This is a genomic window from Aestuariibaculum sp. M13 (assembly GCF_024723255.1).
Taxonomy (GTDB): domain Bacteria; phylum Bacteroidota; class Bacteroidia; order Flavobacteriales; family Flavobacteriaceae; genus Aestuariibaculum; species Aestuariibaculum lutulentum.
This window is the reverse complement of the sequence record NZ_JANIAC010000003.1, coordinates 230,687-288,357: the sequence shown is the minus strand read 5'-3', so window position 1 is coordinate 288,357 and position 57,671 is coordinate 230,687. Positions and strand designations below refer to the sequence as shown.

The window sequence follows — 57,671 nt, the reverse complement described above, 5'->3', positions numbered from 1 at the left end:
CATGACGGGAACTATGAATTTAGCCGATTGGGATGCCCTTGGAGCCCTTGAAAGTTTAAATAAAGTATGTTTCGACTTACATACCGGACCAGATGGTGTAAGCAAGACATGGGAAGACGTTGCCATTGTTGTCAGCACTTATTTACGTAAGAATTAACTTCGTTACTGAAAATATATTTATACAAAAGCTACTTATTTAAGTAGCTTTTTCTTTTTAATTCCTTATTTTTCGGAAACTTAATCTACCAAATGGAATTAGAGACCCTAATTGAAAACTTCAAACAGAAGGACGAAAAAGCTTTTGAAACCCTATACCACATGTATAGCGAGAGCATGCAAGGCGTCATCTACAATATTGTTCGTGATAAAGATATAGCCGAAGAAGTTATGCAGGACGTATTTATTAAAGCCTGGCATAATGCAAGCAGTTATTCTTCCGAAAAAGGCCGATTTTTTACCTGGATTTTAAATATTGCCAGAAATGCAGCCATCGATAAAACACGATCTAAAGCTTTTAAAAAAACAAAGCAAAACCTTGATGCCGATTTTTTCGTAGATATTCTAGAAAGCAGCGATAGTTTAGACAATTCTACAGACGCTATTGGAATTAAAAAGTTCGTAAAAAAGTTGAAAGAAAAATGTAAAGCGGTTATAGAACTTCTCTATTTTAAAGGTTATACACAAATTGAAGCTTCAGAAGCTCTCGACATGCCCGTGGGCACTATTAAGACCAGAAATCGCAACTGTATTAAAGAATTAAGAAACATGGTATTAGAATAATATGGATATACAAGCTTACATAGAATCTGGAATTTTAGAGCTATATGTAGCAGGTGCCCTTTCTGAAACACAAAATAAGGAAGTCTACAACCTCATGCTGCAATATCCTGAAATATTACAAGAAGTATTAGACATTGAAGCAGCCGTAATTAAACTTACAGCATCAGTTTCTCCAGTAAAAATTAATGATAACATTTTAAAGGCTATAAAAGCCCATTTAGGATTAAACGGAACAGATAGCAAAGTGGTATCATTACCAAGATACAACTGGATAACCTATACCGGTTGGGCAGCTTCAGTTATTTTAGCGATTGGTTTATTCTGGACGGTAACACAAAACAACCAATTAAAATCCGATATTCAATTAAGCAAAACACAGCAGGAATTATTAGAAACAAAAATAGCCAATGCCAACAACAGTTTGGAAGAAGCCAATACTTTAATTTCTGTATTACGCGATAATAATATTACGAAGATACCATTAGCCGGTCAGGGAAATTTTACCAGCACCTATGCTAATGTGTATTGGGATAAGACTAACGAGCGTATTTATTTAGATGCGCAAGGATTACCTGAACCTCCTGAAGGAAAAGTGTATCAGGTTTGGTCTTTAACTTTAAGTCCCCTTACGCCTACCAGCTTAGGCACTATAGACGATTTTATAACAGACGACAATAAAATATTTGAAATTGAAAACGCCAATGCAAGTGAGGCCTTTGGTATTACTTTAGAGCCAGCAGGCGGAAGTGAAACACCTACTATGGAATTCCTTTATACGCTTGGTGTAGTTAATGCGAGTTAATTAAAAAACCAATAATTAAATTCTTAAAAAATATCCTCTAACGCTTTTAGGGGATTTTTTTTTATTAATACCCCGATTAAAAGCTTTAAAAATTGACCTTTTAGTTGGTTGCGATACAAAATCTGATGATCCTGTTATAGCCGACGAATCATTACTTCTTGGAACATGGAAACATACCCAATCTTACATTAGTTCAGGTGGTCCTCAATATTGGGTAGATCAGGAAAACGGAAAAGTTTTTGAGTTTTTTGAAAACGGTATATTTTCTTCAGATATGTTTGCTGAATGTTCGATTGGGGATTTTTCTATAGAAGAGCATCAATTACTATTAAAATATAACTGCCCGGACTTTACTAGCGAAACCGAAAATGATGATGGCTTTATTACCTACATCTTAGAATTCTATTCAAATTATTTTATCCTTATTCCAACCAGCGGACCAGTTTGTATAGAAGGTTGTAGCTTTAAATATGAAAAGCAAAACTAAATCCATGCTTTTTAAACCTAAATAAAACTCGTATTCCTTTAACTCTTACTTTCAATTATTTTACTTTTGCTCTAAGTAAAAGATTATAAAAACACGAGGTGTGTGATTAGTTACACATCAATAAATAAAGAAAATGAGTATGAAAAATTCTAATTTTTCAAGACAAGAAGAAAATAATAATGTGTGGTTAACCAAGCAAGACAGCAGCAATTTTAATATAACAGATTATGGAGTAACACCAACTGTCTTTAACACCGAAGCTGAGGTTGGTCAGGCCATGTTAAATGAATTATACAAAACAGCTGAAGCTAAAGAAGGTGATATTAACATCGCGTTACTTGGTGGTCGAGGCGCACAACAATTACATCGTTTACTTGGAGAATTAGCAAAATCTGGCGAGCAAGATGCTTTATTAGCACGATTGAATGTATTCACTCAGGATGCTTTAGCGCCTATGTGTATGGCTAATGGTTTTAGTTTTGTTCGCGATTTTGAACGCATTTTAGGTGATGCTTTTTTTAAAAAAATTAAAAGCTTTACACCTACGCAAACCGATACTCCTGATTTAGAATATGCCCTTATAGAGTATCTTACAAAACTTGAAAATTTAGGAGGGCTGGATATCTTTTTTATAGGTCATGGTCCTGAAGAAAATAAGGCGTCTCATCTGGCTTATATTAAACCATTTTCGGGAGCACAATACCACCATGTAGCAGGAATTATACCTATTTCAAATAGCATTTTAGAGCATCATATCAGTAAGTTTAAAGCAGGTGGAAGTGTTGTAAGTGAACATGATGAACAGGAATGTCGTTCTGCCGAATACATTCTTACCTTAGGTCCTGCTGCGATTTTACAAGCTAAAAAGGTGGTACAGTCTGTTGTTGATGCCGACTCTGCCCCTGCTAAAATTAAGACTTATGCCAATGTTCTAAATACAAAAATAAGTTCAAACCCTTTAGAAGCTAAGGAGCAATTAAACGCAAACCCAGGCTTATGGATTAGGCTACACCCAAATGCAAAATCGTTTGTATTATCTAATTTAGGTGTTTAAAAGTCAAAACGAGAATTATATATAAATTTTTAAGCCTGTTTCTTGATTGAAGCAGGCTTTTTTATTTCAAAACAATTATATTCACACTCTAAAATTTTGTGTTCGAACACAAAACCAATATTAAAGTATAATGAAAGTACGTTTAGAAAAAGAGTTTTTAATCTTAATTATCTTATCAATATTCTGTTTCACCCCTTATGCTTCTGCTCAAGAAAACCGCCCTAACATTATTGTGTTTTTAGTAGACGATATGGGATTAATGGATACCTCTGTTCCATTTTTAGTAGACGCAAATGGTCAACCTAAAAAATATCCGCTAAACGATTACTATATTACACCCAATATGGAAAAGTTAGCAAGGCAGGGCGTTTGCTTTACTAATTTCTATGCACATTCTGTGTGTTCACCTACCAGAGCTTCTATTCTTACGGGGCAAAACTCTGCTCGCCACGGCACAACAAACTGGATTCATTTAGAACATAATAACAAGAATAAATATGGACCATCTGATTGGAACTGGGAAGGCTTAAATAAATCTTCTATTACCTTACCTCGTTTATTACAATCGGCTGGATATAAAACCATTCATGTCGGTAAAGCCCATTTCGGTCCTATTGGATACGAAGGAGAGAATCCTCTTAATTTAGGCTTCGATGTTAATGTAGGTGGCTCTGGAGCCGGACATCCCGGAAGTTATTATGGACGTGATGGTTATGGTAAACTAAACGGACAAATTTCTCGTGCCGTTCCCGGATTAGATGAATACTGGAAAGACGATATTTTTTTAACAGAAGCCCTTACCAGAGAGGCAAATAAAAAAATTACAGATGCTAAAAATGAAGGCAAACCCTTCTTTTTATATATGTCACACTATGCGGTTCATCAACCATTTCAATCAGACCCTAGATTTGCCGAACATTATAAAAACTTTGGTAAAGATGAAAAAGCTCAGGCTTATGCCACTTTAATTGAAGGTATGGATAAATCCCTTGGAGATATTGTTAAACATGTTAAAGACTTAGGACTGGGAGAAAACACACTTATTCTATTTTTAGGAGACAACGGCTCGGATGCTCCTCTTCCCATAACTAATGACTATAGCAGTTCTGAACCTTTACGAGGAAAAAAAGCCATGCACTGGGAAGGTGGCATGCGGGTACCATTTATTGCTTCATGGGTAACTCCAGATAATCAAATTAAACTTCAAAAGAAATTAAAAATTTCTGAGAATCAAACCGAGAATCAAATGGGAACTATTTTAGACCTGTTCCCTACCATTTGTAATTTAGCAGATGTAAATATTCCCGAATCATATATTTTAGATGGTTTCAATTTACAAAAGCAACTTAAAGGTAAAACCAATAAAAAACGAGACAATAGTTTCCTTAACCATTTTCCTCATGATCATCGCACACCATATTTTACAAGTTTGGTGAATGATAACTGGAAAGTTGTTTACCATTTTCAAATCGAAGGTTCGCCAAAATATGAGTTGTATAATTTAAGTAACGATCCGTTTGAAGCAACCAATTTAGCCGATTCTAATCCACAACAGTTAAAAGTTATGATGACGCTTTTACAGGAGGATATGGACAACAAACATGCCTTATACCCTGAAAAAGACGGACAAATCTTAAAAATAATTCAACCTTAACAAAAAATCAATCTTTATAAAAAAAGCCTTGAAACCTTATAAGTTTTGAGGCTTTTTTATGCTTAAAACGAAAAAACATTGAAAATATCTTTTCTCTATTTTATATTAATCGTAATATTGCAATAAAACAATAAATATGGGATTAGCTAAAACTGAAATATTTACCGATTCACAAAATGAAATTGCTCTGTTCGCCAAAGCTTTCGGGCATCCGGCTCGTGTAGCTATTCTGCAACATTTATTTAAAATCAACGCTTGCGTATGTGGCGATTTGGTAGACGAAATTGGTTTAGCGCAACCCACAATTTCACAACATTTAAAAGAATTAAAACATTTAGGATTAATTAAAGGTTCGGTTGAAGGTACCAGCGTATGCTATTGCATCAATCCAGAAGTATGGACTAAAATGAAAGTTGTAATGACCGAGTTTTTAGATCAGGATTTACCAAAAACATCCTGTTGTTAACCCTAAAACACAAAATTAAAATCATTGTATTATGAAACTATCTGAAGTTAAATCAGCCTTACAAAATTTGGAAACCATCGCGTTTCAATTACCAAACGGAGATTTAGTACCATCTCATTTTCATGTCACCGAAATAGGTAGAATAAATAAAACCTTTATCGACTGTGGCGGTACAGTTAGACACGAAAATATCGTGAATTTTCAACTATGGAATGCCAACGATTACGACCACCGTTTACATCCTGAAAAACTATTACACATCATTGAACTTTCAGAAAACACCTTACATATTGAAGATTCTGAAATTGAAGTAGAATATCAAGGTGATACCATTGGTAAGTTCGGATTGGATTTTGACGGTACTACTTTCTTATTAACCAATAAACAAACTGATTGTTTAGCGAAAGATAAATGTGGAGTTCCTGCTGAAAAACCAAAAGTAAAATTATCAGACTTACAACCGGTAAACACTTGTGTTCCTGGAAGCGGTTGTTGCTAATTTATAAGTATAAAATACCTTTTTTTAAAACATGGCATTATACAAAAACATTGAACAAACATTACTAAACTTGCCGACCGATAATGTAAGTGATGAACGTAAAACAACATTACAACCGTTAATAGACTTTATCCAAAAGAAAGTTAATGCACAAAAAGAAGTACGTTTAAATTTTATTTGTACACACAACTCCAGACGCAGTCATTTATCCCAGGTTTGGGCACAAACAATCGCTCATCATTTTAATATAAAACAAGTATTCTGTTATTCAGGAGGTACTGAAGCTACTGCTCTATTCCCAATGGCTGCAGAAACATTGAAAAACACAGGATTTGATATTCATACCATCGCCGAAGGCAACAACCCTATTTATAGTATTAAATATGCTGAAGATGAACATCCGGTTATTGGCTTTTCAAAAACTTACGATGATGTATTTAATCCGCAATCTGAATTTGCTGCGATTATGACCTGCTCTTCTGCCGATAAAGGTTGTCCGATAATTTTAGGAGCAGAAAAGCGTTTCCCGATTACTTTTGAAGACCCAAAAGCGTTCGATAACACACCGCTACAAGCTGAGAAATACAACGAGCGTAGCCTTCAAATAGCTACCGAATTATTCTATGTGTTTTCACAAATTAAAGCGTAATTATGGCTACAAAAAAATTAAGTTTTTTAGATAGAAACCTAACCTTATGGATTTTTGTTGCCATGGCACTAGGTGTTGGTTTAGGATATTTTTTTCCTAAGTTTCCAGATATTATCAACGCTATGAGTAGCGGTACTACCAATATCCCTATTGCCATCGGACTTATTTTAATGATGTATCCACCACTGGCTAAAGTAAATTACAGCTTATTACCTGCGGTGTTTAAAAACACAAAAATTCTTTCGGTATCGCTAATTCTAAACTGGGTTATTGGTCCGGTTTTAATGTTCATTCTAGCCATTACATTTTTAAGAGACTATCCGGAGTATATGGTCGGTTTAATCTTAATAGGTCTGGCACGATGTATTGCTATGGTTTTAGTTTGGAACGATTTAGCCGAAGGTAGTAGCGAATACGGCGCCGGTTTAGTAGCTCTTAACAGTATTTTTCAAGTGTTTGCCTATAGTTTTTATGCCTGGATATTTATTACAATCTTGCCTCCTTACTTTGGTTTCGAAGGTGCTATTGTTGATATTTCTATAGGAACCATAGCTGAAAGTGTTGCGATTTACTTAGGTATTCCGTTTGCAATGGGTATTTTAAGCCGACAAATTTTAGTTCGGTTAAAAGGTGAAGAATGGTACACAAAAACATTCATTCCAACAATTTCTCCACTAACTTTAATCGCATTGCTATTTACTATTATCGTAATGTTCTCATTAAAAGGCGAACTTATTGTTGAAATCCCAATGGATGTTTTAATTATTGCTGTTCCATTATTGATATACTTTGCTTTAATGTTTATTATTGGCTTTTTCTTTACCAAAGCCATGGGTGGTACTTACGACAAAACAGCTTCGGTAGCCTTTACTGCTGCTGGAAACAATTTTGAATTAGCCATTGCTGTTGCTATTGCCGTTTTCGGATTAAATTCCGGACAGGCTTTTGCTGGTGTTATAGGACCCTTAGTAGAAGTTCCAGCATTAATTCTATTGGTAAGTGTATCGTTCTGGTTACGTAAAAAATACTTTTTAAAAGCTACAAATTAGCATGTATATAAAATAAAAGCGGCTCAACCACGAGCCGCTTTCCCTAACAAAAAACCCAAAAAACCAAATAGGACAACCAATCCTACCGGTCCCTTGAAAATCAATTTTCCTTTTTCATCTGTTAGTATTTATTATTTTTATAATAGTCAGATGTAATTTGCCAATAATCATCTAGGTTGATTTAAAAGATTTATCATGGCACATTTCATAATTATTAACTCTTTGTTCCTTTTGTTAGCTGCTATTAATCAACTCACGAAGGATTCTCTTTTCTGTATACCATCACTCTCTTCTTTCAGTTGTATTTGTTAGTAAGACACCCTTACTTTATTTTACCCTACCCTAGGTTTTAAAATTTATAAGAAATTGTTCCTTTTATAAAAAATGGCGTTCCTGGCGTAAAGTGAATTTCTTCAACAGGAGCTGTCTCATTGAACAATCTCGATTCGGTAGCAAACTGTGTTTCATTCCACTCGGTATCGAATAGGTTTTCTACAATCACTCCTACAGTTACTTTATTAAACGTATAATTCGCGTTAAAATCGGTTACAAAATAACCTTTGGCTACAATACTGTTATCTTCATTCGCTGGTCTGTCATCAACATATCTGTAACGTAAACCTCCTGAAAAACCATCTAAATTATCTACTGCCAATCCGCCGGCCAATGTAAAATCCGGTGCTAAAGGAATATAGTTTTCTCCTTCAGGATCTTCAGTACTTCTGGCATGTGTTACAGTAGCATCAGAATCAAAATACAACCAATCTGTTAACTGGTAACGCAATCCTAAATCGACACCATAACGCTCCGTTTTTCCACTTGACTCTACAATTCCAGCATCGCCTACATAAACAAACTCTTGTTCTAAGAACAAATACCACAATGCCGAATTAACAATTAACTTTGGAAACGGTTTCCAAACACTTCCCAAATCTGCACCATAAGAGCGTGGTAAAATATCTTTCCCCATCTGACTTACCACTACTCGCGTGTCGTTGGAGTGAAATCCTAACCCCGATTTTAAATACACTTGTAAATTGGTTAAAGCATCGTAGTAGAAATTTAGTTTAGGACTTACGATGGTTTTCGCTTCAGCCTGTGTGCTGTAAGTGTTCAATAGCTTATCGTTATACATAAACTTAAAATAATCCAATCGCAAAGCCGGGGCTATTTTGAGCTTTCCTAAATCGAACTGAGCATTAGTGAACGCATTCATATTCGTTTGATTTAAATCCCCCAATTGTTTTTGTTCTAAGATTGTTTTTCTATTTAGCGTATGCGACAATTCTATATCGTTAATAATGTCGTGACGCAAACTGGCTCCCGAAGTCAATGTTAATCCGACATCGCCTAAAAGTAATTCCTGATTTAAGGCTGTGTTGAAACCAAAAATATGACGTTCTTCCTGCTGTTTAATTTGGTCGCCATTTACCGGATCCTCTAAAAAGAAGGTAAAATTGGAATACAATTCAAATCCGTAATGCGAGTAAAAGGCATTACTTTTCAACATGGAATGGTCGGACACGTGCTTATTAAATTCTACATTAAAATTGGTGCGTTCGGTCGTTCCGCCTTCTGTATCATCAATGGCTCCGAATCGAGTAATACTTCCATCATCAACAGCACGTTGCGGAATTTGTCCTGAAGCATCCCAACGGCTTATAAAATGCGATAAAGTCACCGACACCTTATCATTATTTGGTGAATAGCTGGTAAATTTCCCAAACAGATTTAATCTGTTAAAGTTTTGTGGTGATTCATAAGGCCCATCGGTAGCAATATATTCGGTAGCGATATAGGCATTTTTATCGGTATCATGTTCTAATAAATTAAACATTCCAAGTGTTCGTAGGGTATTAAAATCACCAACCGTTAAGCCTATTGAACTTTCTTTTAAGTAATCTCTGGTTGAAAAATCAACGTAGCCTGCAGTTGCAAAATCACCGCGATTGGCATAGTATGATCCTTTACCAAAGTCTATTTTATTTACCGTTTCCGGAATAATAAAATGCAAATCACTATACCCCTGACCGTGAGCGTGGGATACCATATTTACCGGCATTCCATCAACTGACAGTGAGATATCGGTACCATGATCGATATCGAAACCACGTAAAAAGATTTGTTCTGCTTTTCCTCCACCGGCATGTTGACCAATAATTAAACCCGGTACTTTTCTAAGAATTTCTTGAGATGAGTTTACCGGATTTGTTTTTAAATCTAATCGGGAAATGGTACTTACCGGATTAACAGTTTCGTTGATGACTAACTCACTTAATTGAAATGATTTCTCTTCTAAAATAATGGTCTGTTTCGAGTTAAAACTTGAGTCACTAACTACAACATACCTGTTTTTATATCCTAACAACCCTATCTTCAAAGAATCTCCATTGGAACAATTATCGATAACAAATACACCATTTTCGGAAGAGTGCGCGTGACTTTTAGAATTTAAATTGTAAACATAAGCCGCCTCTAATGGTTGTTTAACACTGTTTGCCACAACACCTTTTATTTGTTGTGAAAAACTGAATTTTGCACACATTATGGCTGAAAATAGCGTCATAAGTTTTAATACGTTCATGGTTGATTTTGGGTTAAATATTTCTGACATCTTTTTCGGTTAATGGACCTAATTCAAAAATACTTTCCAGCAAATCCTTTTTCAAAATTTTTGCCTCTTTTAACTTATTATTAGCTTTATAAACTTCTGCAAGATGTAATAAGGTCTGTGGCTCGTAGGTTTGGTTTGCGACATGCTCCCTCATAATTTTTAATGCCTTTCTTTTAAACCCTTGTTTAAAATAAGTCCAGGCTAATAAACCGTAGGATTGTGGTGTTGGTCTATTATTCACTTCGGTTTCTGCCAGTACTAGAGCTTCATTTAATTTTTCGAAGGTTTCTGTGTAAACCATAACATTGTAAGTGTTGTACATATCACCATATAACGAATTGTTCACAGCTAGTTTGTAAGACTCTAATTCTTTTTGATATAAATCTAAATCTCCTTTAAACTTGGCTATTTCTGCTTTTAACAAGTAATAATCAGGGGCATGATAGGTTTGCGAAACCGTATTTAAAATACGGAGGGCTTCGTCTGGATTTTTTTCATGAGAGTACACAATCCAGGCAATACCGCGTTTCGCATACGCATCATCCGGACTCAATTCCAAGGCTTTTAAAAAGTGATTATACGAAGCTTGAATATTTCCGCTGTGACCATAAAAATCAGCTAGATTGGTATAAATCCACTGTTTGGAACTTGCTATATTCGATTGTTCTGCTTTCACCTTAGCCTGTTCCAGGTATTTAATGGCCGCATTCAAATCACCACGATGATCAGACCACTTGGCCACTCGAATTAAATAATCGAAATCGGCATCATTGCTAAATTTGTCTAGGTAACTTTTTGCTTGTTTATAGTTACCTAATTCTAAATGCACATCGAACAGCATTTTTTGAGTTCCTTCCAAATTATCACCATTCTTTTCGGCTTTTGAAAGTAACACCAAAGCTTCCTTAAATTTATGTTGTGAAATGTAGTTTGCTGCAAGTCCTCTTAAATATGAAGAATTTGAATAGTTTGTTTTCTTATTTAGATTTTGGTAGACATTCTGGGATTCATGAAGATATTCAATTTCTCCGGTTATACTAAATAACTTATTATAGGCTGAAGCTATTTTTGATAAATACGGAAATTGATTCGGGGTTTGGGTAAATTTCTCCTGCCAAAAGGTTAAATCTTCTAAAACCTGTTCCTTTACTGTGGCATTCGTAGTTTCCAGGTAAACATTATACTCTTTGGTATCTGTTACTTTTTTTGAAGAGATAGTACAGCTTGACAGTAATGCAAGCATACAAAAGATGGTTAGATATTGGTATTTCATGGTCTTTGTTTTTTAGGTTTAACATTTGTTAGAGAAACCCAGAAACAAAGAGCAAACTCTTTGCTTCTGAATTAAGTTTAAGCTTCTACCATGGTGAAGCCAGATAAGGAAATGAGGCTAAAAAAGGTTTATCGTTAGCATCGACATTATCGTCTGATAGTCCTGGATTTTCAGAAAAGTCTTCTCCTCCAAAAATTAACAAGAGTTCTACCGTAATCACATCGTCGGCTAAATTTCTTCCGGTTAACACATTAGTGCCATCGTAAAATGTTGTAGTTCCGTCTAAAGAAACATTTAAAACATCGGTTGCCAATACTCCTGTAAAGGTTGCCGCATCTAAACCTAGGGCATTGGTATCTTCTGCATTTGCAAAAGCAGGACTTAAGCCTTCTAAATTAGCCTGAAACATACTTTGGAACGAGGCATTTTGCATCGATGGTATGGTAACATTAAACATATCTTTACTTGATGGAGACACGAATACGGTATTTACCGCTGGTCTTCCCATTTGGTCTTCCTGCATGTAGGTTCCTGCTAAATTTGGAAGTCCGTTTTCATTTTTCATATCGTCGTCATCACTACAGTTAAATGCTACAAATGGCATCACTAAAAGTGCTAGGATTAATTTTATATTTTTCATAATGGTCTGTATTTCGTTTTTTAAGTCTTTTTATTGCTTTCTTTTTGATTCTACCCATGTATTAATGGTTCCGCTACCCCCTATGGTTGATTTTGGTACTTCAACCACAACCGACATCACATTAGTTCCTGCAAACGTATCAGATGCCATACCATCAGGTAAAAAAGCACCTTCTTCCATACCATCGCCATCATCATCACCTGGAGTTACAATTTGTACATAACGTGCAAAATCCATAAAAAACGGATCGTCTCTTGGCCCGGCGAACACTTTAACCCCGTTTTTCATTCCCATCATGGCTTCAGATCCATAAGGTGTAATATTGGTTACAGCAGCGTTATAAACATCGTTTGTTCCCACCATACTGTTCAACCCTGTTTGACTTGGCATTTTTGGTCCGATTACATACATTTTACCATCCTTAGGAATGGCTTGAATTACATAATCTTCGACATAATCATTATCGTAATCGATATTAAACTCAATCATGACACTTTCATCAAAACTCGCCGAAGCGGTATTAGCAGGACTCAATAAGCCCTGAACATTAGCCACAAATACCAGATTATTGGTATCTTCACCTTGAAAGGCATAAAAATCGGTAATGTCGCTAGAGCCACCCTGCACGGCTGGTGCATCAATATGGTCTGCAGCAACTACGAAGTAACCAGCAACCGCTACTACTCCAATTCCAAAAACTGTTTTTAACTTTTTCATACGTTTATTAATTAGTTATTTACTCGGTTTCAAGCATACCTACGCAAAAAAGAAAAACTCGGTTTTGTTAAAATTTTGTTAAAGGAAATAATTACGAAATGTTCTGTGAAAACATTACATTTACAACAACAAAATCGCATGCTATGAATCCATCTGCAAATGGTTGGATAAAAAAATTACTAAAGGAAGCTAAGACTAACCACCGGTTTCTTGACTTAGACGACGAAGGCTTTTATCAGGCGCTAAGATCTTGTGGCTTTATTTATGGCAGTAACCTAGATGTGGTTTTAAACATCTTCGCAAAAGAAGATTTAATCGAGGAAGAACTTTGTAAAATCAATCTGTGTTTAGCATTACTTCAAACGTATAACCATTCGAAAACCGACATTCCTTTTGTTGATAGTGTTATCGATTTTTATACAGAAATAAGCGAAAAGAAAGCCTCTTTTTTTGGTGAGTTACTAGGCGGTAAAAAATCGAATGAACAGCTTGAAAAGTTAATACACAAGCGTATTCAGATAGATGCAAACATAATTACCAAAAACTTTAATTACTTCATAATTAATGCGCTTTTATATATTGATGTGTTGGCGTATGATAATTATTTAAGAAAAAAGCATATTTCTAAAACTTATATTAAAAACATAGAAGCTTCTATTGAATGCGTTTCTTTAGATGTATTAAATGCGAAAGAAGACAAAAACCAATACGATGAAAGTTTAATACGACTCATTGAATCGTCTCTGCGTTTTCAGGACCACACACATATAACTTATGAAGACGCCATCTCAAATATTAAAACACCTTTAGAAAAGCAATATATTTTAGACCTGGCCTGTATGGCCGCCTGGACCGATAAAACGATTGATAGTACTGAAAAACGTTTTTTAATTCAATTAGGTCAGGATTTTAATATTGACACCCAACTGATAAAACAATCGTTGGAAACAGTTAACAGTTTTTATACCACAAACAAAGAGAATATTGCCGTTTTAGGTTCTAAAAATATTGTTCAGAGTTTTTACAATAACTCGAGCAAAATGGTGAAAAAATTAATTATCCGAAACAGCAAACGTTTATATAAAGAGTTAAAGGACAGTAAAGAACTTATGGTACTTTTAACACAATCGACCGTAAGAGACTTAACAGCTGAAGAACAAAAGAAAGTTCAGGACCAATTACTAGATATTTTTAAATCCATACCAAGTCTGGCTATTTTTTTACTTCCGGGTGGTGCTATTTTATTGCCTTTAGTAGTAAAATTTATACCTAAACTCCTGCCTTCTGCTTTTGATGAAAATCGCATTGATGAAGATTAATTTTATTTTGTCAATAATTTCTTCTATCTTAAAGAATTCTAATTATATTTTTATATTACAATGAAGAGTTTATTTTTGATAGTAATTTATATTTCTTGTTCAATTACCTTTGGTCAAAACCAAAATTTTAGAGAATATTCAGAAGATTCAAAAATATCTGTTTTTTACGACTTTCAAAATAAAGAAACAAGACCAGTTGCAATTTATGTTAATGATAAATTTGTTGGAGAAGTACTAACCATGAATTTTGTTCCTACAAAGCAAATTGAATCGATACATGTCGAAAAAGAGAACTATACTATCAATGGCATTGAGTATTATGGTAAAATTTATATAAAGACGAAAGCGGGTTATAAACCTAAATTTATTTTGTTAAAAGACCTAAAAGCAAAGTATTTAAAATTAGATTCTAAACCTGTTATTTATCAAATTGATGAAGACATAGTTAATGTAAATGACGAAAAATTTATAGTGAATGAAAAATTCATATTGAAAATTCACGTTCAAAAAATATTCACTAAAAAATACTCAGAAATTAATTTAGTTAAAATAATTACTAAAACCCCCGAAAACATTAAAAAAGCAAATGAAATTAAAATTAGAGGGAATGAGATTTAACCTCTTTACTCCAACCACTCTTTAAAATCCTTAACACGTTCGCGCGCCACAATAACTTCATCGTCAGCATAACTATTCAGCTTAATTTGTAACCTGGAATTTGTGTAGCTAATCATATCTTTTATCGCATTAATATTGACGAAAAATTTACGATTTACTCTAAAAAACAGTTGTGGTTCCAGCTCACTTTCTAAACTTTCTAAAGTAATGTCAAGCAAATAATTTCTGCCATCTTTGGTATGAATGTAAGACCCTTTATTTTCACTGTAAAAACATTCAATATCATCTACAGCAATTAACTTTAAATGCTGCCCTACTTTTACTGAAAATCGTTTTTTATATTCCCGATCTATCGGATTAACCAATAGCTTTTTAATATCGTTAAAATCTAAAGATACCGACTGCTTTTGTGGTAAACGTTCCTTGTATTTTTCAACGGCAGCCTGTAAATCATCTTCATCAATAGGTTTTAACAAATAATCGATGCTGTTTAGTTTAAAGGCTTGTAGCGCATATTCGTCGTAAGCTGTGGTGAAGATAACCGCACTTTTAATTGGAATCGTTTCAAAAATTTCGAACGATAAACCATCACTCAGTTGAATATCTAAAAATATTAAATCGGGATGTGTATTGGCTTCAAACCAACTTAACGATTCTTCAACAGAATGCAACATGGTTTCCACTTCAATATTCAACTTTTCAAGCATACGCTTTAATCGGCGTGCTGATGGTTTTTCGTCCTCTATAATAATTACGTGCATAGATATGTTTATTTAACAGGCTTTTATTTTAACTATTCCCAGCGATTAATTCTATCTTTTTCGAGGAACTCTTTTATTTTACGTTCTTCCCAGTTTTTCTTAAAAATAATTTCCCCTCTAAATACGTGCCTGCCATGAATGCTAATAAAAACTGTCCAGGCTACCAAAACGATGATATCAAACCAAAAGAAAAAATCTTTATACGGTCCATGCATGATATATAAATTATATACCAATAGCGCTACTAAAATAAAATATCCGACTAAATGAATATAAAATACTTTTAGGTTGTAAACCTTTTTTTCGGCTTTCAAAAAGGCTTCTTGGTTTCTGTTATCTGCACTCATAGCTTTTCAAATTTATGATGACTTTGTTCCTTTTCCATAAACTCCTGGATCTTGCGTTCTTCCCATTTTTTTCCAAAAATAAAATCCGGCCCATAAACACTTAAAAAATGAAATGCTAAACCAATACCCCAAAATAAGGCTGTAGCAAAAGTGCCAAAACTAAACAACTCTCCTCCATTAGAGACGATAACGATAATGATGAATATATTCACAATAATGTAACTAGCCAGGTGCCAGTAAAACCCTAATATTTTTTTTACTTTCTGTTTTGCACGTAAATAAGCTTCTTCTCTATAGAAACGTTCTTTTGAAGTTTCGTTATCGTATGATTCTAGTTCGTAATTTTTCATGATTTTTAATTTTATTATTTCCAGCGCTTGTTTTCTTCCTCGCGCATAAACTCCTCTATCTTTCGCTCTTCCCAATTTCGTCCCAAAAACTGATTGGAAACAAAAACTCTAAACGCCTGAATTGTTAAACCTAAGCCCCAACCAAACATGGGGAACCAAAACCATTGGAAATCCCATGACGTTTTATAGTTTACAAAGATTAAAAAGGGAATAACTAAGCAATAAGATACCAGACTATAATAAAAGCCTTTAAGTTCGTCTACATGATTTCGTGCTCTTACATAAGCATCATCGATGGATTGGTTTGATTGTGTTCTCATAACTGAAATTTGTTTTGTAAGCATTGGTATTGCAACGGCAAAACGGTTTGCTTCCTGATTGATGTTTACTTTTCTTGTGGTTAACAACTTATAACGCTGCAAAATGTTATTGAGTCCTACTCCACTACTTTTTTTAACTATTTGTTTGGGTTGTAAATTATTTTCGACCACCAAATTATTACCGTCTTCATAAATTTTAATATGTAAAGGCTTGGCTGGTGTTACCATATTGTGCTTTACTGCATTTTCCAGTAATAATTGTAATGATAATGGCACGACTTTACTTTCCGGGTTGCTTGCCTGCTCTGGAATTGTAAAAACAATACTGTCTTCGAATCGCATTTTTAAAAGCGACATATAGGTCTTTGCGAAATTAAGTTCTTCATCAACCGAAACCAGTTCTTTATTTTTCTGTTCCAGAACATAGCGATATACCTTCGATAAAGCTGCTGTAAATTTCTGGGCATTCTCGGGGTTTTCATCAATTAAACTGGTAAGTACATTTAAACTGTTGAATAAAAAATGTGGATCTAACTGATTTTTTAAAGCATCGAATTTCGCACTCGCCGTACCTGCAATAACCTTTTGCTCTTTAATTCTGTTTTGCTGATAGCGGTTGTAGAAATATATAAGATGAAAGATGACAACAATGATTAAGGTAATTATTAACCCAAAACCATAATACTGAATTCTCTCGTGGTCTAAAAATTCTTTGAATGAATTACCATTGTATAACACCGATGTTCCGGCACGCAATAAAAACAAACCTGACAGCGTAACTACCACAGAGCCCAAAATTCCTAAAACAATACGTTTAATAGATTCGGTAGATTTCCACTTTAAAGTCTCCAGATACCCAAAGAATAACAAATTAGAATATCCTAAAACAAATGAGTATAACTGATAAAAAGCAAAGTTTACTAACGCTACTTTTATACTACCAAACTGCAATCCGTTTTCAAGTAAATTACCTACTAAAAAAACGGCACACCCGATAAAAAACGTAATGATTAAATTTTTAAATCCTTTTGCCATGTTCTTTGTTATACTTTGTTTTTATTAATCCTTAAATTTACTAAAAGCAGTAAAAACTAACAGATTATAATTACAAGACAAAAGTGCCAACTTACTTTGGCTTTCCGAAAAGAGTCTTACCGAACTGTCATTTTTAATATCTGAAGTGTAATCATTCGGTTTTAAATCAAAAAAAAAGTCAATGAATACTGATGCTGCAATATTCATTGACTTTCTTAATTACCACTAAAATTAGCGGTAATCGTACTACATTACCTAATCGTTATTGTGTAGCACTGTATTTAAATACAATTGGCACGGCATAGTTTACTTTTACAGGTCTGCCACGTTGAGTACCTGGTTTCATTTTAGGTAATAGGCTTACTATTCGTTCGGCTTCTTTTTCTAAAATTTTATCTGGTCCTCTTGAACGTATTCCTGTTATATATCCTTTTTGATCTATGATAAAGACTACAGTAACACGACCTCCAATAGCCAAATCAAGTGCTGCTTCAGGGTAATGGAAATTATTTTTAACGTGCTCCAGCATTTTATCATTAAAACACTTAACGGTAGCAGCTTTAGATTTGCCTTCACAACCTGGAAATACAGGAACATTCTCAATAACTGAAAATGGCACCTCTACATCTTCGGCAACTTCAGCAACCTGTACATCAGAAACGCCTAAATCTGTATCGCCATACTCAACAATAGCATCTGTTTGAGTCACTTCGGTACTTTCAAAAATAGTTTCTTCTATAATTTCTTCGTCCTCAACTATTTCAACACTCTCAGTTACAATAGCTGGTGGCGGTGGCGGTGGCGGTAATGTTTGTGTATATTGCACAATAGGAATTTCTTCCTCGGTTTGAGCCTGCATATTAACATATCCTATATCTACATCTTCTGTTTCAAAGGTTTTATATTCTAAGGCTTGCCAAGACAAAAATAGCATGATATTAAGCCCGATAGCAAAATATAAACCGCTATTTCTGCCAATTTCTACATCGGGATTTTTTTTAGGTAACATAGTTGTTTATTTATAGTAGTAAAATTAGTCTATATGCCCGATTCCTACTATGACATTTATCATATGCCACCTATAAAATTTACTACATAAAAAGTAGACTTTATCCTTCTACACGTTGTCTTCTAAGGAGTATTTTAGCATAATCACGACTCTCTTTGTCACCGTAATCGCGGTAAGCTCGTTGTGCCCATTGTAAAGCCAAATCTGTATCACCTAAAACCTCATAAGAAACGGCAATATTATGAGCTGCTCGCCCAGCCGATTTGCTTCTTGGATTTTCATCAACAATACGTTTCCAGGCAGCTATCGCATCATTCCATTTAGCGACTTCGGCAGAGCGCCATCCGGCTCCAAACAAATCCTTATCGCGACCTTTTCCTTTTTTATACATATCGCGTTTTACACGATAGTAGCTTGGTAAAAACCGGTTGATATAATCAAATCCCGCAGCATAGGCAGTTTCCCCTAAAGCATTTATTGGCGCCACACCATTTACTAAATCAAAATTCATATAATGTGTTTGCTGAAACTGATCGATAATCGTTTTGGTATACGGATCGTACAATCGCCAGTAACTTCGAACATTTACACGAGCACCGGTTGGAATTCTGGCACTTGGTTTTCCTGTGGTAATTACAGCATTAACCTGATCGACCATCGCAGAACGTATTAAATCTGAATTAGAATCGAAGTTTTCCAAAACCAGTAACACATCGGCATTCGATTTTTCGCATATTTCAGACACCTTATCCCAAGGCAATAATTCGGGTGTTAATCTTGTTCCTGTTCCGTACAAACGTAAAGTATCCGGCATGATAATCTGGATATGGCTTTTATTCTGTATACCATCATAAACACCTTTCATGGCTTCATCTGAAGCTATTCGGTCTGAGCCCATAACTTCTCCGGTAGTAATGGCCTCCATGGTTTCAGCATTTTTATCTTCATCTTTGGTTAACGACCGATTCACCAAAACCACATTGGATACATTGTCTGGAAGTATAACTAACGGTTCCTGTGGATAATTTAAATTTACATAGCCCGAAGTTCCGCAAGACGTTAAGCTAAGAGCCATTATTCCTGATAATAAAAAGTAGATGTTTTTCATGTCTTTCGGGTTTAAGTTTTTCAGGTTAAAACAAGAAATATGCCATTTCTGTTTTAAAGCTCTGTTTTACCGGATGCTATATTACTAATATTTTTGATTTTATACCCCTATTATCATTCCTAACCATATTATCAAAAATATTATTTTTATAAAGTTGTAACGTTTTAAAACTTTAAGCTACTTACAATATAACTAAACCACTAATTTGAAAAAAGAACTAGAACATAGTTTTGTTGAATTGCTAGAAAAGCATCAGAATATTGTGCATAAGGTATGCCGGTTGTACACTAATAATTACGATGCTCATAACGATTTATTTCAGGAAATAACCATACAACTCTGGAAAGCCTACCCTAAGTTTAGAGGTGATGCAAAATTCAGTACCTGGATGTATCGTGTAAGTCTGAACACAGCCATTACATTATACCGAAAATCGAAGCGCAGCATCAACACACAAGACTTTGAAGGCGTTGAGTTTAAAATAAAATCTGAAGCTTATGATGATACCGAAGAAGAACAATTAAAAATTCTATACAAAGCCATACATCAACTTAATGATATAGAAAAAGCCCTGATATTTCTGTATTTAGAAGATAAAGACTATCGAGAAATAAGTGAAACTTTAGGAATTAGCGAGGTGAATGCACGAGTGAAAATGAACCGAATTAAAACCAAACTAAAAACCATATTAAATCCGTAAGCTATGGATGAATTAGATTTACTAAAAAAAGACTGGAACAAACCGTCCGACCACAATAAACTATCTGCAAAAGATATCTACCCAATGCTGCTTAAAAAATCGTCTTCCATCGTTAAGACCTTATTTTATATTAGCATTGCCGAGCTGGCCTTTTGGATTATAATAAACTTCATCCCCTATTTTGCTTCAGATGGCTATAAAGCCAAACTCGATTCAATTTACACTAACGAATATGTCTTTGGTGCCATTACCACCATTAGTTATGGCATTATTTTCCTATTCATTTATCTGCTCTATAAAGCCTACAAAGCTATTTCGGTGACCGATAGTGTTAAAAACCTAATGAAAAGCATAATTAAGACTCGTAAAATTATCAAATACTACGTGATTTATAATTTGGTTGTTGCCGGAGTTTCGTTACTAATTGGCTTTTATTATGCCTTTACCCACGATCCGGAACTTATAGACAAGTTTGCAGATTTAACCACCAAGCAAGTAGTTTTTATCTCTATGCTTGTAGTCGTTTTTACAGTGGTATTTGTACTTATTTTATGGCTATTTTATCGCCTTATCTACGGTTTACTACTTAAGCGTTTAAACAGTAATTATCAGGAATTAAAGAAACTGGAAGTTTAATCTTTCAGGCGTTACCCTTCGCTAAACTCAGGGTAGTGCTTTACGCGCTACACGGTAGCATGCTTCAAATACTTTCGTATTCACGATTTCCTTTTTATAACAATAAGAGTTTATGAGTAATCCCTAATGTGAATAGTGAAGTTATAAAATAGAACAGGTCAAAGAAGTGTCTAGAAATATAACCTGTCTAAACCTAAAATTCTTCTAACAGGTCAATAGGCATAACCTCACCAACCTGCATATTACTTAGGTGTAAGTGTCCCACACGCACACGTACTAGTCGAAGTGTTGGAAAACCAACTGCCGAAGTCATTTTTCGAACCTGCCTAAACTTACCTTCGTTAAGGGTTACAGAAATCCAAGTGGTTGGTCCGTGACGGTCATCACGTATTTTTTTAGATCGCGTTGGTAAATCAGGTTCCGTTTCCAGTTTAAAAACTTTACAGGGTTTGGTTTGGTATTTTTTACCGTTAAAACCTATTTCTACACCTGAAGCCATCTGTTCAATAGCGTCATGGGTTATAGCTCCGTTTACCAAAGCGTAGTATTCTTTATCAACTTTTTTACTATTTACAAAATCACTGGTTTTACCATCTGTAGTTAAAAGCAGTAAGCCTTCCGATTTTTCATCCAAACGACCAATAGACATAATACCTTCTGGAAAGTCATGTAAGCTTCCTAAAAAGTTTTTCTTTTGTTGTTTACTATCGTTACTGTAAAACTGACTTAAATAGCCATAGGGTTTGTAAATGATAAAGTGCTTGTGCTCCATTCTAAACACTTTCTGTTAAAATACGGTATACTAACTCTTTTGTTGGTGTTTGTCCGTTAATTTTCGCTTTTACATCTTCAAAAGTCACAACAAAGGTACACCCAGACTTGTAATCACTGCAACCGTAAGCCGATTTCCCCTTTATAATGGTACCCTGATGACATTTAGGACATTGTAATTCATCAGCATTTGAGTCATTTGGCGCAGCAACTCTAGCTTCACTTGTTTTGGCTTTTCCTTTTTTAGTTTCTAACTTTAATTTAAAATCATCATCTAAACGCACCAGGCCTTCTACCGTTCCTGCATCGGTTTTAAAACCTTTCAAATTTACCGTCGATCCTTTTTGAAGTAATCTTACAAATTGTTTTTCAGAGATTTTCTTTCCGCTAAACTCAAAAGGCATCACAAAATGACATCCCGATTTATAAGCGCTACAGCCATAAGCTGTTTTCCCTTTTATTATCTTACCTTCTTTACATTTCGGGCATGTTTCAGCTAAAATACCAGCCTGTTTTTTCTGCTCGGCTTTAACTTCGCGTTTCTTCACGGTTACGGCATGCGAAATGTTAGCACGAGTTGCTTCACTGCGCACCTCGTAAACCAAAGCATCTACCATGCGCTTCATATTTTTTATAAACGCTGCGGCACTGTATTCGCCTTTTTCAATATCTTTTAATTGCTTTTCCCAGCTACCGGTTAATTCCGCCGATTTTAATAAATCATTCTGAATCGTATCTATCAACTGAATTCCTGTAACGGTTGGCAATACCTGCTTTTTATTACGCTTAATGTATTTACGCTTAAATAAAGTCTCTATTATATTCGCCCGCGTTGAGGGACGACCAATACCATTTTCTTTCATTAGCTCACGTAAATCCTCATCATCAACCTGTTTTCCTGCAGTTTCCATAGCACGTAATAACGACGCCTCTGTGAATTGATTTGGCGGTTTGGTTTCCTTCTCTAAAAACGAAGGTTCATGCGGGCCTTTTTCACCTTTTTCAAAGCTTGGCAAAATACCGCTTTCCTTTTCTTTTTTATCCGGACTTTCAAAAACCACACGCCAGCCTTTCTTTAATATTTCTTTTCCTGTGGTTTTAAATGATACTTTATCGGCTTCTCCAATAACTGATGTATTCGCCACCAGACAGTCATCATAAAATACGGCGATAAAACGTTTTACAATAATATCGTAAACCTGCTTTTGATTGTATGGTAATTGCGACTGCATACCGGTGGGAATAATAGCATGGTGATCGGTAACTTTTTTGTCATTGAATACCTTGCTCGATTTTCTAATCTTCTTACCCAAAAGTGGTTGGGTTAAAGCGGCATATTCGGTTAGATTTCTAAGAATACCTTCTACTTTCGGATACACATCATTTGGTAAAAACGTCGTATCTACCCTTGGGTAAGTCACCACTTTTTGCTCATATAAACTCTGAACAATCTTCAAGGTATCTTCAGCTGAAAAACCAAATTTATTATTACAATACACCTGTAAGCCTGTTAAATCGAACAGTTTGGGTGCATATTCCTTTCCATCCTTCTTTTCAATGGAAACAATCTCGAAGTCACTTTCTTTAACGCGATTGGCTAAAACCTCCCCGTCTTCCTTCTTTAAAAACCGCCCTTCCTCACAACTAAACAAAGTATCGCGATACATGGTTTGTAATTCCCAATACGGCTGTGGCTTAAAGTTTTCAATTTCCTTGAAACGATTCACAACCATCGCCAAAGTTGGCGTTTGTACGCGCCCGATAGACAAAACCTGTTTGTATCCACCATGTTTTAAAGTGTATAAACGCGTGGCGTTCATACCCAATAACCAGTCACCTATCGCTCTGGAAAAACCGGCGTAATATAAATTATCATACTTTTCAGATGGCTTCAAGTTTTCAAAACCTTCTTTAATGGCTTCGGTGGTTAACGAAGAAATCCAAAGACGTTTCACTTCACCTTTGTAATTCGCTTCATTCATTACCCAACGCTGAATAAGCTCTCCTTCCTGCCCGGCATCCCCACAGTTTATAACCACATCGGCTTTTTCAAACAGACTCTTAACAATTTTAAATTGCTTTTGAATTCCTGAATTGGATACTACCTTCGTTTCAAACTTTTCAGGCAGCATAGGCAGATTATTCAAATCCCAGCTTTTCCAGTACGGTTTATAATCGTTAGGTTCCTTTAAAGTACACAAATGCCCGAAGGTATACGTTACTGCATAGCCATTCCCTTCGAAATACCCATCACGTTTGGTATTCGCTCCTAAAACAGTAGCAATTTCTCGTGCCACACTCGGTTTCTCGGCTATACAGACTTTCATTCGATTACACTAAATAAGAGCCCGCAAAATAGCAATTTTGAAGTAGTTTTTACAGAAGACTTATCAGGAGTTATTAACGAAATTAATCTCCAACCGCCTGCATAAAATCAGGGAAACCACTTGGCGTCCATTTTACTACTCTTGCTCTGGTTGCTCGATTCGGGTCTGAAAGCTCATGCCCTTTAATCTCCTTATAATCACGGGCATGGTAAATCATAATCAACTCTTTACCGTCTTCTGAAGTGGTGAATGAATTATGCCCTGGTCCGTAGCGTTTTACATCTTCGTTGGTATAAAATACGGGGCCAGGTGATTTATTCCAGTTTTTAAAATCTAAAAGATCCTTATCTTCATCAATCCACATTAAACCGACACAGTAGTTATGATTGGTAGCACTTGCCGAATAGGTTACAAAAATTCTACCACCGTGTTTTATTACCGCAGGTCCTTCGTTTACATTGTATTTCATACGTTCCCAGCTAAATTCTGGTTCGGTAATTACTACTTCAGGTCCCACCAATGTGGTTGGATTTTTCATTTCAGACAAGACCAATCCTGTTCCATGAGCTCCACCACGTACATTTTGCGCCCAAATCATATAACGTTTACCATTGTGTTCAAATGTTGTGGCATCTAAAGAAAAGGATTCTTGTTTGGCTTTCACCTTACCCTCTTCTTTCCATGTGCCTTTCATTGGATCTTCTGAAGTGTTAGATAAAGCCCACATTCTGATATTCCAGATATTTTCGGCTTCGCCAGCTGCAAAATAAATATACCAGACACCATCAATTTTGTGTAACTCCGGTGCCCAGATATGATGCCCCATCACACCAGTTTTATGCTTGGTCCACACCACTTTTTCTTCAGCTTCCTTTAAGCCGTTAATAGTGTTAGCTTTTCTAATAACAATTTTATCATATTCGGGAACGGTAGCAATTAAATAATAAATGCCGTCATCGGTTTTAAACACCCAGGGATCGGCACGTTCTTCTGCTATTGGGTTATTAAATTGTTCGTTCTGCGCAAAAGACTGCAAGGGCATAATAACAAAACATGCCAGAAAAAGTAGTGGTGATAAGAATTTCATATGTAGTTTAGTTTTAATAAAATATAATAAGTGACTAATTTACACTTTTTATTAAAACTTCCTAATTCCGTTTTAAAAAGTATAGGTTTTGGCCGGACTAAAATTATTATCAAAAAGTATTTCTGCATGACCACTAGCGGCATCGTAAGGCGCTTTTGCAACCATCGATGGATTGGACGGATAGGTTCCGTTTGTATATATCAGCTCCTTTAATTCTCCTTGAGACCTGGTTAAAATAATTTTCCAACCATTTTTCATAGTCTGCTCTACCCACAGTGGTGTACTGGTTACGGTAAACTTAGTGATTGGTTTTAGTTCAGGACTTAATAGTAGCAGGGTACATCCCCCTGTTCCACAAAAATAAGACGTCATAAAATTTACAAAGACCTCATTGTTTCCATCATCATTTAAATCGATTTGATAAAGCTGAAACTTGCGTTGTGATTCATCAATAATATTCAGATCACCTTCAGATAAATACTGAGTTGTTATAAAATCCTTTATTTGTTCCGCGAGCGTATCATTTACACTTTGTGGAGTAAAGATTTCTTTGGGCTCTTCATTTTTAACCTCAACCTGTTCAACTTGCTCTACTATAGGTTCAGTAACTTGATTCTCTATCTTCTTTTTACAGGTATACAAGACACTAACAACGACAAACAATAAAAGTACATTTTTCATGAATTATTAATTTTAGAAACCTATCCTAAATTTAATCAAATTCTTAAAAAAACGAATATGAAGAAACTATTTACTGGTATCGATAGCCAATACCATATCTTTACTTTTAACTTTTTTAGACATGAAAAAGAACAGATTACCAATCAAACTACAAGTAAACATGGCTACACCAATTGGTACTAAATCTTTAGAATGAAATAACGCAATTAAGGTTCCAGAAACAAAACCTAATAGGAATCTGAAAATCCCTAAAGTTGCATTTGCAGAACCGCTTACTTCAGGATTACTATTCAAAATTAAGGCTGTTCCGTTACCAAAAACCAATCCCAAACTACCTACATAAAACACAATCAATACAAACACACTCCAAAACGACACACTTTCAAACTGCACCGATAAAAATAATAAGAATCCTGCCAATAGCTGCATATACAAACCTATTCGCAACAAACGCTTTGGTTTGTAGAATTTAAGAAGGTATGTATTCAATAAAGATAATAAGATATTTAACAAGATAGTAGCTCCAAAAATTAACGGGAAATGTGCCTGATTAACCTCAAAATATTCTAAGTAGATAAACGACGAACTCGTAATAAAAATATACAGTCCGGACACCGGAAAACTTATTGCCATAAGCATAATCACCGATTTTCTATCGGACAGAAATACTTTGTACTTCTCTAATAATTGTCTGGTATTAAAATTTTTGGTAATTAGCTTTTCATCTCTGGATTCTGGAATAAGCATGTAAAATAATGTAAACAGAATCACCGCCCAGATACACAAAAAGAAAAAGACCCCTTGCCATCCGTTATAATGAATGATTGCGGAACCAAACACTGGAGCAAACAAAGGTGCCAGCATCATAATCATGGTTGTGATCGTAATCAGTTTAGCTACTTTTTCACCATGATACCAATCACGAATAAACAAATTCGCTGTAACTGTTGCAAAACCACCGCCAAAAGCCTGAAGGATTCGCAGAGCCAATACACCTTCTATTGCAGAACAGAATGGTATAGCCAATGCCGAAAGTCCGTAAAGTGTAATTCCTGTTAAAGCTATTGGTTTTCTACCAAAGGCATCAGAAAGCGGACCCCCAAAAAAGTTTCCAATGGCAAACCCGAGAAAATATAAGGTAATAGTTAATTCTACCACATTAATATCCACCCCAAAAAACGTTGCCATTAGCGGCATGGCCGATAAATATGAATCTATTGCAAATGGCGACAATGCTATCAATGCCGCCAAAAACAATATGATAATTTTGCTATTACCCTTATTAACTCTAAACTTTTTCATATGCAATTTTCTCCCTTCGGAAGGTGCAAAGATAACTCGGCTTAAAAGTTTAACAGCAATTCAAAATAAGGTGAAAATGATATTTTTTAAGGTAGTTTTCTAAAAACCGAAGGTGTTACTCCTTCATTATTTTTAAAGAATTTAATAAAGTTGGTCGCTTCTTCAAACCCCATAATCATTGATATCTCTTCAATAGATTTTGTGGTTTGTACCAGTAAAGATTTGGCACGAAGCATCTGATAATTGGTTAAAATCTGTTTCGCTGAAAGTCCATTGGCGCGCTTGGTACATTCCGACAAATAAATAGGTGTAATATTCAACTGGCTGGCGTATTCGGCAATCGTTTTATACTTAACGGTTTCTTCAAGCACCAGTTCTTCAAAGGCATTGGTAAGCTCTTCGTAACGCTTCAATTTTACATTACCAGATTCTCCTTTTAAAATTCTCTTAATGTAATTCAACAAAATATTTAAGTACGATTGAATGATTTCAATACATTGTGGTTCGTTATTCTCAAACTCGCGATGCATGACTTCCAATAACTGCTTGATATATTGCTTTTCTTCTTTACTAATTTTAAACGACGGTTTGGTATTTAGTTTAAAAAACGGAAACTCATGCTGGATATCGTATTGGTGACGTTTGGGCGTAAAAAACTTGGCTTTGAAAAACACAATGATACCTACCGGTTTTTCCTTTCGAATTACCGAAAGCGATTGCATAGGCGACGTGAACATAATAGAGTCACTTAAGTCTTTCATCTTGGTATGCCCTACCTGGACTTCATTCTTATTCTCCTCGTAAAATGTAATCTCGAAAAACCTCTTGTAATGCGGAAAAGTCTCTACTGTTCGTGCATAATCTAAATCGTCAAACTTTAGAATAAAGAAATCTGGTGACACGCTTTTTTTGGTCACATGGAGTTCGGTAAGTAGATCGTCTATAGTATCGAATACCTTCATAGAGAGTTATTCTATTTTTATTTGATACGCCTCCAAGAGTCCAGAAACGCCTTCCAAAGCAAATTTAGCGCCTTTCATTTTATTATGCTCAGGATGAATTCGATAATTTATTGATGTTCTAAAATCGGTATGTTCTAAAACCGTATTCTGAAATGTCGCCTCTTTAAAATCGCAGCCTTCCAGATTTAAACCGCTTAAATCGGCTTCCGTGAAATCGACATGTATACACTTACTGTTAACAATGCTGCTGGTTTTTAGTCCGACCTGATAAAAGGAAGAATGATCAAGCACGCAGTCATCAATTTTAATCTCCAGAGCAAAGGTGTTACAATACTCGAAATGTAACCCCAGCATTTTACAGCGTTTAAACTCCACATCCTGAAAACTGGTATGCGTAATATTAGCAGAACTCAAATTACAGTCAATAAACTCGCATTCCATGAATTTAATTTCAGATAGAAAGCTTTCAGAAAAATTACAATTAATAAATCTACAGTAATCGTAATCACCTTTTGGCAATCGGTTTACTGTAAAGTCTTGTTTTTCGAAAACTTCGTCTTCTGTGATGTGCATTGATTAACTTTATAATTATATTGTTGACCAGTCATGGTATATAGAGATGCTGAAATAAATTCAGCATGACAGGTATTATATTTTCGAAGATAAAAAAGAAATATAATAAATGACTACTATTACTTTAAATAGATACTGAAACAAGTTCAGTATGATAACCTACTCCTAACCCTTCTCAATAACACTCAACGCCAAACGAATTTTAAAGTAATCCATCTGCTCGTTAAAGTAATCGAAATACGGTTTTAAAGCATCAGGTGCGTCCAGCTCTTTATAGGCTTTTTTTACCGCAGCCACTTCGTTTTTTGTTACAAAATCGTAGATATTTATGGCTTTACCATCTTTATATAACTTAGCTATATGTGAGTAAATAGTTGGTGATTTCAGCTTTCGTTTTATAGATATTTCTTCAATAGACAAACCTTGCTTATACATCTCGTAAGTAACCAAATGTGTATCGTTCTTTTTAGGTTTCTTAGGTTTTGTGCCCATAAAATCGAGAATCTCGGCAATAAACTCATCACCATAAACTTCGAGCTTACGCTGCCCGACCCCGCTAATGCGTAAAAAGTCATCTTCACTCATAGGGCGTTCGCGTTCAATTTCTTTAAGTGTGGCATCACTAAACACCAGGTACGCGGGAATATCTTCCTCTAAAGCAATCTTATAACGTAACTGACGTAAACGCTCAAATAATCCAGTACCTTTTGGTTTCGATACTTTACGCTCACGTTCCGCTGGCTTTTGTTTCACCTCAGCAACCTCTGTTGGTTTGGTTAACGATACCTTTAAACCTTCGAACAGCACCTTTTTTGAAAATTCGGTAAGATGTAAGGCGTTATTCTTATGAAAAGCGATTTCGCAAAACCCCTGATTAATCAACTGAATAATATAATGCTGCCAGTCTTTCCAGGCTATATCTTTACCAATACCAAAAGTTTTTAACTGGGTGTAACCTTTCTCCATCACCGCTGCATTATGCGACCCACGCAACACATCAATCACCATACCAATAGCTTCGGTTTCCTTTAAGCGATAGATGGCCGACAATACCTTTTGCGCTATAATCGTTCCATCAAAAAACTGTGGCGGGTTTTTACAGACATCGCAGTTCCCGCAATTCTCAGCCAATAATTCTCCAAAGTAACTCAACAGTATTTTTCTTCGGCAGGTAGTGGCTTCAGAGAACTGTTTCATACGTTCTATTTTAGCAACCTGAACATCTTCATTAGACGTACCCGAAGCAAAATTTCTTAACTGAATCACATCGGCATAACTGTGAAATAACACCGCATGCGATTTTAAGCCGTCACGTCCCGCACGACCAATTTCTTGATAATAGCCCTCTATATTTTTAGGCATGTTATAATGCACTACCCAACGCACGTTCGATTTATCAATCCCCATCCCAAAGGCAACCGTAGCACATACAATGGGAGTTCTATCGAAAATAAAATCTTCCTGAACCTTATTACGCTGATCGAAATTCAATCCGGCATGATAAGCCTTGGCTTTAATCCCGTTATTAGATAATTTCTCTGCGAGTTGCTCGGTAGCTTTTCGGCTTAAACAATATATAATTCCCGATTGGTCTGGTCGTTTTCTAATAAACTTTACAATTTGCGACACGCGATTATCGGCGGCACGCACCTCCAGTGAAATGTTTTTTCTATCGAACGACGAAATAAACTGCTGGGCATGCTCAATCTGCAACTGCTTTAAAATATCATCGCGCGTGGCTTTATCGGCCGTAGCCGTTAAAGCAATAAACGGTGTATTGGGTAAGCTGGCTTTTAAAAAGCCTAACTGCTGGTAACTGGGACGAAAATCATGACCCCACGATGAGATACAATGCGCCTCATCAATAGCCACACAACTAATGTATGTTTCCTTTAAAATATTCTGTAAACCCGGTAAACTTTCAGGTGCTACATACAATAATTTTAACTGCTTTGCGACCACCTGTTCAATAATGGCTTCCTGCTCTTCGGCACTCTGGCTACTGTTAAAAAACGACGCCTTGATTCCATTGGCATTTAATCCGTCCACCTGATCTTTCATTAAGGCAATTAAAGGCGAAATAACCAGAGTAACTCCAGGAAATGACAAAGCAGGCAGCTGGAAACATATCGATTTTCCACCACCGGTAGGCATTATTACCAAACAATCCTGCTTGTTTAGTAAAGTTTCAACAATGTCTTTTTGCTGCGCACGGAAACTATCGTAACCAAAATAATGCTTCAGGTTCGATAATACCAGATTTTGAATATTTGTAATTTGCATGTAGCTGTGTCGTGAAAAGACCAGAGAGAATGGCTTAGTCTACCACTCTCTAAGTTTATTCAATTCCTCCTGTGCCTCTAATTCTTTTTGAGGAATCACTTTTAAAAACGATGGATGTTGCTCGATAGCAAATTCTATTTTTTTTACGATATCTTCGGTTGTTTCGTTATCGTAATCAATCTCTAACGGGGCTTTAATCTCCATACTTTGAAGAATGTTTTTCTTCTTGATGCGTAAGCCTTTTTTATCGAACGAACGACGGAACCCATCAATTACGATAGGCACCACCACTGGTTTGTAGCGTTTTATAATATGAGCCGTTCCTTTACGAATCGGTTTAAACGGTGTGGTTGTACCCTGCGGAAAGGTAATTACCCAACCATCGTCCAGCGCTTTCCCTATATTCGAGATATCGCTCATTTTTACCTGACGGTTTACATCTTTACCTTCAGCTCGCCAGGTACGCTCGATACTAATCGACCCCACATACGCTAATATTTTTGGGAGTAAGCCGGCTTTCATGGTTTCTTTGGCTGCTACGTAATAGATATTCAGTTTAGGATGCCACAAATAGCCTACATTTTTTATGGAATCGACACGACCGCTTAAACTTGCGTTAAACACGTGAAACATGGCTACCACATCGGCAAAATACGTCTGATGATTCGAAATGAACAGCACGTTTTTATCCGGAAGATTTTTGATAATTTCAGAACCTTCAATTTGTAGTTCGTTAAATCCGCGAAAGCGCTGATGCGTCATGGCGCCCAACACGCGAATTAACCACTTCTTTACAATAAGTATATGTCCAAACGGATTTCTTTTAAACAACCCCATAAAATCGTGCCTCAAATAAATTTAGTTAGCAGCTACAAAAGTAATAAATCTATTAGACTACTATGGCCGTTTTTAATAAGTCTTTTATTTCACTGAGCATCATGGCGGTAGCTCCCCACACCACATAATCGTTCAATTTAAAGGCAGGAACCTCAACTTCAGGACTATAAGACGTTTGCAGGGTTTTGGCAATCACGTTCGCATCGTCTAAAAAATCGCTTAAAGCCACTTCAATAAGTGCTTCAACTTCTTCATCCTGCTTTATAAACTGAGGGGTTTCATGACATACCCCTATAAACGGAAACACATAAAAATTACTTGGCGGAATATACACCTCGGTTAACTGGCGTAATACTTTAATATTTTGCTCCGGTACCCCTACCTCTTCAAACGTTTCACGTACAGCAGCGGCTTCAATAGAGGCATCGTCGTCTTCCAGCTTACCTCCGGGAAAGCCCACCTGTGCCGAATGTACGCCTTTATAAGTCTTCCGTAAGATTAAAATAATATTGGTAATATGTGATCTATCAGGATAAAACAAAGCCATAACGCCTGCCTGCCGTGCCTGTTTTATGGCTTCACGTTGCATACGTAATTCTTCCCGACGAAACGTGGGTACCATTTTAAACTGTGCAGATTCGGCTGGTAGTGGTATATTTTTTATTTTTGAAGCAACTTTTAAAAATTCATCAAAATTCATACACTATGCGCTTTATCTTGTTTTTATGTTTTTCCTGTTTATTTCTGAATTGTGAAGATAAACAATCTAAACAAAAAAATAAGACCCAAGAGCAGAAGACTGAAACCGCAGCCGACAAACCGAAACTGGTAGAACCTAAAAAACGTACCTACCCAAAACTTACGGATAAGAACGCCATGGAGTTCTTTTTAAAGTACGGCGAAGAGAACAAGGAAAATAAAGTGCGTATTACTACCGACTTTGGTGATATCGAGATTTTATTGTTTGAAGAAACCAAATACCACCGTGCTAATTTTATCTTTTTAACAAAACAGAAGTATTTTAACGGCACCCAGTTTTACCGTGTGATTAATAACTTTATGGTTCAGGCGGGCAGTAGTGACGATATTGAAGTGGGTAGAAAACGTGCCAATATTGGACGTTATTTATTACCTGCCGATACCAAACGTGGTTTTAAACACGATCGCGGGGTGATTTCTATGCCAAGTAGTGAAATTGACAACCCACATAAGCTGGCATCGCCTTTCGAGTTTTTTATTGTGCAGCAACATGGTGGCTCCCACTTTTTAGATGGTGATTTCTCCATTTTTGGTCGCGTTACCAAAGGTATGGAGGTGATTGATAAAATTGCTGCCGTTGAAACCGATGATGCCGACTGGCCTTTAAAGAATATTTACATCCGTAATGTTGATATTATAGAGTAAGGTTTGATGATCAGTGACTGGTGACCGATGATGGGTGACGAATGCAGGAAGTGTTAACTGTCATACTGAACTCATTTCAGCATCTCTACGACATCACATTCAGACCCTGAAATCGAAGATTCAGCGTAACTAAACCAGTTGTTTTTTTTCCTTCAAAATGAACTTATTAAACCTCTTATTACCCTTACTTTTTTACATCGCCGAAAAAAGTAACAAAAAACGCAATATTACAAATACTGTCATGCTGAATTCGTTTCAGCATCTCTACTACATCTTGCTTAGCCCCTGAAATCGAAGATTCAGCATAGCTAAACCAGTTGTTTGTTTTCCTTCAAAATGAACTTATTAAACCTCTTATTTCCCTTACTTTTTTACATCGCCGAAAAAAGTAACAAAAAACGCTAGACTTCTGATTCATTTCTTGAATATCTGATTTTAAGGCTTTGCATGCGCATGGCAAACGCTACGCTAGGCCATGCTCCTCTGCCCCTGCCGCACCTTAAAACTGATATTACTACAAAATAAATCATAGGTCGAAACATAAAAAAACAACTTCTTAATTCTGATTTTAAACCAAAAATAAGAACAACAAATATTGTTAGAAACTCATCTCCAACGTAAGCATAACAAGGCAAAGCTCCGAGATTCAGGAACGCAGTGACGCGGAGTTTGCATTGCGGTTTTCGGTATGCCGAAAAATGCCTATCGTTGGAGGGTCTTTTTCTTTGGTTCGTTTCTTTTGGACAAGCAAAAGAAATGAACAAAATAATTCGAAAAATAAAACCATTTGAGACAATTTGGGACTGAAGCCAAAAAAACAGGGGTTTTGTTGCAGTTTTGTTCGAGGATTGTTCAGCTCTCGTTCGGGGTTATGTTTTTTAAATACACCTTTAGCTGAACAAGGGTGCTACTAAAGTGGTTTTAAACGAGAATAATGGTAAGATGTAGAGTTGTTTAAAACTACAAATAAATTCATTTTTAGTTCGTAGGAATAGCATGTATATTTATCAAAATAAATATAGCAAAGGTAAACGATATTGTGCTTATCAATGCGTTGTATGTAAACTTTAAAAATGGAATTAAAAGATATAATATTACTTTCACTTGGACTTGCAGGCTGGGTTTGGGGAATAATTCAGTTCATCCTTAAAAGGAAATATCAAAAAAGTGATATAGCCGTTGAAAAAAGATTTGAAGTTTATTCAAACTTCATGAATCAAATAGATGAAATGAGTGCTGAAATAAGAACAAATCCAAATATGATTTATGGTATTAGAAATGAATTAATGAGTGAACTATTGACAGGTGATGAGATAAAAATAAACAATGCCTTAATAAAGTTTAATTCAGAACTCATTGAAATGACAAAAATATCACTGAAACCCATGATGATCATTAATCAGGAACTGAATAAACTAAAACTTGTCGCTAGTAAAAAATTATTGCCAAAAATAAATGAGTACAAACAATTGGTAACAGATTTTTCTAATGAATATCAACTTATATTAAATAAAATTTCAAATTCTAATGACATTAAAAAAACTGCCGAAGAATTAAAAACAATTGGTAAGACTGAAAGAGATGCAAGGATGAGTGAGTTATGGACTGAAATCGAAAGTATGATGCGAGAAGAAATCGACTATTATAAAAAATAAGTCAACACAAAACCGTATTAATATCAATCCCTATAAATATTAGGCAAAGCAATTTTAAAACGCACCGCGAGTAATCGCGTCGCAATAATAATGGCACCAGAAGCTAAAAACACAATATTGTGGTCTAAGGGTAAAGCCCCTAAAGCAAAATACATAACCCCACCCAGAATACAACAGGTAGCATATATGGTTTCACGCCTAAACACCACGGGGATTTCATTACACAAAATATCACGAATAACCCCACCAAAACAGGCCGTCATGGTTCCTAAGGCTATACAAAGTATGGGATGCAGCTGTAATTCTACGCCTTTTTCTAAACCAATAAGGGTGTACAAACCGATACCAATGGCATCGAACAGCAATAACGAGGTACGTAAATAATTCAGTTTACTGCGAAACCCAATAGCAAAAATGGTCGAGACAATAATAACATAGGTATAGGTCAGGTCATTCATCCAGCCTACAGGTGTATGCCCAATGAGTAAATCGCGTAGGGTACCACCACCTACCGCCGTTACAAAGGCAATAATAAAAATACCAAACACATCCATACGCTTATCGAACGCCACTAAGGCTCCCGAAATAGCAAAGGCAATGGTTCCTAAAATGTCAATTATATACAGCATTACATGTTCTGGGTATAAAAGTTATAATCTTTTAAAATCACATCAATAAACTCCATATCGGTTTTTTGCTTCACGTCTTTAATGCCTACCACCTCAATCAGTTTTTTACGCAGACGAATCAAGGTCTGATAATCGCGTGCCGCTTTGGCCTGTGTAAAGGTTTCTTTAATAATGCGGGCATCGTTATCGCTTAGTTTAATCACGTTCGGATAGGTTGGCACATAATCGTCCTTCAGCTCTTCCAGAATGGTGTGATTAATGTTTATGTTTTCCTTTAAGCTAATCACTGCCGTTCCTGCCGCCATATCGCCCAGTCGCTGCGACTTTTTATTGAGAATCATCACAAAAAAACCAAGTCCGAAAATAAAGACATCGACAATTCTAAAAAACCAGCGCACCACATAATCGGACAACGAGGCCTGATAGCCATCAATCTTCACCACCTTAATCTTCAAGGCTTTCTTTCCAAGGGTATGCCCCTGTAACGTGGACTCTAAAGCCAAGGTATAAAACATCACCGGAAAACTTAACACGGTATTAATAGCTATTTGCGACCATTGATCCATAGCATCGAACACCCCAAACGCCTCACTTAAAATAAGCAGATACCCAATTTTAATGGCCCAGTCAATAGCATACGCCAGTACACGCTCTCCGGCTCCGGCGGCATTGAAATTTATTTTCACATTTTGGGTCGTGTTAATTTGTAACTCTGACATTTTATATTTTAATTTATCTCCTATATGAGAGAAGTTTCATTCATCAAGCAAAATAAAGAAAAATGGTTAGCTTTCGAAAAAGCCATCTTTAATAATGACTTTAAAGATGCAGACGAACTGGCTTCTCAATACATTCATGTAATTAACGATCTGGCTTACGCACAAACCTATTACCCCAAAAGTAAGGTAATTGTTTATTTAAACCAGCTGGCCGCCAAAGCTTTTCAGAAAATTTATAAAACCAAACGCGAAGACAGCAATCGTCTGGTAAGTTTCTGGAAAACCGAAGTCCCTTTAATCTGCTACCAGTACCGCAAGTTTATTTATGTGTCGTTCATCATCTTTTTTGCTTTTACCTTTATTGGAGCCATATCGGCGGCTAACGATGGTGAATTTGTACGTTCCATTCTGGGCGACGATTACGTTAATATGTCTATTGAAAATATTGAAGCCGGCGACCCAGTAGCTGTGTATAAAAGCGGCAGTAACTGGGGGAGTTTTATTGGTATTACCATAAACAACCTTAAGGTGGGGATTATCTCGTTTATTCTTGGGGTGTTTGGTGGTATTGGTACCATATACATCCTGTTTAAAAACTGCATCATGCTGGGCTCGTTTCAGTATTTCTTTTACGAAAAAGACGTATTTTGGGAGAGTGTGCGCGGTATCTGGATACACGGCGCTATGGAAATTTTCGCCATTGTTATTGAAGCTGCCGCCGGACTGATTCTTGGGGCGAGTATTCTGTTCCCCAATACCTACAGCCGCATGACCTCGTTTAAACAAGGTGCTAAAACCGGGGTAAAGATCCTCATCAGTACCTTTCCGTTTACCTTTTCGGCAGGCTTTCTGGAAGGCTTTATTACCCGATACAGTAACATCATGCCGCATTGGCTATCGGTAGGGATCATCCTTACCACTTTAAGTATCATAACCTACTATTACCTGATATATCCGTTTAAAATTCAGAAACAAATTACCCAAAGCCCCATATTGCACCGCCCTTGACCTTAAAACAATTACATATCTACCTCCTGCTTATTTTGATGCTTTTCAGCCATCAAACGGCTAAAAGTTTACCCCTGCAGGAGCCGCAACAGGAACGTCAGTTTGATGAGAACTTCAAAGATCGTTACGACAGTGACACCTTTAACTATGAAGGTATTGATATGGTAGGCCACACACCAGAAGGTTCAGGCGAATATGTGGATTATAAAGAGCAAAAGGTTAAGGTTAAAGAACAGAATAACGACAATTACCTGAATATGAATTTAGGGCCGCTGCGCTTTATATTCTACATCGCGATTGCTTTGGCCGTCATTGGTTTGGTTTACGTATTATTTAAGGAAGGTGGCAATGGCTGGTTTCAGTCGAAACAAAACCGAAACATTGCACATCATCAGGAGATTACCTCTGAAAACATTGAGCATACCGATATCAGTCTATTGATTAAACAGGCGGAAGACCTTGGCGACTACCGACTGGCTATTCGCTATTTCTACTTGCTGGTATTGAAAAATCTGAGCTTAAAAAACCATATTAAGTTTGAAGACGACAAGACTAATAGCGAGTACCTTAATGAAATGAGCAACACCCCTTTCAGCGACAACTTTGCCTATACCTCCTATTTGTACAACTACATCTGGTACGGTAAATTTCCGGTAAACGAAGCCCAGTACAACAAAGCCAAAGGCAATTTTACAACCCTGTTAAACCTGGTGAAATAATGAAGAAAGTCTTACCATTTATCCTCATTATTGTCGTCCTGATCATCACTGCATCGGTTATGCTTTCGGTACGTACTACCAAAATGGTAGACTGGGAAGAATCGTTTAACGAAAAAAGCAACAAACCCTACGGAGTAAGTATTCTGTATAAGGAATTACCGAACCTGTTTAAAGATAAAAAGATTAGAACGGTGTACCATCAGCCGGCGAGTTACCTGAGTGTAAATAGCGAAGACGGTAACGGCAAACATATTGCCAGGGGGACGTTTATGATTATTGGAAATTCTGATTATTTACTAGACGATTCCATTAATGAACTGATGCGCTTTGTGAGTGAAGGAAACACCCTGTTTATTTCCGATTATGTGTATCCGCAAAAAATACACGACACCCTGCAAATCAGCATCGATTATATTGCCAACGAAAAAGACAGTATCTCGTATTTATCTTTTGAAAACAGAACCTTAAAGTCGACAAAGATTGACAGAAATGTGGGCGACAACTATTTCTCCCGTTTCGATTCAATAAACTACAACATATTAGGCTATTCAAAAATTGACTATAAACACGTGAATTTTATTGAAGTGCCTTTTGGAAATGGTTCTGTATTGCTTCATACCGAACCAAAGATTTTCACTAATTACAACCTGTTAAAAGAAGACCGTTACCAGTATGTTGAGGGAGTCCTCTCCTATTTTCCCGATACCGATATTTACTTCGACTCGTACACCAAGATTCAAAAAAACTATTACGGTGAAGTGGAGCAAAAATCTAACCTCAGCTGGTTTTTAGAGCAAACCTCCTTCCGCTGGGCATGGTATACCACTCTTATTTTTACCCTGCTATTCATGATTTTTAATGCCAAACGACGCCAACGCGTAATTAAAATCATCAAACCTTTACAAAATACAAAAGTGGCCTTTGTGAAAACGGTTTCTAATTTATATTTTGAAACACAAGATCACAAAAACCTGATTGACAAAAAAATAACGTACTTTTTAGAAAAAGTAAGAAGCGATTATAATATCAATACCGATACTCTTGATGATGAATTCGTTGCAAGGTTAGCATCGAAATCAGGCAAGAAAAAAGAAGATATTAAAGCACTGATTAAATACATTAATTGGCTTAGAACAAAAAACGAGTTTTTTGAAGAAAACCTAATCAAGTTAAACAGGCATATCGAAGCCTTTTACAACTACTAATTATGGAAGAAAACATGCAACCCCAAGACCACAGCGCCTTTTTACCAAAACAAGACGCAGGCACACAAATAGGAACTACCGATAATACAGAGACTAACGGCTTAGAGTTTCAAAACCGTTTAGACCTGTCGGAATTACAAAACAGTGTGCAAAACATTAAAGCCGAAGTAGGTAAAGTGATTGTTGGTCAAAAAGATATGGTCGATATGCTGATTGCTTCACTATTAGCCAAAGGACACGCCTTAATTGAAGGTGTTCCGGGAGTTGCCAAAACAGTAACGGCAAAACTTTTAGCCAAATCATTAAGTGTTGGGTTTAGTCGTATACAGTTCACCCCCGATTTAATGCCAAGTGATATTTTAGGAACCTCGGTATTTAACTTAAAGGTGTCGGAATTTGAGTTTAAGAAAGGCCCTATTTTCTCGAACATGATTTTAATTGACGAGATTAACCGCGCGCCTGCCAAAACACAGGCGGCCCTGTTTGAGGTGATGGAGGAACAACAAATTACCATTGACGGTAATAAATATAGTCTTAATGGGCCGTTTATAGTCTTAGCAACACAAAACCCTGTTGAACAGGAAGGCACCTACCGATTACCGGAAGCACAGTTAGACCGCTTTCTGTTTAAAATAGATGTCGATTACCCGAATCTGGAAGAAGAAATTGAAATTCTGGTACGTGAACACGACTTAAAAGAAAAAGAAAAAACGGCAACCATCACATCATTTTTAACCGCCGAACAAATAGTAAAATATCAGACTTTGGTGAGTCAGGTTCTTGTAGAGCAACATTTATTAAAATACATCGCTGAACTGATTGTGGCTACGCGTAACAATCCGTTTTTATATCTGGGTGCTTCACCAAGGGCTTCTATAGCCATACTAAAAGCTAGTAAAGCCTTTGCAGCCATGTCTGGTCGCGATTTTGTAACACCAGAAGACATTAAGCGCGCATCGGTACCTGTATTACATCATCGTGTTATTGTAACGCCGGAGCGCGAAATGGAAGGAGTTACCAGCAAGCAAATTATCAAACAAATTATTGAAACGGTAGAAATACCAAGGTAAATATATAAATCCAGTGCACATTGAAATTCTTTAAACCCTTTTACATACAACCTCGTTTTTTCTATGCCGGCATTGGCATTGTCGTGTTATTTGGTTTAAGTTATTTCCTTCCGGTATTATTCAATATAGCACAGTTATCTATTTTAGTTCTGGTCCTGTTATTTGTGATTGATTTCCTGACGATTTTCATCGGAAAGCATAAAATTGAAGCCGAGCGTATCCTTCCTGATAAGTTTTCCAACGGTGATAATAACACCGTCAATCTTCAGATTAAAAATAATTACCCAATTTCAATTCATCTGGAAATTATTGATGAAATTCCGGAGCAGTTTCAAAAGCGCGATTTTAAAATTAAGCATCGTGTAGCACCGAGGCGCTCAAAAAATATCAGCTACAAGTTACGCCCTACCGAACGTGGTGAATATCATTTTGGGAGTTTAAATATTTATGCGACTTCGGTTCTAAACCTGGTTGCCAAGCGCTTCACCTTTAGTAGTGATGCTATGGTGCCCACCTACCCGAGTTTCAAACAACTTAAAAAGTTTGAGTTATTAAACATCAACAAAAACTCTCTGGAATATGGCTTGAAGAAAGTCCGACGCCTGGGGCATACTATGGAATTTGAACAGATTAAAGATTATGTAATGGGTGATGACCTGCGTACTATTAACTGGAAAGCCACTGCCAAGCGTAACCAGCTTATGGTTAACCAGTTTCAGGATGAGAAATCGCAACCCGTATATTCTATTATTGATAAAGGGCGTATTATGAAAATGCCTTTTAATGGATTAAGTCTGTTAGATTACGCCATCAATTCCAGTCTGGTCATTAGTAATGTGGTGTTGAAAAAACACGATAAAGCCGGTATGCTATCGTTCTCTAAGCGCATAGAAAATGTAGTAGTGGCCGAACGTCGCAGTTCGCAGATGCAACTAATTCTGGAAGCCCTATACAACGTCAACACCGATTTCTTTGAAAGCGATTTCAGTAGATTGTATGCCAATATAAAACGTCATATTACCAACCGTAGTTTATTGTTAATGTACACCAACTTTGAAACTATGGATGGCTTAAACCGACAATTACCTTACCTTAAGGCCATTGCTAAAAGTCATGTATTAGTGGTTATTTTCTTTAAGAACACCGAATTGGATACCCTAATAAAAAACAAAGCCGAAACCGTACAGCAAGTTTACGATAAAGTGATTGCCGAAAAGTTTGATTTTGAAAAACGTCTGATTGTAAACGAACTAAAAAAATACGGCATCTATTCCATCCTTACTACACCTGAGAATTTAACCATTGATACCATTAATAAATATCTGGAAATAAAATCGAGAGGCTTATTGTAGCACGCTGTTTTCACAGTTCATCCGGTTAAATCTACAACTGAGTCACTTTTTTTATAATTACTCCCGTTCATTATAGACTTTTGAAACATAAACCAATACAAAAGTCATTATGCAAACTATTTCAACACTTATTTTATTAGCGCTTTTTACCACATTAAATTATGGTCAGGAAAAGGAATTAGGACACGATATTACCGTAACCATTGATAATATAACCTCTAACGACGGGCATGTTTTATTAGGATTACATACCAAAGATACTTTTATGAAAGGCAAAGGTATTCAAACTCTGAAAAGCAAAATAGAAGATGGCAAAGTAAAAGTAACCTTTAAAAATGTTACTCCTGGCGATTATGCGATTATGGCTTTACACGATAAAAACGATAATGAGCGTATGGATTTTGATTCCAATGGCATGCCTCAGGAACCTTACGGCATGTCTAATAACCCGATGAGTTTTGGTCCGCCACAGTTTCACTTAGCACAGTTTAAAGTAGCGAATGAAAATTTAAATCAAAGTATTCGATTTTAATAATTAAGACGCTATTAAAAAAACAAAAGCCCTCAGTAACTGAGGGCTTTTACAATATAATCAATCTAAAATCGGAAGATTTAGCTTAACCAAGCTTTCATCATCCAAACTGTTTTTTCCTGCTCAGTAATGAAATCACTCATCATCGAGTTTGTACCTTCATCATTAGCTTCACCAGCTTTATCTAAAATATCACGCTCAATTTTTAATAACTCTGTTAACGAATCTACAATTAAGGTTACCGCCTTTTCATCCTGAGATATGTTTTTACCTACCGGTACTTGTGCATGAGCTGCATAATCTTCAAAAGTGTGGAACGGGGTTTCTCCTAAAGTTAAAATACGCTCGGCTATCTCATCAACCTTTGCATTCGCATCGGTATATAACTCTTCAAACTTCACATGTAAATCGAAAAAACGCTTCCCTTTAATGTTCCAGTGTATTCCTCTAAGGTTCTGATAATAAATTTGAAAGTTAGCTAAAAGGTGATTTAAATCGTTTGCTAATTCTTTTGCTTTTACGGTATCTAAACCAATACTATTTAATGTCATTATATAAATGTTTTAATTATTTGTCGTTTGTATTTACTACAAATTTACTCTATAAAAGCCGAACAAACAATAAGTTTTATTGATAGTTTTTATATCTTTATAGCCTAAATTGATACCTAATGACAATAACACAATTATACTATGTTTTGGCCGTTGCCGAAAACCAAAACTTCACCAAAGCAGCCGAAAAATGCTTTGTTACCCAACCTACTTTAAGTATGCAAATTCAAAAACTGGAGGACGAATTATCAATCCAGATTTTTGACCGAAGTAAAAAGCCAATTGAGCTAACCGATGTGGGTAAAAAAATTGTAACTCAGGCGCGAAATATTGTTAACGAGTCTTACAGAATACAGGATATTGTCGACCAGCAAAAAGGATTTATAGGAGGTGAATTTAAATTAGGAATCATTCCAACGGTGATGCCTACCCTGCTACCTATGTTCTTAAAGAATTTCATAAAAAGACACCCGAAAGTAAAACTAATAATTGAGGAGTTAACAACAGACGAAATAATAGCACGTATTAAAGACGGACATTTAGATGCTGCCATTGCGGCTACGCCATTGGAAGATGATGCTATTAAGGAACGTGTGTTATATTTTGAACCCTTTGTATCTTACATACCTAAAAACCACAAACTACACACCAATAAAAAAATTGATATCGCAGAATTAGATGTTAGTGACATGCTGTTACTAGAAGACGGACATTGCTTTAGAGAAGGTGTATTAAACTTATGCAAAGCATTTAAAACCCAGCAGGATGAGCAATTTCAGTTAGAAAGTGGTAGTATAGAAACCTTAATAAAACTATCTGATGAAGGTTTAGGCATGACCCTTCTTCCTTATTTACATACCTTAGACATTAACGATAAGGAAAAGGAGAATTTACACTTTTTTAAAGAGCCTTCACCTGCACGTGAGGTAAGTTTAATTTATCATAAAAGTGAGCTGAAAATGCAGATAATAGAGGCCTTACAAGATGTTATTCTTGGTGTAGTTCGTGGTGCTATTGCCTTTCAGGACGTACAAATTATAAGTCCGTTAGCATCCAGTAAAAAATAAAAAAAGAGGCGACCAATTACGGTCGCCTTTTCTTTATGGTTTTAAGTATACCAGACACTGATTCAATTCCGGGTTTTGCTGTATTAAAGACTGAATGAAAATCTTGAGCTCTTCCAACTCGTAAGGTAGTAATCGCTCAACCGCCTTTTGTACTTCTTTGCAAAACAAGTTAGCATCAAAACTAACTTTATTAAGTATAGTTTTAGTATACTCTAGCATTGCTCTTGCCATGATTTATTAGGGATTTTAAGTTTATTCTTTTAAAGTAGATGTTCTTAATAGGCATTATTTTAATCGTTATTTAAAACACTTAAAAATAATAAAAAAATAAACATAGCGGTCGATAAAGTGTAAAATTTAACGGTTTATTAGTTTATTAACAATTAAGAAAACCAAAAACCCACAGTACATAAGGTTTTACAAACTTTATTGTTAATATTTTATTTTATTAAAAAAAATATTAGATTTACACTATAATTCTCTCAATCTCTCAAAATTTATGAAAACAACAATTGCTATTATCAAAAACATCGATACATAAGAAAGACTTTTTGTAATTAAAAATACAAATGATGTGACCGCCATTAAAATAAGCGTGTCTAAACGTGCGTAGTATTGACATTACTATGTATGCATAATAATTGCTATTTAATTAACAAAAAACTAAATCCTCTCTCAAATCTATGGATGTTTTTAAACTATTCACGCTCGTCGGCGTTATGACATTTTTTCATTTAACATATGCGCAAACAGGACCTGGTGGTGTTGGCTCTTCAGATGGGACTTCAAACTTAATTATGTGGTATCGCCCAGATAGCGGCATCTCTACTAGCGGGAACTTAATTGACAACTGGACTAATGCTGCAGGCTTAAGTGATTTTGATTTAAACGAAACGGATACCCAAAGACCAACCTTACTTTCAGAAAGTCTTAATGGTTTTAACGAAATTTATTTTAACGGAAGTAACAGATTGCGAACTGACTTAACGCTTAGCAGTTCAAATTTCATATCAAATCAAGCCTCGACTTTTGTAGTAGCTAAAGCAGATAATACAACACAACAATCCGCTGTTTACACTACAGATCCTCTTGAAAACAGCACGAGATTTTCGGCACATATTCCCTGGAACGGATCTGTATACTACGATATCGGGACCTGTTGTACATCTGATGCCCGAATTGAGGTTAGTGGTCTTTCAGGACTTACCAATTATTCAATTTGGTCGTACGATGCCCATCCTTCATCTGGCAAGCAGCTTTATAGAAACGAAACCTTGATTGGTGACGAAAAAAATAGTTCAACCTATACCTCCTACCCTACCCAACGTTTTAATTTAGGAGGTAATACTACAGGTACTAATGGGTTTTCAGGTAATATGGCTGAAATAATCATTTTTAAAGAGAAAATTAATGAAACACAGCGTATCATTATAGACAACTATTTAGCAGCGAAATATAACTTGACTTTAGACAATTACGATCTTTATACTCAAGATACTCCTGCAAATGGGAATTTTGATTTTCATGTGGCTGGAATTGGGAAATATGGAAACTTTGATGAGCACACAGATGCTCAAGGAACTGGTATTGTTCGAATGAACAATCCTTCAAAATTATCAAAAGGTGATTATTTGTTTTGGGGAGAAGAATTTGAAAATCCTTCCTATAATTTTGAAACTAATACAACCAATTATACCGAACAACTAAATTCAAGATGGCGTATTAGCCGATCTAAAAATGCAGGAAGTGTTACTGTTTCCTTTGATATAAGCTCAATGAATTTATCAGGACTTCAAAGTTGTAGTTCTTTACAACTTGTTATTGATAATAATGGTGACTTTTCTTCACCAGAATCAGTTATTGACTTAACCATATCTGGAAATACGGCTTCAGCAACTTTGGTAGATTTTAAAAACAATGATTATTTCACACTTCGATACATTGATCAAATCGTCTGGGATGGCACCATGTTTTATAATGGCTCCGGACCTTCAAGTGCACCTAACGATTCAGATTCCTGTTATAAATTGCTAGTTAAATCCGGTGTAAATTCAGCCGATATCTATTTTGACACTCATGTTAGGGAAATCGAAATAGAATCGGGAGGTATCTTGAATATTATGGACGGTCTATTAATTCAAGTTGAGGAAAAGGTTACTATCAACGGATTGTTTAATCTTCTAGGCGAAGCTCAACTTATACAAAACCACAGAAACACGAGTTCAAATTCAGGTTCAGGGTATCTAAAAATACAACAACAAGGCACCTCAAATTTATATAATTATAATTACTGGAGTGCTCCTGTTAATAGAAACGGTTTTTGGAAAATGGCATATCTGGAAGACAATAATGGTGTTGTTAGTTTTATAAGCGGGTATAATGCAAATCCTACAACCACCCCAATATCCTTAAGCAAATATTGGCTATACAGTTTTTATGGAACTGCAGGAAACTACTATTCATGGAAAAAAATATATCCAAACACCAATATGATTCCTGGTCTTGGTTACACAATGAAAGGTTCCGGAGCTTCTACTCCGGAACAAGAATACATTTTCAGAGGACTTCCTAATGATGGTGAATATAATTTTAATGTTACTGCGGGTAACGATATATTAATCGGCAATCCTTACCCTTCAACTTTAGATGCTGACCAGTTTATAAACGACAACCTTTCTGTAATTGATGGAATACTTTTATTCTGGGAATCCTTCTCCACGAACAATAGTCATGTTTTAGCAAATTATGAAGGGGGTTATGCTACTTATACCTTAATGATGTCAATTCCTGCTATTGCTTCAACAGATTTAATAAGCGGGAAAGGAAGCACTTCAAAACCTGAACCAACGAGATATATTGATATTGGACAAGGTTTTTTTGTGAATATTGATAATTCAGGGGTTTTGAATTTTAACAATGCACAGCGCGCTTTTGCCAGAGAATCTCTGGATGAAACCGTTTTTTATAAAACAACAACAAAATCTAAAACTACAATTGCAGAAGATGAAAGATCAAAAATCTGGTTTTCTTTCACAGACCCCCGTGGATATACTAAAGTTATAGGATTAGGCTATGACAGTAACACAACGTATGGCTATGATAAAGGCTATGATGCGATAGCTACCAGTTCACAAAACGATTTACTTTGGAAGTTAGACGACGGCAAAACCTTATCCATTCAAGCTTTACCTGAAATAAACATTGACGATAAGTTACCTCTACATATTAGCATAAAAAATTCAGGAAACTATTTATTTTCAATTCATAAAATGGAAAACGTTCCTGACAACTTAAACATCTATCTATTTGATAGCTATCAAAATACATTTTACAATCTTAGAGAAAATGATGTGAATTTAAATTTAGATTCAAGCACTCCAGCAGATCGATTCTCAATTGCTTTTAAGGAAGATGTAACCTTAGAGACTAAGGAAAATAATGGCAACAAACTGTATATCAGTTACAATAAAAATTCAGAATTATTAAAAGTTTACAACCTACCCAATGACACTTCAAATTTAGGCATCTTCAATGCCTTAGGACAATTGGTTATGAAAGTAAATATTTCAAATTCAGAAAGTATTTCTCTGTCCAGCTTGAATGATGGTGTTTACTTTTTAAAAGAACTTTCAAACATACAAAACATGAAAGCAATCAAATTTATAAAATACTAAATGAAAAATAAAAGGCTTGGAATTTCCAAGCCTTTTATTTTATAGTGTTCAATTAAAATCTGTTATCGCCATCGAGTAAATTACCTAAACCTCCAAGAATACTACCTTCGCCTCTATCCTTTCCACCTGCTTGTGGTGCCGATGCCCAAACACGACCAGCCAGTCGACTAAACGGTAAAGATTGAATATATACAACTCCTGGCCCTTGGAGTTTTGCATAAAATAAACCTTCACCTCCAAAAACGGTATTTTTTATACCTCCAATAAATTCAATATCGTAATCGACATCTTGAGTAAATCCAATAATACATCCAGTATCTACACGCAAAATCTCTCCCGACTGAAGTACTTTTCTAGCCATGGTACCACCAGCATGAACAAATGCCATACCGTCGCCTTCCAATTTTTGCATAATAAAACCTTCGCCTCCAAAAAATCCACGCCCCAATCGTTTAGAGAACTCAATACCAACACTAACACCTTTAGCAGCGCATAAAAAGGCATCCTTTTGGCAAATAAACTTCCCGCGATTTTCTGTTAAATCTATCGGAATGATTTTCCCTGGATAAGGAGAGGCAAAAGATACTTTTCGCTTTCCAGGAAAGGTATTGTAAAACGCTGTCATAAATAAACTCTCACCGGTTAAAATACGTTTTCCGGCACCAAGAATTTTCCCTAAAAATCCAGAGTCGTTTTGCGAACCATCTCCAAAAATGGTTTCCATTTTAATACCGTCGTCCATCATCATAAAACTTCCTGCTTCGGCTACAACGGCCTCTTGCGGGTCAAGTTCTATTTCTACATACTGCATTTCTTCACCGTATATATTATAATCAATTTCGTGTGCTGTCATTTTTACTTTTTGTTTTTTGATTTGCTTATTGGTTGAATTGTTTGCTTAATTGTTACAACAATTTTTAAAAATTAAGATTTAACCTTTACACTCCATTCAAATTCAAAAGACGAAACCTCTACACCTTCACGATTCAATCCTACAGAGCGTAATTTAACGGTTTGCCCTTCACCAGTTTCAATTGCTTTCTGTAAACAATCATCAATTAAAGCCCCATCATAACATGTAAAAGTGATTCTTCCCGTTGCTTTTTTAGTAAAAACTGCTGTATTAGAGGTAACCAACATGGAGATCTTCTTTTCTGAATTTTGAATTTTATCAATCATTAAAGCTCCTGTAGAAAGTTCGGCGGCCATGCCCTGTACCGCCCAAAACATAGAGCGAAATGGGTTTTGATTTATCCACCTATATTTTACCGAAACCACACACTTTTTATCATCAATATACTTGGTTCTTACACCGCAAAAATAAGCTGAAGGCAGCTTAAATAAAGTGAAAGCATTTAATTTCCTGGGAGTTATACTCATGAATATTTAGATTTAGTTTTTACTAAGGTATAAAAATAATACACATTTTAATTTGTTAAATTTTTGTTAATTTTAGGTACTATGCGTAACATAATACCTGTTTTAAGACATATATTTGCATAAGAAACTATTATATGTTTTTAATCATGCTAGACCAACATCAAAAAAACATCGCAACATTCATCCACTTATCAACCTTCAGCAGGTTTATAGTTCCGTTTGGAAATTTCCTTGGACCAATCATCCTATGGATAACGAATAAAGATAAGTCGGAGTTTATAGACGCTCATGGCAAACAGGCTATTAACTTTCAAATAAGCATATTACTATATGCCATTATTTTAGGAACCTTAACCATACCATTTTTTGTTTTTAAGATTTTTAGCGGTATAAATATTTTCAATTTTGATGGTTTCCATTTCGATTTTCACAAAGCTTCACCACTATTATTTGTAGGCGGATTTTTAGGAATCATTGCAGTTATAGGCTTTATTATGGAACTGGTTTTTATTATCGTTGCCAGCTTAAAAGCCAGAGATGGAGAGTATTATCAATATCCTTTAACCATTAATTTTTTAAAATAATTTCATCAATTATATACTGAATTATTTCAGTTTTCATCAATCAAACATCAATCAAAAAATGAACAGTTTTACAACCTTAAAATGCTTTAGAACATGAAGATAGAGAACACAAAAGCACAAATGCGTAAAGGCGTTTTAGAATTCTGCATACTATCGGTCTTAAAAGACGACGATGCTTATGTAGCAGAAATTTTAGACACTTTAAAAGACGCAAAACTGCTTGTTGTAGAAGGCACGATTTACCCACTACTAACAAGACTAAAAAACGCCGGACTTCTTAATTACCGTTGGGAAGAAAGCACTTCGGGACCACCCAGAAAATATTACGGTTTAACCGAAACAGGAAAATTATTTTTAAAAGAATTAGATACCACTTGGAGCGAATTACAAAACGCCGTTAACATAGTAACCAACACAAAAGCAAACAAAAATGAATAAAACAGTCAACATAAATTTAGCAGGTATATTCTTCCATATTGATGAAGATGCATACTTAAAATTACAGCGCTATCTTGAGGCTATAAAACGTTCATTTACCGACTCTCAAGGACGTGCAGAAATTATTGCAGATATTGAAACTCGTATTGCCGAACTATTTAGTGAGCGTTTGCAAAACGAAAGACAGGTAATTGGCAATAAAGAGGTAGACGAGGTAATCTCTATTATGGGACAACCGGAAGACTATCTTGTAGACGACGAAATATTCGAAGATGAGCCACAAGCTTTTTCATCAAACAAATCGAAAGCCAACAAAAAACTATTTAGAGATACCGACAATTCTTATATAGGTGGAGTCTCGGCTGGATTAGCTCATTACTTTGGTATGGACGCTATATGGATTCGTTTAGCATGGATTTTATTAGTAGTCGCTGGTTTTGGAACAGGTATAATTATCTACATTTTACTTTGGATATTAGTTCCTGAAGCTAAAACCACTGCCGAAAAACTAATGATGACCGGTGAACCGGTGAATATTAGCAACATCGAAAAAAAAATTAAAGACGGATTCGATTCGGTAAGCGAAACAGTTTCTGATGTAGCTAAAAACGTATCTGATTCGGTATCGGGAGCTGCGAAGAAGGTTGACATAAAAAAGCAAGGCAATAAAATAAAATCGAGTTCAAGAACATTTTTCGATACCCTTGCCGATGTTATTATGTTCTTCTTTAAAATTATAGCCAAATTTATCGGTCTTATTTTAATCCTGATAGGAGCGTCTACCTTAATTGCTTTAATTATTGGATGGTTTTCATTAGGGGCTATAGATGTTATTCCTGGAACAGATTTAGTAGGCATTGTAAATGCCGGAGGAACTCCTGTTTGGTTGGCATCAGTCCTTGCCTTCTTAGCCGTTGGTATTCCGTTTTTCTTCCTATTTTATTTAGGATTAAGAATTCTAATTACCAATCTGAAATCTATAGGTAAAGTTGCTAAGTTATCGTTATTAGGATTATGGCTGTTTTCTATTATAGGTCTAACAATTATAACGATTAAAGAAGTGAGCGAGCATGCTTATAACGAACACTACATTGAAAAAATGTCGTTAGAAACCACTGTAACCGACACTTTAATGGTAAGCTTTGCTGATAACGATATTTTTAAAAATCCGTTTTACAGAAGTAATGATTTTAAAGTAGCCACTAACCATGATGGAAAGAAGAACATCTTTAGCAAAGATCTAAGAATTCAAGTAAAGTCAACTACTGATAGTTTAGCATCTATCCGTATAGAGAAAAGTGCCGATGGTAGAAATTACGAAAAGGCTTTAGATCGCGCTAAAAATATTGAATACAGCTATACTTTTAATAGTCATGAATTAATTTTAGACCCATACTTCACCACACCAATTTCTAATAAATACTGTGAGCAGGAAGTATTAATTACGCTGTATTTACCAGTTGGAAGCATAGTTAAATTCACCAAAAACACTGAATCGTTTTTAAATTACAGAACGCATTCTAACAACATAGTGTCTTCTAATCAAGTAAATCATTATTTAACAATAGACAACGATACTGTTATTTGCGATACTTGTGAAACAGAAAATGATGAAGAGGAAGACAATGATATTGAAATTAACATTGATATGCCTCAGGTAAAAATTAACGATAAGGGTATTGAAATTAAAACCGGAGACAAACAAATTTTAAAAATTGACGAGAATGGTATTAATGGCAATTCTGAAAATGTCCGCGTAAAAATCGACTCAACAGGCATTAATATCACTTCAGAGGAAATCGAGGAAGAAAACAATTAACAATTCATCATCAAAAAACAACAGTTCAATCATTTAAGTTATTCATCAAAACTATAAAACCAGATATTTGAACTAAATAAATCAATCAAAAAACGAACAGTCATGACAACTCTAATCAAAATTATCGTAACCACCATATTAAGCTTGAGTCTATTCTCTTGCAATTTCGATATTAACTTCAACTCAGGAGTAAAAGGTCATGGCAATGTAACAACTGAAGAACGTAACATTTCAGAACCTTTCTCAACGATTAAAGCCACCGAAGGGCTTGACGTTTACCTAACACAAAGTGACAAGACAGGAGTAACTGTAGAAGCCGATAAGAATTTACAAAGCCTTATTATTACCGAAGTTATTGATGGTACTTTAAAAATCCATTGTGAAAAGAACATTGGCAGATGTAAGTCTAAAAAAGTAATGGTGAGCTTTACGGATATCTCAAGTATTAAATCAACCAGTGGCAGCGACGTATATTCTACCAACACCATCGTTGTTAATGATTTACATTTAGAATCAACCAGCGGAAGTGACATGAAACTAGATGTTAACACGAATAGTTTAACCTGTAAAACCACAAGCGGAAGTGATTTAAAAGTATCAGGGACCACGAAAAAACTTATTGTGGAATCGACAAGTGGAAGTGATTTTAAAGGTGCTAATCTTATTGCAGAATCAAGTCAGGTGAAAGCCACAAGCGGCGCCGATATTACGGTAAATACTTTAAAAGATTTAACGGCTGATGCCAGTAGTGGCGCTGATATAAAATACTTAGGGGAACCTGAACAAGTAAACAAAAACAGTAGTTCTTCTGGCAGTGTAAAAAAACAATAGCCACTAACCAACCCTTTATATACATAAAAGGCTTCACGATATTTTTGTGAAGCCTTTTTTCTGTAACACTATTCTCTTAAAAACCAGCATGTGCCTTTGTATTTTCTTTAATGTTATAGTCCTTTGTTTTTTCGGAAGTAAAATTCCATTTTATAACATCTTCAAATGTGTTACCGTCCTTTTCAGCTACAGCTTTAATGGTATTTTCCCCTTTTGTAAGATTTACATTTTCAAAAATATAACATACGTCTGTCGTTCCCATTTTAGGATTTTCTAACAAAGTACCGTTTAAATACACTTTTGGTTCACCTAAATTTGAATAGACTTTTATATTAGTTTTTTGCTTTTCGCGCTCTACCATACGGCGCTCTGCTAAATACAAAACCGGTTCTTTACTCCAATTGGCTTTATACCAGTAAAACGCATCTTTTTTAGTCTTTCTATCGAAAGTTACCAATCCTTTGTGATTGCGGGCTTCAATACCACCATTATTCCATTTTGGCACACAAAAATCAAACATGTTCCACACATAAGAACTCAAAATATTTGGATTATTCTTTATGTGTCCATACTGAATTTCGTGTGTTTTAGTTTGATAGGTTTCAGGATAAAAAGGCAGTGTATAATTCCAGGTGTCACCTAAAAATTCGGTTTGATGATTTGGGTTTCCTCCTGCGCCGTACTCGGTAAGCATCACTTTATACTCCGGGTAATTTTGCTGAATTCCCTTTGCCCATGTGTCTAAACCGTCCACTTTGCCTTCATACCAACCATAATATCTGTTCATTCCCTGAATATCGGCATTTAAATTTACCGGATGATCCATGTGCCCGTAACCATTTACTGCAACTGTGAAGCGCTCCGGATCTTCAGATTTTGCCAAATCATGAAGTTCTTTAGTTAATTGCGCCGTATAATCGTGAGGTTTATACACTTCGTTATGAAGTCCCCAAACGTAAATGGATGGATGGTTATAATTTTGACGGATTAAATCTGCTAATTGAGACTTTGCATTATCGCTTTCCTGACCGCTTACACGATTTACAAACGGAATTTCAGCCCAAACCAATAACCCTAAACTATCACATTTTGCATAAAAATATTCAGATTGCTGATAATGTGCCAAACGTACGGTGGTTACTCCCATTTCCATAATCATCTCTAAATCGATGTCGTGTTGTTCTTTCTCTAAGGCATTACCAATACCCCACCAATCCTGATGGCGACACACGCCATACATCGGGTATTTTTCTCCATTTAAAAACACGCCTTCACCAGCAACAACCTCAACTTTTCTAATTCCTAAAGGCTGAGTAATTTCATCTAAAACCGCATTTCCTTCTGTAATAGTTGTAACCACTTTATACAGATACGGATCTTTACGTCCTTGCCACAAATGTGGTTTGTTTAAAGTTAATGATGTTGTAAATATTTGAACACCCTGCGGACTTAGAGAAACTTTTTCGTCTTTTTTAGTCACTAATTTACCTTCTTGATTATATATTTTATGTTCTAAATTAACCTGCTGAAGATTTTTCAGTTTACTTGAAAGTTTCAATTTTACAGAAACATTTGCCTTTTTATTATCTATGACTTCCTGAGAGATATACACGCCATTTGAAGCATGATCGGTGACATCAATATTAATTTGATTGGTGGTTATTAACCAAACCGGACGATGAATTCCGCCGTAAACACCAAATAAATTATGGTTTATAGGAATAACATCTTGACGTGCTTCGTTATTTACTTTCAACACAAAAGTATTCTCTTCACCAAAATTTACAGCTTTTGTAATTTCAAAAGAAAAGGCTGAATATCCGCCTTTGTGATTACCAACAAACACGCCATTAACATACAAATCAGCCACCTGACCAACGCCTTCAAATTTTAAGAACAGACGCTTATCTTTTAATGCTTCATCGACTAAAAAGGACTTTTTGTAATATGCAACGCCTTGGTAAAACACACCGTGCTCAACTTGCATATCTTTAGCATTATAGGTATGTGGTATTTTTACATCCGTCCACTTTTTATCCCAGTCTTGCATAAACGCAATGTTGTCTGTTGTAAATGGTCCTTTTTTAAACTGCCATCCTTCATTAAACGATTCTACTTTTCTACCGGTTTGTGAAATTCCTAATTGCGTTATTAAAATAACTAATAGGAATGTGATAATTTCCCTTTTCAATTTTCCTTTCTTGTAATTCATTATTTTATTAAGACTAGTTACTTACAAAAAAAGAATATTATTAAGTTGATGTGGTAGACATTTCTATCAAACTAAGGTTTCATTTTAATCAATTAAAACGCATGTTTAAATAAAGGTTCAAATGTTCAACCACATTTCATTTTATTTAACCTCACCGGACATATTCATAAAAAAAGGCTTCACAAAGTATTGTGAAGCCTTTTATATTTTTTTTAAAAAGAATCTTTTATTTATTCGACTACTAAATTAAAATCTATGAATATTTCGTTGTCAACTGTAATTAGACCAAACATTTTCTTAGGTTGTTCTAAATTATAATCGCTTAAACACACTTTTAAACCGCCATTGATTAAAGTACTACCATTCCTTTTTACGGTAACTGGTATTTTATACTCTCTTTTAATTCCGGCAATTTCAACATCTACCAATGTTTGAACATTATTTTTATCTTCCAAACTACTGGTTTCTTTTAAAATGAGTTTAATCTGCGGATGGCTTTCTGATTTCAGAATTTTCTGAAAATCTCTATTAATACCTTTTCCGCCACAATCGAAACAACCATTGTCCAAAACCAGCGCTGTTTCTCTAAATTTTAATTTTTCTCCATTTGAAAAATAAGTTACAGATACTGGATTTTTAAGACGTTTGGAATCAAAAACACATTTAAAAGTATTTACATTGGTTGTACCTTTAACTACTAATGTACTTTTTGAAGACACAACAATCGACGTGTTATTTACCGCAGTATCCTTATTTGTAAAAGCTAATGCTGCTAGTATAAACACTATGAACACAACTCTTCTCATTTTTCTTTTTCTTTTAATTCTTTTATAAAGATAATAAACAAGTCTCTAAAGTAATTGTTTAGTCGAAAGTTTAACTATTTAACAATACTTTAGAGACTTTATCTACTACTATTTAGCTATTAATCGTTCTTATTGTTTTAGAAACTAATTACTGCTTCAACCATTGCTCCGTTGAATTTACCATCTTCTAGTTGAGATCCAACAGCATAATCTTTATAACATTGGTTAACATATTCAGCTTTTAATAAGATGTTTTTAGTCATAAACCAACCTGCACTTGCCTGGAATCTATCGATAGTTACATCATCACCACTTGCTAATTCAGCATCAACCATGTTATAACGTCCACCTACATAGAAGTTTTCATTTTGTCCGAAACGGTAGATTAACTCACCAGCATATTGATTTGTGTTTCTTCTATCTGTTTCAGCTAAAGCTCTACCATTAGTCATTTCAATTGTTCCGAAAAACTCTAAACCTCTATATTTCACAAATGGATTAACCATAACCGCTGTTATTTTATTTCTAAATCCAGGGTCAAAACGACCAGATCTGAATGGACTTGAAGCAGAAGCATCAACATTTTCCATTACAAAATAATATCTAGAACCTGCACGGTCTGCGGTATACAAGTAATTGTTAGCAACATATCCTGTATTATATAAAGATCCTGTTAAACGTACTCTTAAATCATCATTTAATTGATTATCATACCCTAGTTTTGCTAAAAATGAAGCTCCACCAGTTGTACCGTTACTTTCTACTACAGACTGATTTAATTTACCATTAGTAAAACCAACCATACCAAATAGTCCACTATTACATCTGTAGTAAACTTCTGCACCAACTTCGGTTGTAAAAGAATCCATAATTAAGTTACCAACAAATGGATTGTAAATAGCTTGCGCATTATCAGTTCTTCTAAAGTGTGTGTCACCATAGTTGTTTTCCATGTGACCAATTCTAATGGTTGTATGTTTCATTAAGTTACTTAATAAACCTTCACTAATAAAGTCTAATTTATCAATTTGAAAGTACCCCCCTTTAACGTATGGTTCCGGGTGGTGACGAGATGATAAATAGGTTCTTAAGTGCATACGAACACCATCTGCTAAAGCTACATCTAAATCTAAGTTTGCTGTTGCTAAGTTAAAGTTGTAACCTATTTCTTTTAATGGAACTGCTCCAGAGTTTTCATGATCTAAAGCTTGGTATTGTAAAGCGAATGCTCCTCCTACACGTACTTTAAGACCATCGAATGTTGTAATGGTATCTTTTTGATCTTCAAAGACGTTTACACCTCTTTGATCTGGTTGCCTGTAATTATCTAAACTTCTATTATTTTGCGCATAAAAACTAACTCCTGCTAGTAAGGCTACGCCTAAAATTGCATTTTTGAAAACTGATTTCATGATTCTAATTGTTTAAGTTGTAAAGTGTTTTAAATTGATTTATAAAAATATGTGGTTGAAAATTTGATTTATTTTAATACGGTTGAGTATTTTACTGTTACTTCATCGCCAGTAGTGATGGTTCCGAACATTGCTGTAGGAGGGTCAACTTTAAAATCTGTCATTTTAAACGTTTTTTCTCCATCTAATGTAATTTTAGAACCGTTAATAGTAACTTTAAAATTCATTGGAACATTTTTAGTTGTTCCGGCAATAGATAAGTCGCCTTGCGCTTTTACTTCGTAAACACCGGACCCTTTATCTGTAACAGTATTAACTTTAGTTAATTTAAAGGTTATAGATTTATACTTGCTTGAATTTAAAGCTTTGTAAGTGTTTTTATCCATACCAGATTTTCCACTTTTTAAGCTTTCAGTTACAATATCTAAAGTAAGCTGGTCTATTGTGCACGCTTCTGTGCTAGAAAATTTTATTTTACCTGATTGATTTTCAGCATCAATATGCCAATCGTGTAAACTTGAGGTTCCGTAAACTTTTAATGAAGATTCTTTGTTTACTAGATTATATTCTTGTGCCTGAACCTGACTTAAACCTACAAATAGTATCAGGACTAATCCTAATACTGTTACGCCTATTTTTCTAAATTTACTCATCACTTTTATGTTTTAAATTATACGACAAATATACATTTTACTTGAATTTTGAAACTATGATTTTTATCATGTTTCGGTTAAATAAACTTAATCAAACACTACAAAAAAGAACTTAAACAACTGATATTCAGTTTTATAATATTAATAAAAATATTACACGCATCAAAGTGTATTTCGATGTATTTTTTGAGATATTTTTAAATTTTAACATAACCAAGTCTAAGATTTTCCTTAAAACAGA

At 35.4% G+C, this 57,671-nt stretch carries 57 protein-coding genes and 2 pseudogenes (1 of these 59 cut by a window edge); 28 read left to right on the top strand and 31 right to left on the bottom strand.

What is annotated here, in order from left to right; translation table 11 throughout:
• The 10 genes from NO995_RS12615 to arsB all read left to right on the top strand — a co-directional run.
• On the top strand, positions 1-157 hold the end of the coding sequence (locus tag NO995_RS12615) for a YceI family protein (protein ID WP_258227818.1). It extends 467 nt beyond the left edge of the window; the window shows 157 of its 624 coding nt (coding positions 468-624); its start codon lies off the left edge, out of view; its stop codon occupies positions 155-157.
• A 92-nt stretch (positions 158-249) separates the two neighbouring features.
• A complete protein-coding gene (locus tag NO995_RS12610) occupies positions 250-780 on the top strand; it encodes an RNA polymerase sigma factor (protein WP_258227817.1) in 531 nt (176 codons plus the stop codon).
• Between the two features lies 1 nt (position 781).
• Positions 782-1,582, top strand: coding sequence for an anti-sigma factor (locus NO995_RS12605; protein ID WP_258227816.1), 801 nt, complete (start codon positions 782-784; stop codon positions 1,580-1,582).
• A 274-nt stretch (positions 1,583-1,856) separates the two neighbouring features.
• Positions 1,857-2,069, top strand: coding sequence for a hypothetical protein (locus tag NO995_RS12600; protein ID WP_258227815.1), 213 nt, complete (start codon positions 1,857-1,859; stop codon positions 2,067-2,069).
• A gap of 139 nt (positions 2,070-2,208) precedes the next feature.
• Positions 2,209-3,123, top strand: a complete 915-nt coding sequence (locus NO995_RS12595; protein WP_258227814.1) for a hypothetical protein — start codon at positions 2,209-2,211, stop codon at positions 3,121-3,123.
• Positions 3,124-3,253: 130 nt separating this feature from the next.
• The gene (locus NO995_RS12590) at positions 3,254-4,777 is read left to right on the top strand and encodes a sulfatase (RefSeq protein ID WP_258227813.1); all 1,524 of its coding nucleotides are present in this window, start codon (positions 3,254-3,256) and stop codon (positions 4,775-4,777) included.
• 136 nt (positions 4,778-4,913) lie between these two features.
• Positions 4,914-5,243 carry a helix-turn-helix transcriptional regulator gene (locus NO995_RS12585; RefSeq protein ID WP_240572742.1) on the top strand — a complete coding sequence of 110 codons (330 nt, stop codon included), beginning with the start codon at positions 4,914-4,916 and terminating at the stop codon, positions 5,241-5,243.
• Positions 5,244-5,274: 31 nt separating this feature from the next.
• Positions 5,275-5,742, top strand: coding sequence for a DUF6428 family protein (locus NO995_RS12580; RefSeq protein ID WP_258227812.1), 468 nt, complete (start codon positions 5,275-5,277; stop codon positions 5,740-5,742).
• A 31-nt stretch (positions 5,743-5,773) separates the two neighbouring features.
• Positions 5,774-6,391 carry a low molecular weight phosphatase family protein gene (locus tag NO995_RS12575; RefSeq protein ID WP_258227811.1) on the top strand — a complete coding sequence of 206 codons (618 nt, stop codon included), beginning with the start codon at positions 5,774-5,776 and terminating at the stop codon, positions 6,389-6,391.
• A 2-nt stretch (positions 6,392-6,393) separates the two neighbouring features.
• Positions 6,394-7,440, top strand: coding sequence for an ACR3 family arsenite efflux transporter (gene arsB / locus NO995_RS12570; protein WP_258227810.1), 1,047 nt, complete (start codon positions 6,394-6,396; stop codon positions 7,438-7,440).
• A 349-nt stretch (positions 7,441-7,789) separates the two neighbouring features.
• On the opposite strand, the gene NO995_RS12565 is transcribed toward arsB, so the two are convergent.
• The 4 genes and pseudogenes from NO995_RS12565 to NO995_RS17830 form a co-directional block, all read right to left on the bottom strand.
• Positions 7,790-10,024 (bottom strand): TonB-dependent receptor, encoded by a 2,235-nt coding sequence (locus NO995_RS12565; RefSeq protein ID WP_375141556.1) that lies wholly within the window; start codon positions 10,022-10,024, stop codon positions 7,790-7,792.
• Between the two features lie 13 nt (positions 10,025-10,037).
• On the bottom strand, positions 10,038-11,327 hold the full coding sequence (locus NO995_RS12560) for a cell surface protein (protein WP_258227809.1): 1,290 nt from the start codon (positions 11,325-11,327) through the stop codon (positions 10,038-10,040).
• 85 nt (positions 11,328-11,412) lie between these two features.
• A pseudogene (locus NO995_RS12555) lies at positions 11,413-12,330 on the bottom strand (DUF4331 family protein).
• Between the two features lie 129 nt (positions 12,331-12,459).
• Positions 12,460-12,684, bottom strand: a pseudogene (locus tag NO995_RS17830) (molecular chaperone DnaK); the annotation flags it as partial.
• A 143-nt stretch (positions 12,685-12,827) separates the two neighbouring features.
• On the opposite strand from NO995_RS17830, the gene NO995_RS12550 reads away from it, so the two are divergent.
• Positions 12,828-14,003, top strand: coding sequence for an LETM1-related biofilm-associated protein (locus tag NO995_RS12550; protein WP_258227808.1), 1,176 nt, complete (start codon positions 12,828-12,830; stop codon positions 14,001-14,003).
• 60 nt (positions 14,004-14,063) lie between these two features.
• Positions 14,064-14,621 carry a hypothetical protein gene (locus NO995_RS12545; RefSeq protein ID WP_258227807.1) on the top strand — a complete coding sequence of 186 codons (558 nt, stop codon included), beginning with the start codon at positions 14,064-14,066 and terminating at the stop codon, positions 14,619-14,621.
• A gap of 5 nt (positions 14,622-14,626) precedes the next feature.
• Here NO995_RS12545 and NO995_RS12540 read toward each other — a convergent pair whose 3' ends face one another.
• The 6 genes from NO995_RS12540 to NO995_RS12515 all read right to left on the bottom strand — a co-directional run bounded on the left by NO995_RS12540 (position 14,627) and on the right by NO995_RS12515 (position 19,551).
• A complete protein-coding gene (locus NO995_RS12540) occupies positions 14,627-15,382 on the bottom strand; it encodes a LytTR family DNA-binding domain-containing protein (RefSeq protein WP_258227806.1) in 756 nt (251 codons plus the stop codon).
• 32 nt (positions 15,383-15,414) lie between these two features.
• Positions 15,415-15,729: a 2TM domain-containing protein gene (locus NO995_RS12535; RefSeq protein ID WP_258227805.1), complete on the bottom strand. Its 315-nt coding sequence runs from the start codon at positions 15,727-15,729 to the stop codon at positions 15,415-15,417.
• Positions 15,726-16,079, bottom strand: coding sequence for a 2TM domain-containing protein (locus NO995_RS12530; RefSeq protein WP_258227804.1), 354 nt, complete (start codon positions 16,077-16,079; stop codon positions 15,726-15,728). The genes NO995_RS12535 and NO995_RS12530 overlap by 4 nt, the downstream gene beginning before the upstream one ends.
• Positions 16,080-16,093: 14 nt before the next feature.
• Positions 16,094-17,434, bottom strand: coding sequence for a 2TM domain-containing protein (locus NO995_RS12525; RefSeq protein ID WP_258227803.1), 1,341 nt, complete (start codon positions 17,432-17,434; stop codon positions 16,094-16,096).
• A gap of 262 nt (positions 17,435-17,696) precedes the next feature.
• Positions 17,697-18,443, bottom strand: a complete 747-nt coding sequence (locus NO995_RS12520) for an energy transducer TonB (protein ID WP_240572733.1) — start codon at positions 18,441-18,443, stop codon at positions 17,697-17,699.
• A 100-nt stretch (positions 18,444-18,543) separates the two neighbouring features.
• Complete coding sequence (locus tag NO995_RS12515) at positions 18,544-19,551, bottom strand: tetratricopeptide repeat protein (RefSeq protein ID WP_258227802.1); 1,008 nt, start codon at positions 19,549-19,551, stop codon at positions 18,544-18,546.
• 205 nt (positions 19,552-19,756) lie between these two features.
• Between NO995_RS12515 and NO995_RS12510 the strand changes: the two genes are divergently transcribed.
• Both NO995_RS12510 and NO995_RS12505 read left to right on the top strand, forming a co-directional pair.
• The gene (locus tag NO995_RS12510) at positions 19,757-20,251 is read left to right on the top strand and encodes an RNA polymerase sigma factor (RefSeq protein ID WP_240572731.1); all 495 of its coding nucleotides are present in this window, start codon (positions 19,757-19,759) and stop codon (positions 20,249-20,251) included.
• A 3-nt stretch (positions 20,252-20,254) separates the two neighbouring features.
• A complete protein-coding gene (locus NO995_RS12505; protein WP_258227801.1) occupies positions 20,255-20,887 on the top strand; it encodes a hypothetical protein in 633 nt (210 codons plus the stop codon).
• Between the two features lie 193 nt (positions 20,888-21,080).
• Here NO995_RS12505 and NO995_RS12500 read toward each other — a convergent pair whose 3' ends face one another.
• From NO995_RS12500 to NO995_RS12455, 10 genes are all read right to left on the bottom strand, one after another.
• Entirely contained in the window at positions 21,081-21,659 is a 579-nt protein-coding gene (locus NO995_RS12500; protein ID WP_258227800.1) for a pseudouridine synthase, read from the bottom strand.
• Position 21,660: 1 nt separating this feature from the next.
• Complete coding sequence (locus NO995_RS12495; RefSeq protein ID WP_258227799.1) at positions 21,661-23,985, bottom strand: type IA DNA topoisomerase; 2,325 nt, start codon at positions 23,983-23,985, stop codon at positions 21,661-21,663.
• 82 nt (positions 23,986-24,067) lie between these two features.
• Positions 24,068-25,072 (bottom strand): glycoside hydrolase family 43 protein, encoded by a 1,005-nt coding sequence (locus NO995_RS12490; RefSeq protein WP_258227798.1) that lies wholly within the window; start codon positions 25,070-25,072, stop codon positions 24,068-24,070.
• A gap of 72 nt (positions 25,073-25,144) precedes the next feature.
• A complete protein-coding gene (locus NO995_RS12485) occupies positions 25,145-25,753 on the bottom strand; it encodes a hypothetical protein (protein ID WP_258227797.1) in 609 nt (202 codons plus the stop codon).
• Positions 25,754-25,819: 66 nt separating this feature from the next.
• Positions 25,820-27,055, bottom strand: a complete 1,236-nt coding sequence (locus tag NO995_RS12480; RefSeq protein ID WP_258227796.1) for a multidrug effflux MFS transporter — start codon at positions 27,053-27,055, stop codon at positions 25,820-25,822.
• A gap of 86 nt (positions 27,056-27,141) precedes the next feature.
• Complete coding sequence (locus tag NO995_RS12475) at positions 27,142-28,017, bottom strand: AraC family transcriptional regulator (RefSeq protein WP_258227795.1); 876 nt, start codon at positions 28,015-28,017, stop codon at positions 27,142-27,144.
• Between the two features lie 6 nt (positions 28,018-28,023).
• Positions 28,024-28,590 carry a pentapeptide repeat-containing protein gene (locus tag NO995_RS12470; protein WP_258227794.1) on the bottom strand — a complete coding sequence of 189 codons (567 nt, stop codon included), beginning with the start codon at positions 28,588-28,590 and terminating at the stop codon, positions 28,024-28,026.
• Between the two features lie 165 nt (positions 28,591-28,755).
• Positions 28,756-30,873, bottom strand: a complete 2,118-nt coding sequence (recQ, locus tag NO995_RS12465) for a DNA helicase RecQ (RefSeq protein ID WP_258227793.1) — start codon at positions 30,871-30,873, stop codon at positions 28,756-28,758.
• Between the two features lie 39 nt (positions 30,874-30,912).
• Positions 30,913-31,710, bottom strand: a complete 798-nt coding sequence (locus tag NO995_RS12460) for a 1-acyl-sn-glycerol-3-phosphate acyltransferase (protein WP_258228015.1) — start codon at positions 31,708-31,710, stop codon at positions 30,913-30,915.
• 52 nt (positions 31,711-31,762) lie between these two features.
• Positions 31,763-32,410, bottom strand: coding sequence for a CoA pyrophosphatase (locus tag NO995_RS12455; protein ID WP_258227792.1), 648 nt, complete (start codon positions 32,408-32,410; stop codon positions 31,763-31,765).
• A gap of 5 nt (positions 32,411-32,415) precedes the next feature.
• Between NO995_RS12455 and NO995_RS12450 the strand changes: the two genes are divergently transcribed.
• Together NO995_RS12450 and NO995_RS12445 are read left to right on the top strand one after the other, a co-directional pair.
• Positions 32,416-33,114 (top strand): peptidylprolyl isomerase, encoded by a 699-nt coding sequence (locus NO995_RS12450; protein WP_258227791.1) that lies wholly within the window; start codon positions 32,416-32,418, stop codon positions 33,112-33,114.
• 1,073 nt (positions 33,115-34,187) lie between these two features.
• Positions 34,188-34,769 (top strand): hypothetical protein, encoded by a 582-nt coding sequence (locus NO995_RS12445; RefSeq protein ID WP_258227790.1) that lies wholly within the window; start codon positions 34,188-34,190, stop codon positions 34,767-34,769.
• 23 nt (positions 34,770-34,792) lie between these two features.
• On the opposite strand, the gene NO995_RS12440 is transcribed toward NO995_RS12445, so the two are convergent.
• The gene (locus NO995_RS12440) at positions 34,793-35,398 is read right to left on the bottom strand and encodes a trimeric intracellular cation channel family protein (RefSeq protein ID WP_258227789.1); all 606 of its coding nucleotides are present in this window, start codon (positions 35,396-35,398) and stop codon (positions 34,793-34,795) included.
• Positions 35,398-36,117 (bottom strand): RDD family protein, encoded by a 720-nt coding sequence (locus NO995_RS12435; RefSeq protein WP_258227788.1) that lies wholly within the window; start codon positions 36,115-36,117, stop codon positions 35,398-35,400. The genes NO995_RS12440 and NO995_RS12435 overlap by 1 nt, the downstream gene beginning before the upstream one ends.
• A 24-nt stretch (positions 36,118-36,141) precedes the next feature.
• Between NO995_RS12435 and NO995_RS12430 the strand changes: the two genes are divergently transcribed.
• The 4 genes from NO995_RS12430 to NO995_RS12415 are packed head-to-tail and all read left to right on the top strand — an operon-like array spanning position 36,142 to position 40,119.
• Positions 36,142-37,125: a stage II sporulation protein M gene (locus tag NO995_RS12430; protein ID WP_258227787.1), complete on the top strand. Its 984-nt coding sequence runs from the start codon at positions 36,142-36,144 to the stop codon at positions 37,123-37,125.
• 35 nt (positions 37,126-37,160) lie between these two features.
• Complete coding sequence (locus NO995_RS12425) at positions 37,161-37,844, top strand: hypothetical protein (RefSeq protein WP_258227786.1); 684 nt, start codon at positions 37,161-37,163, stop codon at positions 37,842-37,844.
• Entirely contained in the window at positions 37,844-39,049 is a 1,206-nt protein-coding gene (locus NO995_RS12420) for a DUF4350 domain-containing protein (protein ID WP_258227785.1), read from the top strand. Before NO995_RS12425 ends, NO995_RS12420 begins: the two co-directional genes overlap by 1 nt.
• Positions 39,050-39,063: 14 nt before the next feature.
• Positions 39,064-40,119: an AAA family ATPase gene (locus NO995_RS12415; protein ID WP_375141555.1), complete on the top strand. Its 1,056-nt coding sequence runs from the start codon at positions 39,064-39,066 to the stop codon at positions 40,117-40,119.
• Positions 40,120-40,149: 30 nt separating this feature from the next.
• On the opposite strand, the gene NO995_RS17825 is transcribed toward NO995_RS12415, so the two are convergent.
• A complete protein-coding gene (locus NO995_RS17825) occupies positions 40,150-40,209 on the bottom strand; it encodes a hypothetical protein (RefSeq protein ID WP_375141554.1) in 60 nt (19 codons plus the stop codon).
• On the opposite strand from NO995_RS17825, the gene NO995_RS12410 reads away from it, so the two are divergent.
• Both NO995_RS12410 and NO995_RS12405 read left to right on the top strand, forming a co-directional pair.
• Positions 40,191-41,471: a DUF58 domain-containing protein gene (locus NO995_RS12410; RefSeq protein WP_375141553.1), complete on the top strand. Its 1,281-nt coding sequence runs from the start codon at positions 40,191-40,193 to the stop codon at positions 41,469-41,471. The genes NO995_RS17825 and NO995_RS12410 overlap by 19 nt on opposite strands.
• A 109-nt stretch (positions 41,472-41,580) precedes the next feature.
• On the top strand, positions 41,581-42,003 hold the full coding sequence (locus NO995_RS12405) for a DUF2141 domain-containing protein (RefSeq protein WP_258227782.1): 423 nt from the start codon (positions 41,581-41,583) through the stop codon (positions 42,001-42,003).
• A gap of 80 nt (positions 42,004-42,083) precedes the next feature.
• Here NO995_RS12405 and NO995_RS12400 read toward each other — a convergent pair whose 3' ends face one another.
• Positions 42,084-42,554 (bottom strand): Dps family protein, encoded by a 471-nt coding sequence (locus NO995_RS12400; protein ID WP_240572709.1) that lies wholly within the window; start codon positions 42,552-42,554, stop codon positions 42,084-42,086.
• 119 nt (positions 42,555-42,673) lie between these two features.
• Between NO995_RS12400 and NO995_RS12395 the strand changes: the two genes are divergently transcribed.
• Positions 42,674-43,621, top strand: a complete 948-nt coding sequence (locus NO995_RS12395; protein ID WP_240572708.1) for a LysR substrate-binding domain-containing protein — start codon at positions 42,674-42,676, stop codon at positions 43,619-43,621.
• A 33-nt stretch (positions 43,622-43,654) separates the two neighbouring features.
• On the opposite strand, the gene NO995_RS12390 is transcribed toward NO995_RS12395, so the two are convergent.
• On the bottom strand, positions 43,655-43,852 hold the full coding sequence (locus NO995_RS12390; protein ID WP_188217438.1) for a hypothetical protein: 198 nt from the start codon (positions 43,850-43,852) through the stop codon (positions 43,655-43,657).
• Positions 43,853-44,340: 488 nt separating this feature from the next.
• Here NO995_RS12390 and NO995_RS12385 point away from each other — a divergent pair, with 488 nt between their 5' ends.
• On the top strand, positions 44,341-47,295 hold the full coding sequence (locus tag NO995_RS12385) for a T9SS type A sorting domain-containing protein (RefSeq protein WP_258227781.1): 2,955 nt from the start codon (positions 44,341-44,343) through the stop codon (positions 47,293-47,295).
• Between the two features lie 52 nt (positions 47,296-47,347).
• On the opposite strand, the gene NO995_RS12380 is transcribed toward NO995_RS12385, so the two are convergent.
• Both NO995_RS12380 and NO995_RS12375 read right to left on the bottom strand, forming a co-directional pair.
• Positions 47,348-48,148, bottom strand: coding sequence for a TIGR00266 family protein (locus NO995_RS12380; RefSeq protein ID WP_258227780.1), 801 nt, complete (start codon positions 48,146-48,148; stop codon positions 47,348-47,350).
• Positions 48,149-48,219: 71 nt separating this feature from the next.
• The gene (locus NO995_RS12375; RefSeq protein WP_258227779.1) at positions 48,220-48,675 is read right to left on the bottom strand and encodes a DUF4442 domain-containing protein; all 456 of its coding nucleotides are present in this window, start codon (positions 48,673-48,675) and stop codon (positions 48,220-48,222) included.
• A gap of 146 nt (positions 48,676-48,821) precedes the next feature.
• Between NO995_RS12375 and NO995_RS12370 the strand changes: the two genes are divergently transcribed.
• The 4 genes from NO995_RS12370 (at position 48,822) to NO995_RS12355 (ending at position 52,347) form a co-directional block, all read left to right on the top strand.
• Complete coding sequence (locus tag NO995_RS12370) at positions 48,822-49,259, top strand: DUF4870 domain-containing protein (protein WP_240572704.1); 438 nt, start codon at positions 48,822-48,824, stop codon at positions 49,257-49,259.
• A gap of 93 nt (positions 49,260-49,352) precedes the next feature.
• Entirely contained in the window at positions 49,353-49,697 is a 345-nt protein-coding gene (locus tag NO995_RS12365; protein ID WP_240572703.1) for a PadR family transcriptional regulator, read from the top strand.
• The gene (locus tag NO995_RS12360) at positions 49,690-51,516 is read left to right on the top strand and encodes a PspC domain-containing protein (protein WP_258227778.1); all 1,827 of its coding nucleotides are present in this window, start codon (positions 49,690-49,692) and stop codon (positions 51,514-51,516) included. The genes NO995_RS12365 and NO995_RS12360 overlap by 8 nt, the downstream gene beginning before the upstream one ends.
• Before the next feature lie 102 nt (positions 51,517-51,618).
• Entirely contained in the window at positions 51,619-52,347 is a 729-nt protein-coding gene (locus NO995_RS12355) for a head GIN domain-containing protein (RefSeq protein WP_258227777.1), read from the top strand.
• Between the two features lie 76 nt (positions 52,348-52,423).
• Here NO995_RS12355 and NO995_RS12350 read toward each other — a convergent pair whose 3' ends face one another.
• The 4 genes from NO995_RS12350 to NO995_RS12335 form a co-directional block, all read right to left on the bottom strand.
• The gene (locus NO995_RS12350; RefSeq protein WP_258227776.1) at positions 52,424-54,559 is read right to left on the bottom strand and encodes a glycoside hydrolase family 2 protein; all 2,136 of its coding nucleotides are present in this window, start codon (positions 54,557-54,559) and stop codon (positions 52,424-52,426) included.
• A 230-nt stretch (positions 54,560-54,789) separates the two neighbouring features.
• On the bottom strand, positions 54,790-55,365 hold the full coding sequence (locus NO995_RS12345; protein WP_258227775.1) for a YceI family protein: 576 nt from the start codon (positions 55,363-55,365) through the stop codon (positions 54,790-54,792).
• Positions 55,366-55,502: 137 nt separating this feature from the next.
• Entirely contained in the window at positions 55,503-56,777 is a 1,275-nt protein-coding gene (locus tag NO995_RS12340) for a hypothetical protein (protein WP_258227774.1), read from the bottom strand.
• 68 nt (positions 56,778-56,845) lie between these two features.
• Positions 56,846-57,430: a YceI family protein gene (locus tag NO995_RS12335; RefSeq protein WP_240572697.1), complete on the bottom strand. Its 585-nt coding sequence runs from the start codon at positions 57,428-57,430 to the stop codon at positions 56,846-56,848.
• Positions 57,431-57,671: the final 241 nt, after the last annotated feature.

Bases quoted from the DNA above. Each gene is read 5' to 3' on its own strand.
- NO995_RS12460 (WP_258228015.1), bottom strand. From the start codon at position 31,710: ATGGGGTTGTTTAAAAGAAATCCGTTTGGACATATACTTATTGTAAAG.
- NO995_RS12415 (WP_375141555.1), top strand. From the start codon at position 39,064: ATGCAACCCCAAGACCACAGCGCCTTTTTACCAAAACAAGACGCAGGC.
- NO995_RS12475 (WP_258227795.1), bottom strand. From the start codon at position 28,017: ATGAAGGTATTCGATACTATAGACGATCTACTTACCGAACTCCATGTG.
- NO995_RS12550 (WP_258227808.1), top strand. From the start codon at position 12,828: ATGAATCCATCTGCAAATGGTTGGATAAAAAAATTACTAAAGGAAGCT.
- NO995_RS12430 (WP_258227787.1), top strand. From the start codon at position 36,142: ATGAGAGAAGTTTCATTCATCAAGCAAAATAAAGAAAAATGGTTAGCT.
- NO995_RS12595 (WP_258227814.1), top strand. From the start codon at position 2,209: ATGAAAAATTCTAATTTTTCAAGACAAGAAGAAAATAATAATGTGTGG.
- NO995_RS12420 (WP_258227785.1), top strand. From the start codon at position 37,844: ATGAAGAAAGTCTTACCATTTATCCTCATTATTGTCGTCCTGATCATC.
- NO995_RS12585 (WP_240572742.1), top strand. From the start codon at position 4,914: ATGGGATTAGCTAAAACTGAAATATTTACCGATTCACAAAATGAAATT.
- NO995_RS12520 (WP_240572733.1), bottom strand. From the start codon at position 18,443: ATGTTACCTAAAAAAAATCCCGATGTAGAAATTGGCAGAAATAGCGGT.
- NO995_RS12400 (WP_240572709.1), bottom strand. From the start codon at position 42,554: ATGACATTAAATAGTATTGGTTTAGATACCGTAAAAGCAAAAGAATTA.
- NO995_RS12345 (WP_258227775.1), bottom strand. From the start codon at position 55,365: ATGAGAAGAGTTGTGTTCATAGTGTTTATACTAGCAGCATTAGCTTTT.
- NO995_RS12580 (WP_258227812.1), top strand. From the start codon at position 5,275: ATGAAACTATCTGAAGTTAAATCAGCCTTACAAAATTTGGAAACCATC.
- recQ (WP_258227793.1), bottom strand. From the start codon at position 30,873: ATGCAAATTACAAATATTCAAAATCTGGTATTATCGAACCTGAAGCAT.
- NO995_RS12540 (WP_258227806.1), bottom strand. From the start codon at position 15,382: ATGCACGTAATTATTATAGAGGACGAAAAACCATCAGCACGCCGATTA.
- NO995_RS12610 (WP_258227817.1), top strand. From the start codon at position 250: ATGGAATTAGAGACCCTAATTGAAAACTTCAAACAGAAGGACGAAAAA.
- NO995_RS12370 (WP_240572704.1), top strand. From the start codon at position 48,822: ATGCTAGACCAACATCAAAAAAACATCGCAACATTCATCCACTTATCA.
- NO995_RS12525 (WP_258227803.1), bottom strand. From the start codon at position 17,434: ATGGCAAAAGGATTTAAAAATTTAATCATTACGTTTTTTATCGGGTGT.
- NO995_RS12385 (WP_258227781.1), top strand. From the start codon at position 44,341: ATGACATTTTTTCATTTAACATATGCGCAAACAGGACCTGGTGGTGTT.
- NO995_RS12390 (WP_188217438.1), bottom strand. From the start codon at position 43,852: ATGGCAAGAGCAATGCTAGAGTATACTAAAACTATACTTAATAAAGTT.
- NO995_RS12440 (WP_258227789.1), bottom strand. From the start codon at position 35,398: ATGCTGTATATAATTGACATTTTAGGAACCATTGCCTTTGCTATTTCG.
- NO995_RS12445 (WP_258227790.1), top strand. From the start codon at position 34,188: ATGGAATTAAAAGATATAATATTACTTTCACTTGGACTTGCAGGCTGG.
- NO995_RS12360 (WP_258227778.1), top strand. From the start codon at position 49,690: ATGAATAAAACAGTCAACATAAATTTAGCAGGTATATTCTTCCATATT.
- NO995_RS12455 (WP_258227792.1), bottom strand. From the start codon at position 32,410: ATGAATTTTGATGAATTTTTAAAAGTTGCTTCAAAAATAAAAAATATA.
- NO995_RS12590 (WP_258227813.1), top strand. From the start codon at position 3,254: ATGAAAGTACGTTTAGAAAAAGAGTTTTTAATCTTAATTATCTTATCA.
- NO995_RS12490 (WP_258227798.1), bottom strand. From the start codon at position 25,072: ATGAAATTCTTATCACCACTACTTTTTCTGGCATGTTTTGTTATTATG.
- NO995_RS12495 (WP_258227799.1), bottom strand. From the start codon at position 23,985: ATGAAAGTCTGTATAGCCGAGAAACCGAGTGTGGCACGAGAAATTGCT.
- NO995_RS12575 (WP_258227811.1), top strand. From the start codon at position 5,774: ATGGCATTATACAAAAACATTGAACAAACATTACTAAACTTGCCGACC.
- NO995_RS12355 (WP_258227777.1), top strand. From the start codon at position 51,619: ATGACAACTCTAATCAAAATTATCGTAACCACCATATTAAGCTTGAGT.
- NO995_RS12375 (WP_258227779.1), bottom strand. From the start codon at position 48,675: ATGAGTATAACTCCCAGGAAATTAAATGCTTTCACTTTATTTAAGCTG.
- NO995_RS12470 (WP_258227794.1), bottom strand. From the start codon at position 28,590: ATGCACATCACAGAAGACGAAGTTTTCGAAAAACAAGACTTTACAGTA.
- NO995_RS12600 (WP_258227815.1), top strand. From the start codon at position 1,857: ATGTTTGCTGAATGTTCGATTGGGGATTTTTCTATAGAAGAGCATCAA.
- NO995_RS12500 (WP_258227800.1), bottom strand. From the start codon at position 21,659: ATGGAGCACAAGCACTTTATCATTTACAAACCCTATGGCTATTTAAGT.
- NO995_RS12350 (WP_258227776.1), bottom strand. From the start codon at position 54,559: ATGAATTACAAGAAAGGAAAATTGAAAAGGGAAATTATCACATTCCTA.
- NO995_RS12545 (WP_258227807.1), top strand. From the start codon at position 14,064: ATGAAGAGTTTATTTTTGATAGTAATTTATATTTCTTGTTCAATTACC.
- NO995_RS12565 (WP_375141556.1), bottom strand. From the start codon at position 10,024: ATGAACGTATTAAAACTTATGACGCTATTTTCAGCCATAATGTGTGCA.
- NO995_RS12535 (WP_258227805.1), bottom strand. From the start codon at position 15,729: ATGAGTGCAGATAACAGAAACCAAGAAGCCTTTTTGAAAGCCGAAAAA.
- NO995_RS12405 (WP_258227782.1), top strand. From the start codon at position 41,581: ATGCAAACTATTTCAACACTTATTTTATTAGCGCTTTTTACCACATTA.
- NO995_RS12335 (WP_240572697.1), bottom strand. From the start codon at position 57,430: ATGAGTAAATTTAGAAAAATAGGCGTAACAGTATTAGGATTAGTCCTG.
- NO995_RS12515 (WP_258227802.1), bottom strand. From the start codon at position 19,551: ATGAAAAACATCTACTTTTTATTATCAGGAATAATGGCTCTTAGCTTA.
- NO995_RS12435 (WP_258227788.1), bottom strand. From the start codon at position 36,117: ATGTCAGAGTTACAAATTAACACGACCCAAAATGTGAAAATAAATTTC.
- NO995_RS12395 (WP_240572708.1), top strand. From the start codon at position 42,674: ATGACAATAACACAATTATACTATGTTTTGGCCGTTGCCGAAAACCAA.
- NO995_RS12450 (WP_258227791.1), top strand. From the start codon at position 32,416: ATGCGCTTTATCTTGTTTTTATGTTTTTCCTGTTTATTTCTGAATTGT.
- NO995_RS12605 (WP_258227816.1), top strand. From the start codon at position 782: ATGGATATACAAGCTTACATAGAATCTGGAATTTTAGAGCTATATGTA.
- NO995_RS12480 (WP_258227796.1), bottom strand. From the start codon at position 27,055: ATGAAAAAGTTTAGAGTTAATAAGGGTAATAGCAAAATTATCATATTG.
- NO995_RS12380 (WP_258227780.1), bottom strand. From the start codon at position 48,148: ATGACAGCACACGAAATTGATTATAATATATACGGTGAAGAAATGCAG.
- NO995_RS12485 (WP_258227797.1), bottom strand. From the start codon at position 25,753: ATGAAAAATGTACTTTTATTGTTTGTCGTTGTTAGTGTCTTGTATACC.
- NO995_RS12340 (WP_258227774.1), bottom strand. From the start codon at position 56,777: ATGAAATCAGTTTTCAAAAATGCAATTTTAGGCGTAGCCTTACTAGCA.
- NO995_RS12505 (WP_258227801.1), top strand. From the start codon at position 20,255: ATGGATGAATTAGATTTACTAAAAAAAGACTGGAACAAACCGTCCGAC.
- NO995_RS12530 (WP_258227804.1), bottom strand. From the start codon at position 16,079: ATGAAAAATTACGAACTAGAATCATACGATAACGAAACTTCAAAAGAA.
- NO995_RS12365 (WP_240572703.1), top strand. From the start codon at position 49,353: ATGAAGATAGAGAACACAAAAGCACAAATGCGTAAAGGCGTTTTAGAA.
- NO995_RS12560 (WP_258227809.1), bottom strand. From the start codon at position 11,327: ATGAAATACCAATATCTAACCATCTTTTGTATGCTTGCATTACTGTCA.
- arsB (WP_258227810.1), top strand. From the start codon at position 6,394: ATGGCTACAAAAAAATTAAGTTTTTTAGATAGAAACCTAACCTTATGG.